Origin of the sequence: uncultured Dokdonia sp. (assembly GCF_947492815.1) — a bacterium.
In the GTDB taxonomy this organism is placed as follows: Bacteria; Bacteroidota; Bacteroidia; order Flavobacteriales; family Flavobacteriaceae; genus Dokdonia.
Genome location: NZ_CANLOB010000020.1, coordinates 1 through 57671, shown reverse-complemented (window position 1 = coordinate 57671; position 57671 = coordinate 1). Strand labels below are relative to the sequence as shown.

49 protein-coding genes (1 of these 49 running past the window's edge) are annotated in these 57671 nt (G+C 33.4%); 28 read left to right on the top strand and 21 right to left on the bottom strand.

Going from position 1 to position 57671, the window contains the following annotated elements; all coding sequences use genetic code 11:
* From Q1A01_RS16545 to Q1A01_RS16500, 10 genes are all read left to right on the top strand, one after another.
* Positions 1-938, top strand: the 3' portion of a protein-coding gene (locus Q1A01_RS16545; protein WP_299683214.1) for a histidine kinase. It extends 130 nt beyond the left edge of the window; 938 of the gene's 1068 nt are visible here — the last part of the coding sequence; the start codon falls outside the window, past its left edge; it ends in the stop codon at positions 936-938.
* Positions 939-940: 2 nt separating this feature from the next.
* Complete coding sequence (locus Q1A01_RS16540) at positions 941-1693, top strand: LytTR family DNA-binding domain-containing protein (protein ID WP_299683212.1); 753 nt, start codon at positions 941-943, stop codon at positions 1691-1693.
* Positions 1694-1818: 125 nt separating this feature from the next.
* The gene (locus tag Q1A01_RS16535) at positions 1819-2100 is read left to right on the top strand and encodes a hypothetical protein (RefSeq protein WP_299683210.1); all 282 of its coding nucleotides are present in this window, start codon (positions 1819-1821) and stop codon (positions 2098-2100) included.
* 67 nt (positions 2101-2167) lie between these two features.
* Positions 2168-2581 (top strand): response regulator, encoded by a 414-nt coding sequence (locus Q1A01_RS16530; RefSeq protein WP_299683209.1) that lies wholly within the window; start codon positions 2168-2170, stop codon positions 2579-2581.
* On the top strand, positions 2582-3124 hold the full coding sequence (locus Q1A01_RS16525; RefSeq protein WP_299683207.1) for a heme NO-binding domain-containing protein: 543 nt from the start codon (positions 2582-2584) through the stop codon (positions 3122-3124).
* Positions 3121-5217 carry a PAS domain S-box protein gene (locus Q1A01_RS16520; protein WP_299683205.1) on the top strand — a complete coding sequence of 699 codons (2097 nt, stop codon included), beginning with the start codon at positions 3121-3123 and terminating at the stop codon, positions 5215-5217. The genes Q1A01_RS16525 and Q1A01_RS16520 overlap by 4 nt, the downstream gene beginning before the upstream one ends.
* 4 nt (positions 5218-5221) lie before the next feature.
* Entirely contained in the window at positions 5222-5539 is a 318-nt protein-coding gene (locus Q1A01_RS16515; RefSeq protein ID WP_299683203.1) for an Hpt domain-containing protein, read from the top strand.
* Positions 5540-5548: 9 nt separating this feature from the next.
* Positions 5549-6265 carry a LytTR family DNA-binding domain-containing protein gene (locus Q1A01_RS16510; RefSeq protein WP_299683201.1) on the top strand — a complete coding sequence of 239 codons (717 nt, stop codon included), beginning with the start codon at positions 5549-5551 and terminating at the stop codon, positions 6263-6265.
* Positions 6266-6516: 251 nt separating this feature from the next.
* Positions 6517-6795, top strand: coding sequence for an STAS domain-containing protein (locus tag Q1A01_RS16505; RefSeq protein ID WP_299683199.1), 279 nt, complete (start codon positions 6517-6519; stop codon positions 6793-6795).
* Between the two features lie 72 nt (positions 6796-6867).
* The gene (locus tag Q1A01_RS16500; RefSeq protein ID WP_299683197.1) at positions 6868-8088 is read left to right on the top strand and encodes a glycosyltransferase; all 1221 of its coding nucleotides are present in this window, start codon (positions 6868-6870) and stop codon (positions 8086-8088) included.
* A gap of 133 nt (positions 8089-8221) precedes the next feature.
* Here Q1A01_RS16500 and Q1A01_RS16495 read toward each other — a convergent pair whose 3' ends face one another.
* Genes Q1A01_RS16495 through Q1A01_RS16485 form a run of 3 tightly spaced genes read right to left on the bottom strand, consistent with a single transcriptional unit; the run spans position 8222 to position 14033 of the window.
* Positions 8222-9739 carry a glycoside hydrolase family 2 TIM barrel-domain containing protein gene (locus tag Q1A01_RS16495; RefSeq protein ID WP_299683196.1) on the bottom strand — a complete coding sequence of 506 codons (1518 nt, stop codon included), beginning with the start codon at positions 9737-9739 and terminating at the stop codon, positions 8222-8224.
* Complete coding sequence (locus Q1A01_RS16490; RefSeq protein ID WP_299683194.1) at positions 9733-10944, bottom strand: hypothetical protein; 1212 nt, start codon at positions 10942-10944, stop codon at positions 9733-9735. Before Q1A01_RS16490 ends, Q1A01_RS16495 begins: the two co-directional genes overlap by 7 nt.
* Entirely contained in the window at positions 10944-14033 is a 3090-nt protein-coding gene (locus Q1A01_RS16485; RefSeq protein ID WP_299683192.1) for a hypothetical protein, read from the bottom strand. Before Q1A01_RS16485 ends, Q1A01_RS16490 begins: the two co-directional genes overlap by 1 nt.
* 177 nt (positions 14034-14210) lie before the next feature.
* Here Q1A01_RS16485 and Q1A01_RS16480 point away from each other — a divergent pair, with 177 nt between their 5' ends.
* Positions 14211-15029: a dolichyl-phosphate beta-glucosyltransferase gene (locus Q1A01_RS16480; protein WP_299683190.1), complete on the top strand. Its 819-nt coding sequence runs from the start codon at positions 14211-14213 to the stop codon at positions 15027-15029.
* A 145-nt stretch (positions 15030-15174) separates the two neighbouring features.
* Here the strand turns inward: Q1A01_RS16480 and Q1A01_RS16475 are convergent, their stop codons facing one another.
* From Q1A01_RS16475 to Q1A01_RS16465, 3 genes are all read right to left on the bottom strand, one after another.
* Positions 15175-15828 carry a response regulator gene (locus Q1A01_RS16475; RefSeq protein ID WP_299683188.1) on the bottom strand — a complete coding sequence of 218 codons (654 nt, stop codon included), beginning with the start codon at positions 15826-15828 and terminating at the stop codon, positions 15175-15177.
* Positions 15829-15844: 16 nt separating this feature from the next.
* Positions 15845-17902 carry a hypothetical protein gene (locus Q1A01_RS16470; protein ID WP_299683186.1) on the bottom strand — a complete coding sequence of 686 codons (2058 nt, stop codon included), beginning with the start codon at positions 17900-17902 and terminating at the stop codon, positions 15845-15847.
* Between the two features lie 155 nt (positions 17903-18057).
* Positions 18058-18216, bottom strand: coding sequence for a hypothetical protein (locus Q1A01_RS16465; RefSeq protein WP_299683185.1), 159 nt, complete (start codon positions 18214-18216; stop codon positions 18058-18060).
* 380 nt (positions 18217-18596) lie between these two features.
* Between Q1A01_RS16465 and Q1A01_RS16460 the strand changes: the two genes are divergently transcribed.
* Positions 18597-19019: a hypothetical protein gene (locus Q1A01_RS16460; protein WP_299683184.1), complete on the top strand. Its 423-nt coding sequence runs from the start codon at positions 18597-18599 to the stop codon at positions 19017-19019.
* Between the two features lie 174 nt (positions 19020-19193).
* Here Q1A01_RS16460 and Q1A01_RS16455 read toward each other — a convergent pair whose 3' ends face one another.
* Positions 19194-19403, bottom strand: a complete 210-nt coding sequence (locus tag Q1A01_RS16455; RefSeq protein WP_299683183.1) for a hypothetical protein — start codon at positions 19401-19403, stop codon at positions 19194-19196.
* Positions 19404-19574: 171 nt separating this feature from the next.
* Here Q1A01_RS16455 and Q1A01_RS16450 point away from each other — a divergent pair, with 171 nt between their 5' ends.
* The 4 genes from Q1A01_RS16450 to Q1A01_RS16435 all read left to right on the top strand — a co-directional run bounded on the left by Q1A01_RS16450 (position 19575) and on the right by Q1A01_RS16435 (position 28213).
* Positions 19575-20888, top strand: coding sequence for a M20/M25/M40 family metallo-hydrolase (locus Q1A01_RS16450; protein ID WP_299683182.1), 1314 nt, complete (start codon positions 19575-19577; stop codon positions 20886-20888).
* 103 nt (positions 20889-20991) lie between these two features.
* Positions 20992-24303 carry a hypothetical protein gene (locus Q1A01_RS16445; RefSeq protein WP_299683181.1) on the top strand — a complete coding sequence of 1104 codons (3312 nt, stop codon included), beginning with the start codon at positions 20992-20994 and terminating at the stop codon, positions 24301-24303.
* Position 24304: 1 nt separating this feature from the next.
* Complete coding sequence (locus tag Q1A01_RS16440) at positions 24305-26230, top strand: transglutaminase domain-containing protein (protein ID WP_299683180.1); 1926 nt, start codon at positions 24305-24307, stop codon at positions 26228-26230.
* Between the two features lie 12 nt (positions 26231-26242).
* On the top strand, positions 26243-28213 hold the full coding sequence (locus Q1A01_RS16435) for a DUF3857 domain-containing protein (RefSeq protein WP_299683179.1): 1971 nt from the start codon (positions 26243-26245) through the stop codon (positions 28211-28213).
* 2 nt (positions 28214-28215) lie between these two features.
* Here Q1A01_RS16435 and Q1A01_RS16430 read toward each other — a convergent pair whose 3' ends face one another.
* From Q1A01_RS16430 to Q1A01_RS16390, 9 genes are all read right to left on the bottom strand, one after another.
* On the bottom strand, positions 28216-30144 hold the full coding sequence (locus Q1A01_RS16430) for a right-handed parallel beta-helix repeat-containing protein (RefSeq protein ID WP_299683178.1): 1929 nt from the start codon (positions 30142-30144) through the stop codon (positions 28216-28218).
* Positions 30145-30169: 25 nt separating this feature from the next.
* Positions 30170-30709: a peptide-methionine (S)-S-oxide reductase MsrA gene (msrA, locus tag Q1A01_RS16425; protein WP_299683176.1), complete on the bottom strand. Its 540-nt coding sequence runs from the start codon at positions 30707-30709 to the stop codon at positions 30170-30172.
* On the bottom strand, positions 30702-31124 hold the full coding sequence (locus tag Q1A01_RS16420; RefSeq protein ID WP_299683174.1) for a DUF2452 domain-containing protein: 423 nt from the start codon (positions 31122-31124) through the stop codon (positions 30702-30704). Before Q1A01_RS16420 ends, msrA begins: the two co-directional genes overlap by 8 nt.
* Before the next feature lie 152 nt (positions 31125-31276).
* Positions 31277-31576, bottom strand: a complete 300-nt coding sequence (locus tag Q1A01_RS16415) for a TIGR03643 family protein (RefSeq protein ID WP_299683172.1) — start codon at positions 31574-31576, stop codon at positions 31277-31279.
* A 47-nt stretch (positions 31577-31623) separates the two neighbouring features.
* Positions 31624-33093, bottom strand: a complete 1470-nt coding sequence (locus Q1A01_RS16410) for an FAD-binding domain-containing protein (RefSeq protein ID WP_299683170.1) — start codon at positions 33091-33093, stop codon at positions 31624-31626.
* Between the two features lie 22 nt (positions 33094-33115).
* Positions 33116-34651 carry a cryptochrome/photolyase family protein gene (locus tag Q1A01_RS16405; RefSeq protein WP_299683168.1) on the bottom strand — a complete coding sequence of 512 codons (1536 nt, stop codon included), beginning with the start codon at positions 34649-34651 and terminating at the stop codon, positions 33116-33118.
* The gene (locus tag Q1A01_RS16400) at positions 34652-35950 is read right to left on the bottom strand and encodes a DASH family cryptochrome (RefSeq protein ID WP_299683166.1); all 1299 of its coding nucleotides are present in this window, start codon (positions 35948-35950) and stop codon (positions 34652-34654) included.
* Entirely contained in the window at positions 35947-36093 is a 147-nt protein-coding gene (locus Q1A01_RS16395; RefSeq protein ID WP_299683164.1) for a DUF2256 domain-containing protein, read from the bottom strand. The genes Q1A01_RS16400 and Q1A01_RS16395 overlap by 4 nt, the downstream gene beginning before the upstream one ends.
* A gap of 157 nt (positions 36094-36250) precedes the next feature.
* Entirely contained in the window at positions 36251-37891 is a 1641-nt protein-coding gene (locus Q1A01_RS16390; protein WP_299683162.1) for a LamG domain-containing protein, read from the bottom strand.
* Between the two features lie 159 nt (positions 37892-38050).
* On the opposite strand from Q1A01_RS16390, the gene Q1A01_RS16385 reads away from it, so the two are divergent.
* The 3 genes from Q1A01_RS16385 to Q1A01_RS16375 are packed head-to-tail and all read left to right on the top strand — an operon-like array spanning position 38051 to position 41827.
* Entirely contained in the window at positions 38051-38566 is a 516-nt protein-coding gene (locus tag Q1A01_RS16385) for an RNA polymerase sigma factor (protein ID WP_299683160.1), read from the top strand.
* A gap of 56 nt (positions 38567-38622) precedes the next feature.
* Positions 38623-39516: a FecR domain-containing protein gene (locus Q1A01_RS16380; RefSeq protein WP_299683158.1), complete on the top strand. Its 894-nt coding sequence runs from the start codon at positions 38623-38625 to the stop codon at positions 39514-39516.
* Positions 39509-41827: a TonB-dependent receptor plug domain-containing protein gene (locus tag Q1A01_RS16375; RefSeq protein ID WP_299683156.1), complete on the top strand. Its 2319-nt coding sequence runs from the start codon at positions 39509-39511 to the stop codon at positions 41825-41827. The genes Q1A01_RS16380 and Q1A01_RS16375 overlap by 8 nt, the downstream gene beginning before the upstream one ends.
* A gap of 105 nt (positions 41828-41932) precedes the next feature.
* Here Q1A01_RS16375 and Q1A01_RS16370 read toward each other — a convergent pair whose 3' ends face one another.
* Positions 41933-42886, bottom strand: coding sequence for an NAD-dependent epimerase/dehydratase family protein (locus Q1A01_RS16370; protein ID WP_299683154.1), 954 nt, complete (start codon positions 42884-42886; stop codon positions 41933-41935).
* A 344-nt stretch (positions 42887-43230) separates the two neighbouring features.
* Between Q1A01_RS16370 and Q1A01_RS16365 the strand changes: the two genes are divergently transcribed.
* The 4 genes from Q1A01_RS16365 to Q1A01_RS16350 all read left to right on the top strand — a co-directional run bounded on the left by Q1A01_RS16365 (position 43231) and on the right by Q1A01_RS16350 (position 46953).
* Positions 43231-43872 (top strand): hypothetical protein, encoded by a 642-nt coding sequence (locus Q1A01_RS16365; RefSeq protein WP_299683152.1) that lies wholly within the window; start codon positions 43231-43233, stop codon positions 43870-43872.
* Positions 43869-44369 (top strand): nuclear transport factor 2 family protein, encoded by a 501-nt coding sequence (locus Q1A01_RS16360; RefSeq protein ID WP_299683150.1) that lies wholly within the window; start codon positions 43869-43871, stop codon positions 44367-44369. Before Q1A01_RS16365 ends, Q1A01_RS16360 begins: the two co-directional genes overlap by 4 nt.
* A 110-nt stretch (positions 44370-44479) precedes the next feature.
* On the top strand, positions 44480-46549 hold the full coding sequence (locus Q1A01_RS16355) for a M13 family metallopeptidase (RefSeq protein ID WP_299683148.1): 2070 nt from the start codon (positions 44480-44482) through the stop codon (positions 46547-46549).
* Between the two features lie 212 nt (positions 46550-46761).
* Positions 46762-46953 carry a cold-shock protein gene (locus Q1A01_RS16350; RefSeq protein WP_299683146.1) on the top strand — a complete coding sequence of 64 codons (192 nt, stop codon included), beginning with the start codon at positions 46762-46764 and terminating at the stop codon, positions 46951-46953.
* Between the two features lie 79 nt (positions 46954-47032).
* Here Q1A01_RS16350 and Q1A01_RS16345 read toward each other — a convergent pair whose 3' ends face one another.
* Positions 47033-47836, bottom strand: coding sequence for an NAD(P)H-binding protein (locus Q1A01_RS16345; RefSeq protein ID WP_299683144.1), 804 nt, complete (start codon positions 47834-47836; stop codon positions 47033-47035).
* Between the two features lie 95 nt (positions 47837-47931).
* Positions 47932-50304, bottom strand: a complete 2373-nt coding sequence (locus Q1A01_RS16340) for a M20/M25/M40 family metallo-hydrolase (RefSeq protein ID WP_299683142.1) — start codon at positions 50302-50304, stop codon at positions 47932-47934.
* A 154-nt stretch (positions 50305-50458) separates the two neighbouring features.
* Here Q1A01_RS16340 and Q1A01_RS16335 point away from each other — a divergent pair, with 154 nt between their 5' ends.
* Positions 50459-50923, top strand: coding sequence for a CBS domain-containing protein (locus Q1A01_RS16335; RefSeq protein ID WP_299683140.1), 465 nt, complete (start codon positions 50459-50461; stop codon positions 50921-50923).
* Between the two features lie 12 nt (positions 50924-50935).
* Positions 50936-52432: a serine hydrolase gene (locus Q1A01_RS16330; protein WP_299683138.1), complete on the top strand. Its 1497-nt coding sequence runs from the start codon at positions 50936-50938 to the stop codon at positions 52430-52432.
* Between the two features lie 5 nt (positions 52433-52437).
* Here the strand turns inward: Q1A01_RS16330 and Q1A01_RS16325 are convergent, their stop codons facing one another.
* Together Q1A01_RS16325 and Q1A01_RS16320 are read right to left on the bottom strand one after the other, a co-directional pair.
* Positions 52438-52965 carry a GNAT family N-acetyltransferase gene (locus tag Q1A01_RS16325; RefSeq protein WP_299683136.1) on the bottom strand — a complete coding sequence of 176 codons (528 nt, stop codon included), beginning with the start codon at positions 52963-52965 and terminating at the stop codon, positions 52438-52440.
* Positions 52966-53130: 165 nt separating this feature from the next.
* Positions 53131-53319 (bottom strand): hypothetical protein, encoded by a 189-nt coding sequence (locus Q1A01_RS16320; protein ID WP_299683134.1) that lies wholly within the window; start codon positions 53317-53319, stop codon positions 53131-53133.
* A gap of 234 nt (positions 53320-53553) precedes the next feature.
* Between Q1A01_RS16320 and Q1A01_RS16315 the strand changes: the two genes are divergently transcribed.
* The 3 genes from Q1A01_RS16315 to Q1A01_RS16305 all read left to right on the top strand — a co-directional run bounded on the left by Q1A01_RS16315 (position 53554) and on the right by Q1A01_RS16305 (position 57545).
* Positions 53554-54696 (top strand): aminotransferase class V-fold PLP-dependent enzyme, encoded by a 1143-nt coding sequence (locus tag Q1A01_RS16315; protein WP_299683133.1) that lies wholly within the window; start codon positions 53554-53556, stop codon positions 54694-54696.
* 492 nt (positions 54697-55188) lie between these two features.
* Positions 55189-56601, top strand: coding sequence for an aminotransferase class V-fold PLP-dependent enzyme (locus Q1A01_RS16310; RefSeq protein ID WP_299683131.1), 1413 nt, complete (start codon positions 55189-55191; stop codon positions 56599-56601).
* 143 nt (positions 56602-56744) lie between these two features.
* Complete coding sequence (locus Q1A01_RS16305) at positions 56745-57545, top strand: tryptophan-rich sensory protein (protein ID WP_299683129.1); 801 nt, start codon at positions 56745-56747, stop codon at positions 57543-57545.
* The last annotated feature ends 126 nt before the right edge of the window (positions 57546-57671 follow it).

Sequence of the window (57671 nt, the reverse complement as noted above, 5' to 3'; positions counted from 1 at the left end):
CTTTTTTTGAAATCGTTATTAATTGGGTTATATCGCTCTTCTTTACATTATGTAATTGGTTTTTTATGCGTAATGTGATCATCTACTTACGTAAAAAATATACGTCCTTCCAGGATACACTGAAACGTATTATGATTGTTTTCTTTTTTATTATCATATCCGTTCCTCTCATTGATTATATAGGAAGTATGATCATTGGTTCGTTTTTTAACGATTTCCATTATTATATCACAGAGCGATTTAAAGTGCTCTTGCCTATCGTTATTATAAGTGTGATGATTCATGCCATTTATGAAGCAATTTATTATCATACAATGCTTAAAAAAATAATTAGAGAAGAAGAGCAGACAAAACAAGTAATGGTGCAAGCACAATTAGATGCTTTACGTAATCAAGCGCAACCTCATTTTTTCTTCAACACGCTCAACACCCTACGTGATATTATAGATCAAAACTCAAAAGATGAAGCCAAAGAATTTGTAGATAAGCTATCTGGTGTATACCGCTTTATACTAGAGTCTGGAAACGTGAATTTAATCTCACTTAGAGATGAATTAAAGTTTTCACAAGCATACATTCATATCCAATCAGAACGTTTTGGAGATAACCTGCAAGTACAATGGAACATTCCAGAAGCCATCCTTAATAAAATGATGGTGCCTATGAGTATGCAACTGTTGCTAGAAAACGCGATCAAACATAATGTGGTTTCTAGATCTAAACCACTCACTGTTGAAGTATTTATTAAGGAAGATCATGTATGTGTAACCAATAAAATGCAAGCAAAATCTACAAAGCTACCTTCGACCAAGTTAGGGTTGAAAAATATTGAAAAACGCTATGCACTCATATCCAACCAACCTATCAAAATAAAAAATGACGGAGAGTTTTTTACCGTACGTCTCCCGCTATTAAACATGTCTGATCAAAAACAATAATTATGCAAATACTCATCATTGAAGACGAACCTCGTGCAGCAAGCCAATTACAGAACATGCTGAAAGCTTGTGCATTTGAGTATCAATTATTAGATATTATTGATACGGTAGAAGATGCCGTAATCTGGTTTGAGAAAAATTCAGTGCCTGATTTAGTATTTATGGACATCCAACTAGCTGATGGATTAAGTTTTGAGATCTTTCAAAAAACAACTGTAGAAGCACCTATTATTTTTACTACCGCTTTTGATCAATATGCTATTCAGGCATTTAAAGTAAATAGTATCGACTATTTATTAAAACCGATACAGAAGGAAGATGTAACTATAGCATTGAAAAAATTTCAAAAAACAAATCAAACAGCCGCGGTAGATCCTGCTATATTTCAACAGCTTCTTACAAGTATTCAAGCTCCACAAACAAGAACGGGTTTACTCGTAAAAGAAGGCAACGGTTTTGTTCAAATTAAAATTACAGACCTCTTATATGCATACTCAGAAGAGAGTATCACTTTTGGCGTTACTTCAGACAGGCGTTATATCATTGATGAAACAATAGATCAATTATTTAACACACTAGATCAAACCAATTTTTATAGAATTAATAGAGGTCAAATAGTTGCTAAAGAAGCTATCCATAAGATAGATCCCTATTTTAATCATCGCGTAAAGCTTACCATAACTAATCCAAGAGATCAAGAGTTTATCGTAAGTAGGCCCAAAACAAGTAACTTTAAAACGTGGATGAATACATAAATACACGTTTTCCTAATCCACTCGTCTACAGATACGTGCTATTCATCTAAGGGTTTTTTAGTTTAAAAGAATATCTTATAAATGCCCATCAATGTGGTTTAATTTTATACCATAATGATGAAGTCATGGAGTTGTGTGTATCAAAAAGTTGGGAAGAAAAAAATAAGAAAGATGATGTCTTAAATTATCATTTAAGACACTTAGAATTTATCTTATTTTTTGAAATACAATTAGAACAAACCTATACAGAGGACTGTTCTTGGCGTTTTTTGGAAAAATTCAAAGCATTAAAACAGGAAGCTCAAATGAATGTTTTAAAATATAGTTCACATTATCAAAAGCAGCAAAACATTCAATTCCATTCGTCGACACTTAATGGTTATTCACCGACAGTACCTTTAGATTAAACGAAACATACGGGTAAACCATAAAAATTGAACTATTTTCAATTAAAATTTGATATACTATCTCATTATGAGTAACTTACTTGACGTGTTATTAATTGAAGATGACACGATAGAAATCATGAAATTAAATAGAACGATTTCTAGCCTAAACTTAAACCATAACATTATAGAAGCTAATAACGGAGAAGAAGCACTTTCTATATTAAAAGAAGGAAACTCATTACCCGATATTATTTTATTAGATTTAAATATGCCTAAAATTAATGGAATTGAGTTTTTAAAGATTTTAAAAAACGATCCAAATTTAAAATATTTACCTACCATTGTACTTACCACTTCCAATAATAGAAAGGATTTATTAGAGTGCTATAAAATAGGTATTGCTGGATATGTTTTGAAGCCTTTAAAGTATGATGATTATGTTTCAAAAATTGAAAAGCTATTAGCCTATTGGAGTGTTAACGAATTAATTAAAGCATAAATGAAAGGAATTGTTTTTACAGAATTTTTAGACCTTGTAGAAGATAAGTTTGGATTAGAAATGGTTGATAAAATCATCTCACAATCTACATTAGAATCTGAAGGTATCTATACTTCAGTTGGCACGTATAAATTTTCTGAAATGCTGCAGCTTCTTCAAAACTTAAGTACGAATACGGGTATAGAGATAGATGACTTGTTATTAGTATATGCAGAGCATTTCTTTAGCGTACTAGAAGATAGTTATCCTGGGCTTTTAAGCACCTATAAAGATCCTATAGAAATGCTAGCTTCTATTGAAAATCATATTCACGTAGAGGTACGAAAAATATATCCAGATGCAGAGCTCCCTACTTTTTTAGTAGAAAGCAAAACAGAAAACTCACTCGTTATGATATACAAGTCTAATAGAGCAATGCATCATTTTGGCTTGGGGTTAATGAATAAGACATTTGAACATTTTAATGCCAAAGCGACTATCACTTTAGAAAAAATAAAAGAAGATGGTACTGAGGTGAAGTTTATCATTACCAAAAATGAATGAGTCAAGAACAAATTGATATATTACAAAGAGCACTAAAAAGAGAAAAAGCTGCTCGAAAAGCTTCTGAAAAAATTCTAGAAGAGAAGTCCCTTCAATTATATAATACTGCTCAAGAGTTAAAAGATGTCAATCAAAAGCTAGAACATCTTTTAGACGAAAAGACCTCTCAACTACAAGGTATTTTTGAAAATATAAATGATGCCTATTTAGTCATGGATCTCAATGGCAATGTCATCAAAATGAATGACGCCGCTATCGATCTTTTTGGTTATAATATTGAAAAGGAAAAAATCAATGTTGTATCACTTATCTATAATAAAGATTATGGGTATGCCATGAAATCTTTTAATGAGCTTAGAACCAAAGGGGCTTTTACAAATTATACGGCTCGCGTCAACACAAGAAATAAAGGAGTACGCTGGGTACATATCAATGCAAGTGTCGTTTTTGATAAGCAAAAAAAACCAATTGCTGCACAAGGAATTGTGCGAGATATTACTGAAGCAAAACGTACTGAAAAATTAATTGAAGATCAACGTCAAGAGTTGGATGTAATTGTAGAAAATTCTTCATTTGGAATTGTTCTTACGCAACACTCAGATATTATACGTACTAATGAAACTTTTCAGAAAGCTTTAGGTTATACCAAACAAGAACTTTTAGAACGTACTATAAAAGAGGTTTCTGTCAAAGAAGATTATCCTTTATCCAAAGAGTATATTGCAAAAATGGAGACAGGTGAGATAGATAATTTTGTAATAGACAAACGTTACAAGAAAAAAGACAATTCTATACTATGGGCTAAAACCAATGTAAGTGCTGTAAGAGACTCGTCTGGTAATATAAAGTATCAAGTTGCTATTATTGAAGACATCACTTTGGAAAGAGAAAGATCATTAATTATTAATATGATTAATGAGGTAGCAAGATCAATTCTTGGAAAAGAAGACATCTATGAAATAGCTCATGAAATTACCAATAGTATTGCTCACTATTTAAACACAGAAGATTGTGTCATTTATATTGTAGATCAAGAAAAAGCAACTGTAGAACAGATAGCTGCTTATGGAGAAAAAATGAATACAGATGGGACTATTATTAATAGAATGTCTATAAAAATAGGTGAAGGCATTGTAGGTACTGTTGCTGTAACTGGAAAACCTGAACTTATTGCAAATACTGATCTTGACAAACGATATGTTACAGACACTATAAAAAGATACTCAGAACTTGTTGTACCTATACTTAGTGATAATAAAGTAATTGGTATCATAGATTCGGAACACAGTCAAAAAAATTACTTCACCCAAAAGCATCTTGAAACTTTACAAAATGTAGCAAGCATTGTTTCTATGCAACTTAAAAGTGCTATCAATATACGCGAGCGACAAAATGCAGAAAATCAAAATAAAACATTATTAAAAGAGCTAGAAAAGAGTAATAATGAATTACAGGAATATGCACATATTGTATCGCATGACTTAAAATCTCCTCTACGCAGTATAGAAGCGCTTACTTCCTGGATCAAAGAAGATAATAAAGGAAAGCTTGACGAAACCAGCTTAAAAAACTTCTCTCTTATCGAGATGACCTTAGAAAAAATGGAACAATTAATCTCAGATATTTTAGAATATTCTAGTATTGGAGCAACTACCGATGAATCTGAAGAAGTAAATATAAACACACTTATTAATGATTTAAAACAGGTATTATATGTTCCAGAAAACATCTCTATTGAAGTTGCAAACAGCTTACCCATTATAAAAGGAGATAAGATAAAATTCCAACAGGTTTTTCAAAACTTAATTAGTAATGCTATTAAGTTTAATGATAAAGAAAAAGGACATATCATTATTGACTATAAAGACAAAAAATCCTACCATCAGTTTTCTGTTAGTGATAATGGGATTGGGATTGATAAGAAATATTACGATACTATCTTTAAAATATTCAATTCTTTAAAACAAAGCAAAGATTCTTCTGGTATTGGACTTTCCATCGTTAAAAAAATCATTGATTTGTACAAGGGAAATATTTGGGTAACATCAGAATTAAACAAAGGCACGACGTTCTTCTTTACGATTAAAAAATGACCCTATGGAACAACCAAATCACTCATACATTGATCAGCTTGCTGCTGGAAACGAAATATTTAAAGAAAAACTATTGGGCGTTATCAAAGATGAATTCCCAGAAGAAAAAGCGATTTATCACAAAAACATAAAAGCAAAAAACTACAAAGAAGCTGCAGAAAATGTACATAAGATTAAACATAAAATTAGTATTTTAGGTCTTGAGAAAAGTTATGAAATAGCAGTTTCATTTGAAAACAATCTAAAAGAAGAAAACACTACTTTAAGAGTTGAATTTGAAACTATTTTAAATGTTATTTCTGAGTACTTGATAACACTGTAAGCTATTGATATGAATTGTATTATTATAGATGATGAAACGACTGCAAGAGTGATCATAAACCAATTATGCTCACAAATAGATGATCTTACAATTTTAGAAGAATTTCCTAATGCTATACAAGCTATTAAATACCTAAATCAACATGAGGTTGATCTGATTTTTTTGGATATTCATATGCCTGATTTTACAGGATTTGACTTTATACAAACACTCAAAAACCCTCCTAAAATAATTTTAACCACATCAGATGCCAACTTTGCTATTGAAGCCTTTGAGTATGATTGTATTGTAGACTATTTGGTAAAACCCATTCCTTTCCCAAGGTTTGAAAAAGCGATTCAAAAAGCACGAAATTTTGCTGCAACAAATGCTGCTGCAGCTACACAAACTCCTACAGATCAAGAACCAGCATCAGACAATCATTTATATATAAATATAGATAGACGTCTAATAAAGCTAGACATCCCGAGTATCTATCTCATTGAAGCCAAAGGAGATTATATCAATGTCAAAACAGAAGACAAAAATTATACGGTACATTCTACATTAAAGAAAATAGAAGATAAACTTCCTAAGGATCTGTTTTTAAAAGTACACAGATCCTATATTATCAATGTCAAAAAAATTATTGATATTGAGGATAATAGTGTTTTAATTAAGAAAGATGTCATTCCAGTAAGTAGATCTAATAGACCTGAGCTTATGAAAAGACTCAATTTACTGTAATTAGACTTCTAGTAGCTTAAGTTACTACCCATACTCTATTCCTTCTTTAATTTATTTCGCTTTAAGCGAAATTCAACGCATACGTAATCAACATATTACGTTTTTTCTGATTTCTTATTTATCATAAATCTTCAATAGTAAGCCATTCACCTACAGTAAATGGCAACTCACCGAAATCTGGACAAAACCCTGAACTTCTTGCACGATATTTACACCAGAATTAAAACAATAACCTATTAAAAATAAGAATCATGGCTTTACAAATTTTAGAATGCAACGGAACTTTTTACATCACTGGAAAAATAAACTCAGAAACTTCAAATTCTTTTATGACACATTTTACACATGTGTTAAGAAAACACGAAGAAGTAACAGTCAATATTGATAAGGTAAAGGAAATAGATAGAGCAGGTGTAGAAGCTTTTAAAAAACTACACGCAACTGCAACAGAAAATCAAAAAGAATTTTCAATCACCGGATATGGATGCAAAGACATCTATTATGAGTTTAGCTATCATAAAGCTGCTTAAAGAGAATACCCCACATCATATATAGATAACATATAATATAGCCCCTACCTATTCACATTAAAAACAATACTTATGAAACTCGCCATAGTCACTGCCTACCCCCCTAGTAAAGTAACATTAAATGAATATGCTTTTCATCTTGTAAAGCATTTTAGACAGAAAGAAGAAGTTACAGAAATTGTATTACTTACGGATAGAACTCAAGGAGAAAAAAACCTGTCATTTGTTGAAAATGGTTGTAAAATAACAATCAAAGAGTGTTGGTCATTTAATAGTTATCGTACACTTTTTAGTGTAAGTAAAGCTATTAAAAACACACAGCCAGATGCAGTCTTGTTTAACTTACAGTTTATGAAGTTTGGGGATAAAAAGATACCTGCCACACTAGGGCTTTTATTACCGCTGGCTTGTAAACTAAGAAAGATTCCTACCATTGCGTTACTTCATAATATACTAGAAGAAGTAGACCTCGGTTCTGCAGGATTCACCTCTAATAAAATACTCCAGAAAACTTATAATTTTATTGGGTCTATGATCACAAGGTTGATCTTACAAGCAGATGTTGTTGCTGTAACTATGCAAAAGTATGTAACCATCCTTGAAGAGAAATATAAAGTATCTAATGTGCAATGTATCCCACACGGAACTTTTGAAGTCTCAAAAGAAGCTCCAGAATATACCATTCCAGAAGGCCCTTTACAAATCATGACCTTTGGAAAGTTTGGAACGTACAAAAAAGTAGAACCACTTATTGAAGCTGTTGAATTGATAAGACAGTCGTCAAACCTAGATGTAGAAGTTGTCGTAGCTGGAACAGACAACCCTAATGTACCTGGTTATTTAGCAAGTGTAGAAGCAAAATACAAACATGTAAAGCAAGTTCGTTTTACAGGATATGTAGAAGAAGAGGACGTTCCTTCTTTATTTAAAGACAGTGCTGTGGTTGTATTTCCATACACTGCTACTACAGGAAGTTCTGGTGTATTACATCAAGCAGGAAGTTATGGAAAAGCAGTTGTATTACCAGATCTAGGAGACTTAGCGTTACTGATTAAAGATGAAGGGTACCAAGGAGAATTTTTCAATCCTGAACAGACACAAAGCTTAGCAACCGCTATCGAAAAAATTATTACAAATGACAGCTATAGAATCGCATTAGGCACATCAAATTATAAAGCCTCTATTGCTTTCCCAATGGAACGCATCACAGACATGTATCTAGATACATTCAACGCGATTATTCAAAGAAAAAAACATATAAACACCACAAACGAAGCCCCTTCTATTATTTAGAAATATACTTGAACATTCCCCTTTCACCCCTTTTTATTGCCCAAAGCCCCAAATTGTTTTTTGATTATTGATTTTAAGCTGGGGAAGTCCCCCTAAACTTTCCTGGCTTTTAAAAAATGCACCTAATAAAAAATTATTCCCCCGAAATATACTTGAATGCAGCCTTTTCGTCCCCATTTTTATTTATGAACCCAAATTGTTTTTGATTGTTTTTTTGCCAAGGAAGTCTCCCCACGACTTCCTTTGGTATTTCTACAAAGTCATATAATGTCCATGACATAGATGGAATTTTATGCTTTGCAATAATACCTTGTATCTCTTTATGATAGGTAGCTTGATCATTTTCAGAATTTCCAAATGGATTCCAAATACCTTTATAGGAAGACATTCCAAACTCACTTAATACAATAGGTTTTGAAGGTATTTCTTCTTTTAAATACAGATATACATCTTCTAAGGTATCTAGATCTTCATAAAAATGAAAGGAGACAACATCTACGTGGTCTTTAAGAATAATAGCACTTTCTGCATTAGACCATCCAATCGTTACTGGATGATCTGGATCTATATTTTTTACAAAGCTTGTCATCATTTGTAACCAAGCGTTCACTTGCTTTTCTCCTCTAGATTCAAAATCTAAATTTGGTTCGTTTTTAATATCCCAAGCATACAGAGCGGGGTGTTCTTTAAGTGAAGAAACGATCGTTGCTGCGTGACGTCTATTTAGTGTCCAATCTAACACTGCATAATCTCCATAAAAATCAAACAATGTCACCATGACTTTTAAATTGTGACGTTCAGCAAGGTCTAGTGTTTGTTTTAGTTTTTGGAGCTTATCTTCTTGCACATTTGCTTTTCCAAAATCGTCATATTGAACAAATATGCGTATACTTTCCAATCCTGCATCTTTGATCATTTGAAAATCTTTTGATAGAATCTCTGGATCAAAACCATCACCAAACATATCCCAAGGTGTTGCTTGAGGGTAATAATTAATTCCTTTTACAGAGATATCTTTTAGGGTATCAAAGCGTTCTTTTTCAGTATACACTTCCTGATACTCTTTAACCATGTGTCGTATACGCCAAAATCCATCTTCAAGCAATAGGACTATTTTATACGTAGCCGTTTCTGTAGTTTCTAAAATGAGCACTTCATCTTTATACAAACGCTTATATTCAACAACACCATGATCTGTAATCACAACCAATTGACCATCTTCACTAAAAAATTCTAAGGTCGGGTGATGTTCTAAAGTGGTCGCTTCTACAACAACACCTTCTTCTGTATTATGAGCTATCGTATTATATAAGTTTTTTCGAGCATTCTCTGTATAATAGTCTTCAATACCGCTTGTGGTATTGGTTTTATATGCTATTTGTTTTACATACCACGCATCTAAATAATTATTCTCTATACGTTCTAATGTTTCTTGATCCATAGGCCTCCCTTCATTGTATAAAGGAGCCCAATCTACATCAGGAATATATTGATCAATCTTCTTGATTTCTGTATGTAATATACTAGCTCTATCTGCCCCTGTATTTAAGTAACTATATAATGAACTAATACCGCCTATAATTACCGCAATGATGATCATATAAGAGATGATCAGTATACTTCTAAGTATATTTCTGTTCATCTTTACCATAACTTTATATTGGGAAGGTTTTTTTCTAATCCCGCTGTTTTTATTGTGAGCGTATAGGTGTCATTTTTAAAAATAGCTTCCTCCAAACCAAAAGAGACATACCCTTTTCTTGAGGTTTTTGTATATGTTTCAAGTAACACATTGTCTTTATAAACTTCCAATACTACTTGAAAACCATCAGGGATCATTTGGTTCATAAAACTTTTTAAGGGTCCTACTTGGATTTCTCTATTCGCTTTCGCGAAAGCGATCTCAACATTTTTCACCACCTGTTGATAAGCTATTGAAATCGTATTACTTTCTGCCATTCCATCTACATAGGCCTGGACTGTCCATTGTTCTTCCTGATCTGGATGGATCATCTTAGCGGTAGCTATTCCTTGTACCGTTGTTCCAGAAGTCTTTAATACATTACCCGCTTTATTTCTAATAAAGAACGTAACAAAGGTACCGTCACTTACGATATTGTCGTGTGCATCTCTTAAAATAGACGTATAAAATGATGTGATTTGATTTCCGTCTGCATACTCATGAGGCCGATCTGCCGAAATTGTAAAATCAGTTGGAATAGCAGGAAGTACATCGACCGTATACTCTGTCGAATGGGTTTCTAAACATTCTGCAGCGATAAATAACCTTCCGCTCTTTCTTCTTGAGGATATATTTTTATAGCCTATTATCTTTTTGGTCTCAATCTCTTCTTCTGTTTGTGTATCTAAAAACCGATGATCTACCATTACCGGTGTTCCCTCAGGCATAGGGTTATCTAATGAGTCTGTTGGGATAACCACAAGCATGGTATAATCAATATCTCCCGCTTCTATTGTGGGCGGACCAATATAGGTTTCCATCGTAGTAACATTCTTTTGAGGACTCATTACAAAGGAACCTGATGTAGGATTATTATGAATTAATTTCCAATGAACTAATCCTGATTTATTTGCTATAAAATCAGGGATTTCATAATGAAGTGTAGTTTCTTCAAGTACAGGAGTAATAACGGTACTTCCATAACTATTTGAACAATATAAAAGTGGCGTCACAGCTTCTGCTGATGAAAATTGCAACAGTACTGTACTTCCAACTTCAAATTCCGTTTGACTGGTTAATAAGCCAATACTATTTCCCTGATCTTTTTCTTGACCAGTAGAAATAGTAGCGATTAGTATCGCTATAAAGAGGAATATATGTTGTTTATACTTCATTAATTAGGGTTTCCTATATAGGAGTTTATTTCAATTTTAATATACTCATAATCGGGATGTTCAATTTTTTGAAGTTGAGCATCGGTATGATTTTGTATTCTATCAGGAACGATCTTATTAGAAATCCCTTCATTAGGCAATCCATTTACAAAAATATTTTCCATCGAATCGTTCACCACTCGCATGGATGCTTCTTTTAAAAGAGGATATTTAAATGTTTGTTGGCGTTGTTGTCGTATGCCTTCTTTTATAAATAAATGATCTACCCACAATAAGGTTTTATCTATATCGTAGTATGTGATTAAGAGTTGTGGTACAGTAATTTCTTCAATTCCGCTATTAAACACACTTCCAGTAATTGTATTTGAATCTATCGATAGTGCGCTCAAAGAAGCTTCCTTATATAAATCTGAGCCAGATACATTGCCTGCTACTTGAAGATTAAACTTGGTGGGTTGCTCTTCAAATTCAATAGGTGTAAACTCATCTGGATTAAATGCCTTAGGAATAGAATCTTTTGTTTTAGACCAAGCTATGCCCTCAAAATCAATTCGAAAAGAACTCACTTCTTTAGGCATTAATTTATGCTTCACATGATGTTTTGCATTATAGGTGGCAAGTTCTTTATTAGCATCATTATACAAGGTGCCTTTTAAAACAATATCTGCAGGAACACTTTCTAAATTCTGGACTTCTCCCACAATCGCATAATGTGTATCGTACTGAACTAATTTGGCAGAAAGCACTTCTAAAACGGGTTGTTTTAATACATCTTCATGATGTGTTTGTTCTGTGGTTACTCGTCTTCGTCCTTGATTAAAATACCTAGATGTATTAGATGCATATAATTGATCCGGAGGGATATCTGTGTCTAAATCATAGTGTTGCAACAACCACTTCCCATTACGTTTTATAACCGTTCTATATTCCTCTTTATGAATCTTTTCAAGAGGTGTAATCCAATCTGTAATGACTTTGGCGGTTACTAATGAATCACTATTCCTAGTAATGATTGTATGGATATTATCCAGTTTAGCATACGAACTCAATAAGCCATCTGTTACTGAAATCTCTAACATATACTGCGCTATGGTAAGATCTTTTTTAGTATCAATAAGTGCGTATGCTTTTTCAAACTCTTTAAAATCTAAGGCATCATAATATGCAACGATTGCATTTTTAGGTGAACGTTGACTATCATTTTTGATGTAAAATAAATAGATCCCATAAAAAACCAAGATTGCTAAAATAATAGACCAAATATGTGTAACTCTAAGAAGGTTTTTTGAAAATGATGCGTAGGTATTTTTAAATGCTAAGTACACAGGAGGTGTTTTTAAGTTAGTTTTTAGCATTCGAATCCAAAGCATCTGGATATTGAGCATAAAGGCAATGATTACAGTTAAAAAAGGAATTACTCCCCATAGTATTTTTTGCCATTTAGGGATTTCATCTTTAGGTAATATCGCAGGAATAGGTTTTACATTCAGTCGTTCCCACACCATAATACCATTTTCTAATTGCCGTAAGCGTTGCCACCCGCAGAAATACAAAACAGGGTCATAAAACTTATCGTTAGAAAAGATATACTTTAGATTATATTTCTCTGGAGTCGTTAAAAATTGTTGCAAGGAGCCTATTCCTGCAACTCCTTTATACTTTGAATTTTCTAGTCGCTCAATAGGTCTTGTAGTAAGCTCTGGCAAACGTCTTGCTGAGTGATAATTACCATCTACAGACAATGCATTTGTTTGTGCTGATAACCATGCCATTTGATCTCCAAAACCAAGTGTTAAAAATCGCCACTTGTCATGATCATCCTGATTAAGGAAATTAACAATAGGTAGCATTTTTATTTTTTGAGGCTGTGAAGGTCTAAAATATCCTAAACTCATTGTAAAAACAGTCATGAAAATAAACAGACCTGCTAATATCCCTCCTATAATACGATGATATACGCCTCCAAATTTTGACTGAATACGCTGTTTTAAATCCCCTTCAGAAAATCGATATACAAACTCTCCAAAAAGAGGCAATGACATAATACTTGCCCAGAGTGTAAATCGATCTAATGTCAATATATTAAATGCGGTTTCTCCTAAAACCATTCTAGGAATAGGTGTTGTTCCTCCAGTTCCTAAAACAAAAAGAATAGTCATAGAAAGCCCAAAGAACAAATAACGTTTACTATAATATCTATAGAATATATATGGCAATAAGATTAATAGAATACCCCACGGAATCAAAAAGAAAACGAGTCCAGAAGAAGTAATTTCTAAAAAATTATCACGAGATCCATGTGGAATAGGCACTTGCGTAATAGGGTTGTTTTTAGAATTAATCCAATACGGGAGAATACATCCTATAATGATTACTAAAGATGACATTCCAAACCCTACAATACGTTTAAATAACTTAAGGAAGCTTCTTAAAAAAACACTAAACGTTATTTCCTTTATAGAAGAAACTTCCTCTCTTGACACGTCCATAATGACCATTCCTATCAATGGGAAAATAAAAAATACCATTCCAAAAATGGGAGTCACATGGTGTGAGGTCACCGTAACGGCTATTAATGACAAGGATGTAAATAGATAGCGATACTTTCCTGTCTTTAACCAAAGGTAAATCTCTGGTAAGGCATGCATCAATATGGAGATTCCTATAATGCTAGGTAGTTGCCCAAAAATATGTAATGTCTCTACAAAAGAAGATGAGAATACGGCAAGAATAGATGCATACCCAGCCACTGTTCTGTTTGCAGTAATTAGTAAAGAAAACCTATAGACTCCTGTTATAAAAAGCACAATACTTAAGAGTGCCACGGTAAATAAACCAAATTTCAATCCTCCAATTAAAGAAAGTATTCCAATAGATTGATGCACCAAAGGAGGATAACTGGTTACAGTAAATCCTGTATACCATTTATAATTCCAGGGTTCAAACCAGCTATTTGCATAATGATCTGCAAAAAATAAATGTATTAACGCATCATACGTCGTTTCTAACGTAAAAAAGATAGACGTACCATGAAATGCAAGTCCCACAAGTAGGGCTATTAACAGGTGTTTATTAGTACTTCCTTTCATGTATAACGTCACTATTCTTTTGAATTTTAAAGATATAACAAACTTCCCGCTTAGAAAGAAAGTGTGGTCTATGCTTTTTTTTCATTCACCTATACAAAAGCGCCATCCATCGAATATCGCCCAAAAAGACAGGGGTTCACACCTACTTTTGACCAAAGAAACCCAAACATAATGAACATGAAAACAGGAATTATCATACCATGCTACAACGAAGAAAAACGTTTAAATGTAGATGCGTTTATCAATTTTATTACAACAAACGAAAAATATCATTTATGCTTTGTAAATGATGGAAGTAAAGACAACACACTAGAAGTTTTAGAAGCTATTCAAAAAAATGCCCCTTCAAGCGTAAGTATTGTAGATATCAAAAAAAACTCAGGAAAAGCAGCTGCTGTGCGATATGGATCAAGATATTTATTTAACAGAAAAGATATCGACTATATTGGTTTTATAGATGCCGATCTCTCCACAGATTTTGATGATTTCAAAAATCTTACAGAGACACTTCACAGAAACAAGGAACTTATGCTTGTGTATGGATCTAGAGGCAAGGGAAACGGACAAATAGAAAGAAATATCTTTAGAAACATATTCTCTAAAATTGTAAAATCCATTGTATTCTTCATTTTAGGTCTCCCAATAGAAGACACACAGTGTGGCGCAAAAGTTTTTAGAAGAAATGCGATCCCTGTTGCGTACAATAATACGTTCTTAACGAGATGGTTATTTGATGTCGAGATCTTTTTACGTTTAAAAAAGCATTTTGGTTCAAAAGAAATTATGAATAAAATGTATGAGCAACCTTTAAACCGTTGGGTACATGTAGACGATTCTAAATTAGGAATGAAAGACGCTATTCAAATTCCAGTTAAACTATTACAAATTTGGGTGTCTTATAATGTATATAGCACTTTTAATGTACAAGAAAACACTCCTGAAATAGCACCTCAAGTTATCATATTACAACCAGAAAACCTTCCTATGGCAGCATAATTACACGAACTATATAATATAATTAAGGCATTATGTTTTTAGACATATGCTAACGCTTCGCTCTCCATACTGTCGTGAACCTGCCTACCGGCAGGTAGGTCTCACAAGTTCGATTTCGCGAAAGCGTATATAGCAAGAAATATCATTAAATAATCCCTCTGTCTTTAGCTAGAGATATAAGTTGTACTGGATTTTTTGCATTTAACAGCACTTTTAATCTACTTATATTTTTTTCGATACTACTAAGACTACAAGGAGGAATAAGTGTTTCTGAAATCTGCTTTTGGGAAAGTCCTCTAGAAAGAAAGTTTAATATTTTGATGTCTGCATCATTTATCTCATCAATATCGTCTACATTTCTGAGTAGTTGTTTTATTTTTGGAGTGCAATAAGGTTCTTTATTATACACCGCTTGAATCGCTCGTTTTATATGTAATGATTCATCACGTCCTTTTGCTACAAAAGCATGTATGCCATAGTCATCATACAGTCTTTTAATTCTACCAATTCCTTTTTCTACAGAAAAAACGATAATTTTTATATTGGGAATAAGTTGTTTTACCTCGGTAATTAAATCTTCACCAATAGAAATGGAACGATCCCTATGGTCTTCTTCAAATTGTAAATCGGTAATCAGTAATTCAAACGGCATGCCTTCTTGTAATGATGCCTTTACTTTTATAACGGCGTCATCACAATACTTTGTTTTACTAACATGAGTAATGGTTTCTTTTAAGATACTTTCTACACCTCTGTGTGTCGTATCTTGATCTTCTGCGATTAATACTTTTCTAAACATAATGTAGGGGATTAATTTAACTAAAAAAATAAAGGTGAGCTTTAAACCCATTTCCTTTTGATGTATTAAAAGTAATAATCCCTTGTATGTTTTTTATACGGGTTTCCACATTTTGAAGTCCTCTTTTATTTATAGTATCAAATTCAAATCCTATTCCATTATCTGTGTAATTTATAAAATGCTTTCTTCCTTCAGATTTAAAAATGACTGTTATCTCTGATGCTTTACTGTATTTTTTTGCATTAACAAGCAATTCTTGAAGGCTTCTATAAATATTTATTTTTTTGTGATCTGATATGGTATCCCAATTAATTCCTGAAGTAACATTGGTGATTACATTAACTCCATGAGAATTGTATTGAGTAATTAAAAACTTGAGGCTTCTAGCAAAATCATTACTATCAAATCCTGCTATTTCTGCCGAAATATCTCGAGTACGTTCATATAAATCTTCTAATTTATTAACTAAAGGTTCTTTTACATCATTTGGTATTGCCGCATCATTGTCAATTAAATTCATAACCCCTGACATATCATTTGCTAGTTCATCATGTACTTTTTTAGAGAGTCTTCGTTCTGTCTCATAGGTTTCTTTTACAATTTCTCTTACTTTTTCTCTTTTGTGTTTTGATTTTAAAGTCACATACAGAAAAACGGATGATATAATCAAAACAATCACAATGGCTAAAGCTATCGTATTTTGTTTTTGTTTCTTTTCTGCTTCTATTTCTAGTTCAAAATTTTTATTCTTTAGAGCATCGTTTTCAAATTTAGTATCTGCATAAATCCTTTCGGTTTCATTATTTGCTTCTCGGATATATTTATAAGCTCTAGATCGTTCAAGACCCATTTGATTCGATATCGATTTTCCTAGTGCATCCTTTAATTCAAAAATCCATGTTATACTTTTTATAATTTCTACACTGTTATTTAGTGTTTTTGCATTTTCATAGTTTTTTTCAGCGTATGCTAGTGCTAACTCTTTATTTGAATCGGCATAATATTCTGTTAAATGCGTATAACTAGCTATTAATCCAGAAACATCACCAATCTCTTCTCGAAGCCTTAACGCCTCTAGTAATAATTCTTCAGATTTGTCATTATCTCTATTTTCTAACCATTTTATGCGTCCCAAATTGCTTGAAACTCTAGCCCTAGCTTCTTTTGATTTTTTTATGGTAGGTGAATTTAAAATACTGTCTAAAATAAGTACAGCCTTTTTATAATTTCCCTGATCTGCATATATATTTGCTTCTGTATTTTTTAATGTTAAGATACTTTTTGTTCTAGTTTCTATTTTTAAAGCTTTTTTATTAAAAGTTAGTGCTTCCTCATAGTTATTCAGCTCTCTGTTTGTTGTCGCTATATTCAAATTCAATCCAACAACATCTCCTACTTTTGAAGCTTTATTTACAAAACTTAATCCATCTGTAGCTGTTGCTTGACTAGCCCTATAATTTCCTAATTTTTTTTGAATTTGAGCCATCTCTAAAAGCGTAGTCACGGCATTTACGCTATCTTTTTTCTTTCTTCTAATTAAAAATGCATCATTAAAGTATTTAAAAGATTCTGTTAACTTATGCTGTTCTTTTTTGTAAAGTCCCAATTTAAAATACCCTTTTGCGATGCCAATACTATCATTAATACCCTTTGAAAATTCTACTAACTCTTTTGCATAATAAACGGATGAATCATAGTCTGAAAGGCTACTATAATATCTAGAAATTTTATCATATCCTAGACGGGTATACTCGTTGCTTTCTCTAGCAATTGCAATATTCAATAATTCTTTACAATAAGGAATGGATAGACCATATTTCCTGCTTACCCCTAGGAGATATGTTTTTTTCTTTAAGCCTAATAAAATAGCTAATGTATCAGCCGAATTTCTAGCTTCTACTAAAAAAGAGTCTATTGCGACTAAACGCTTTGGGATAGATAAATTTTTATTTTCACTCTGTTGAAAAAAAACATTATCTACTGTGTCAACAGTAACATCCTCATTTGGTTTTAAACCATCACAGCTTACTATAAAAAAAATGAGAATAAAAGCAGATATAAGTACTGTTTTCATTCTTCTAAAATACTAACTTCTATTAAGTTAGCAATCACCTTATTTATTTAAAATATCTATTTCATTAATATTTACTTTTCAAATACACGTTTTCTTATTTTTAAAAGTATAAAAAGGATGCAAAAGCTTCTTTTGCATCCTTTTCTATAAATAAATTATCCGTTTTCTTCTTCTTCTCCTTCTCCACCTCCTATTTCACCATCTTCCCCTTCTGTTGCTTGTACTTTAAACTCTTCAGATATAGGTTGTGGATCACATGAAGTACACACTATACTCCCAAAAACTACGGCTATTAAAAATAACTTTCTCATCATTTTAAAAATTTTGAAATTTGAAAAAGGAGTGCCTGTCCGAGACGATCTCAGAGATACCGTACGGGTTCTAGATTCCCGTTATTCACGTATGAATGCTCCTAGTTTAGAAAGTTGAAATCCGTAATACAGTTACTCATGGTAACTTTCTAACCGTCCTAAAGAAGACTGTTTTACGGGTTCCCGTAAGAAGTAGTTTTGTACAATTGTTAAGTTAGCAACTCATAACAACAACCAATCCCTGACACAAAGAAAATAGAAGCTTAAAAAAGTATTGCAGACAGAATACAGACACGTTTCAGACAAATTATAGATATCAATAAATACAGGCAATACCAAGACATCAAGTCTGGTATTTGTCTAAAGTATAATTCCTTATCCCTATGAATCACGAGCAAATAAAAAGGATCGTCCAAGAAGTCTTTGAAAAAGCAAAAAAAGGAAGTGTATCTCATTCTAAATATGCTTTAGCAAAACAAGTAGTAAAAGAAATACACCATTTAAACCCTAAAACTTTAGAGAGGGCCTATTCAAGGTACATTGAAAAAAACAATGCCGTAAGTGCTCCTAATCCAGACACTGTACGTTTTTTTTGTAAGTATATTGGGTATACCGACTATGAAGAGTATATGCGCAAAAAATCATTATCTAAAATCACTGGAATACATAAGAGAAAGTCTAAAGAAAGGGGGATAGATGACTTGGAAAAAAATGGAAAGATTAAAAAAAAGTATACCTGGTCACTTACATTAAAAATTGTATTCGTATTTATGGCAATTATAGCTATCACCAACTACCTTCATTAAAAAGAAAAGCATACTAAAACAAGGCTTCTATTATTCAAACAACATTACTACACGATATACAATAAAATTATTTTAGCATTAAAAACACGCTTTCGCGAAAGCGTATAAATAGATAGTTTTGAAAAAAAAAGACACTATATAACGTCTTTTGTATAGAAGAGTAATCTATCAAAATTAACAATCTACATCTGATACACGCCGAGATTCCCCAGGACAATCACGATGACATGCTAATTTTAAAATTTCTAAAGAACCTTGTTTATTTTGAAGTACACAACCACAGCAAAGTTGATCTCCATTAGGAAAACGTAAGCCTGCTGTTATTTTCTTTTGTTGCTTTGAGGTAAGCGCTTCTGCTCCATTTAAATGTATTAGCTTTTTCATAATGACACCTTTTTTCTATCTATAAATATATTCATTCTAAATTGTTACACACTATAAATCAGGCATTTTATGTTTATTTTAAAACAAAAGGTATTCAAATTCTTAAAAAGAACGAATACGATCCTTTTTTTAGGATTCCGTACCTTGTGATACGATCAACGCTTTATCAGTATGTTTTTATCTCGTTTTATAGTCCCTTTAGTCATTATTGGGATGCTGTTTCAATCCGCTTTCGCGAAAGCGCAACAACTTTCAAAACCCGAGCAACAACTCATTGCACAGGTCTCTAAAAATAACCCAGAAGCCATTCAGTTTTTGGAAGACGTTGTAAATATTAATAGTGGTACACTACATCTAGAAGGTGTAAAAGAAGTAGGAACTGTATTTACGAAAGCATTTCAAAATATTGGATTTGATACACAATGGATCACAATGCCTCCAGAAATGAATCGCGCTGGACACTTATTTGCCACGACAAAAGGCACTAAAGGAAAACGTTTATTACTAATAGGTCATTTAGATACCGTATTTGAAAAAGATAGCGAATTTCAACAATTTGAAATGATCAATGACTCTATTGCAAAAGGTCCTGGAGCCAATGATATGAAAGGCGGAAATGTAGTAGTATTGTATGCTTTAAAAGCGTTACATGAATCAGGATTATTAAAAGACGCACAAATAACAGTTGCTTTTACAGGAGATGAAGAAAGTACTGGAAAACCGATAAGTATTAGTAGAAAATCATTGATAGATGCAGCAAAACAAAGTGATATTGCCTTAGGATTTGAAACCTCAACAGGCTTTGATAATGCAACAGTTGCTCGTAGAGGCTCTTCAAATTGGAATGTAACAGTCACTGGAAAACGAGCACACTCTTCTGGTATTTTTAGTGAGTATACAGGAGCAGGAGCTAATTTTGAATTGGCACGAATCTTACACCAATTTTATACAGATGTAAAAGGCGAAGAACTACTAACTTTCAATCCAGGGATGATGTTAGGAGGCACAACACTAGATTTACAAGCACAAGAAAGTAAAGGAACTATTTTCGGAAAAGGGAATGTAGTGGCGCAAACGGCATATGCACAAGGTGGTTTACGATTTATTTCTGAAGATCAAAAAGAACGAGCGCGTGCTAAAATGCGAGAAATTGTTGCTAATAATCTCCCTAAAACAAGTGCCAAGGTAGAATTTCAAGATAGTTATCCTGCGATGAAACCCACTCCAGAAAACTATGAATTATTAGAAATTTTAAGTCAAGTAAGTCAGGACTTAGGACAGCCAAAAGTAGAAGGATATGACCCAGGTAAAAGAGGCGCTGCCGATGTTTCCTTTGTAGCTGCATATGTTGCTTGTCTTGATGGACTAGGAACTATGGGAACAGGCGCTCATACACCATCAGAAACTGTAAACCTAAATACCATTGAAATGCTTACACAACGTACCGCTATTTTAATTTATAGATTAATTAATCAATCCCGATAATTATAATAGTTTTTAATAACATAGCATTGTATTAAAATGATGTTATTTATTGATTACAAATTAGGTTTTTTTAGTATTTTGAACATTCTATCAATATTTTACAATGATCAAAAACTATATTTTCTTTTCTCTCTTCCTATTCCTTTTTGTAAACGTAACCGCTCAAGAAAAAATCTCTTATGAAAGTGGCACCGAACTCATTAAAAAGTTTTCCGAATTAATTGAGCAAGAAAAAGTAGATGATGCCATTGCTATTTTAAAAAAGATAAGTCCCAATGACTCTCTTTATAATGACTCTTTTGTAACCCTATCGTATTATCAAATTACACAAGAAAAATACAAAGATGCCATCGCTACTATAGATAAAGGCTTACAACTAGAAGGATACACAAGCACTAGAGTAGGCTTCTATATGAACAAAGGGATTTGCTATGAAAAATTAGAATCTTATGATCTTGCTAAGAAAACATATCTAAAAGGACTAGAAGAGTTTCCTAGAAATCATGAATTACAAAATAACTTATCTATTATAAATCTAAAACTAGAAGAACCTCAAGAAGCTTTTGAAAACTTACTATTTGCAATCGAAGCAAGTCCTCTTTATGAAAACACCATGCTTCGCCTCGCAAATATGTATAGACACCAAAATAAGAAAGCACAAGCACTGCTATTGTATAACTTATATCTTCTATTTGCCCCTGACAATGAAAACTCATTTGCCGTTTTAAAAATGGCTAATGACATGGTTAGCGGAAATGGAAAAGCTGAAGGCAAACCATTTTCAATCACTCCAGACGACGATCTTTTTGAGAATCAAAACCTGATTATAGAAAGTGAAATTGCCCTTCAAAAAGAATATGAAGTTCCTAATGATATAAATATTGGCTTTGCAAGGCAAACACATGCACTACTTACACAATTAAAGGAAGAACCTTTTGAAGGCACATCTGTTTTATGGGGTCAAAAAATCATTCCTTTTTTTAATTGGGTTAATGAAAATGATCATTTTGATGCCTTATCCTATACCACTGCATACACTATCGAAAATGAAGATTACAAAAAAATTATCTCAAAAAAGACAGAAGATATTAAAGAATTCCTTCCGCTTGCTTATAAAAAATGGATTGATCTTGTTGGAGAGAACAACATAAAAGAACATAATGGCAAAAAAGAAACCATTAATTATAAGTATTCAGAGGGGGTTATCAATAGTGAAGGTGCTACCATAAATGGAGGCACCCCTGTAGGGAAATGGGTATACTACGATACTTCAGGAAGAATTATTGCTAGAGGAAATTTTGTAGATGGAGAACGTGATGGCACATGGAAATGGTATCACGAAAATGGAAAATTAAAAGAGGAAGGCTCTTATAAAAAAGGATTAGAACAAGGAGTTTATAATTTTTATCACGATAATGGAAACAGAAGCCTTACGGTAACATTTAAAGACGGAAAATTAGAAGGCTCTTATGACTCTTATACAATCTATGGAGGACCTTTAGAAAAACGCACCTACAAAAATGGAGTGATGAATGGTGTAAGACAACACTTTCATGAGGCAGATAAGAGTCTTGTAAAATATGAATATACCATGAAGAACGATGCGTATGATGGCCTTTTTAAAGAATACTATGCAAATGGAGTATTAGCACAAGAAATGACATTTAAAAACGGTGTAAAACAAGGGGCAGAAAAAACATACCATGCCAATGGAAAATTAGCTTCAGAAGCTACAAGTAAAGACGGAGAATATGAAGGCATCTATAAGACATATCATACTTCTGGAAAATTAAAATCTACTGGAATCTATAAAAAAGGAATCAATAATGGTGCTTGGAAAAGTTATTTTTCAAATGAAGTACTAAGTGAAGAAGCGGTCTATGAAAATGGGAAGTTAAATGGCCCATATATGTCTTATAATAGGGAAGGAGCATTAGAAAACAGCTTCGTATACCGTAACGGATTGATCAAGGAATATACTTATTATGCCAAAGATGGCACAGTCATTGAAACTCAAAAGAAAAAAAGCGGTGATTTGAACTATAAAGGTTTTATGGCAGACGGCACACTTATTACAGAAGGACTATATGATGTCAAGGGCGGAAAAATGGGGCCTTGGATATATTACAATACATATGGCTCTATTAGAGATCAAACCACATATACAGAAAACCTAGCACAAGGACAATCTAAGGTGTTTTATGCAAATGGAAAATTACAAGATGACAATACCTATAAAGATGATATCGTTATAGGTTATGGAGCCTCTTATTATCCTTTTGGACAAATAAGAACACAAGGATATTATAATGAAGAAGGGTATAAAGACGGCTTTTGGCATTCTTACTATCCTGATGGAACACTAAAATCAGAAACCTATTATCATAAAGGAGCATATAATGGAACACAAAAAAATTATGCCCCTAATGGGAAATTAGAAAGTGAAACCACCTACTCATTTGATACATTACTCAACGAAGTATACTATGATAAAAGCGGGAAAATCATACAAAAGATAGATCGTTTTGATTCTGAGTTAAATGAAATCATCTATTATTATGATTCTGGAGATATACGATCAAAGAGTTCCTATGCAAATGGTGTTTTACACGGAACATATACCTCATATGATTTTTATGGAAATCTACAGGCAGAAGCTACGTATGTAAATAATGAATTGGATGGTGTATTAAAAGTATATTATCCAGACGGCACCATAAAATCAGAAAGAAATTATATACTAGGAAATTTAAATGGCACCTATAAAAATTACTTTGAAAATGGACAATTAGAAGATCTTTTTATATATGAAAATGGAAAAGTACAGGAAACTTCAGAAGAATATAATGAAGCAGGAGTTAAGATAGGTGAAGTATCTTATGTAAATGATGAACTACATGGTCCTCGTAAATTTTATGGAAAAGAAAAAGGTACCTTACAACTGATTCGATTTTATAATCAAGGGAAGTTAATAGGATATAGTTATCTTGATAAAGAAGGAAAAGAACTTCCAATGGTCGCTTTATCTAATGGCACAGGAAAAATAATATCCTATTATCCTAATGGAAAAGTGGCTAGAGAGATGACCTATGAAAAAGGAAACTTGCAGGGAGCATATAAGGCATACTATGAAAATGGAAATCTAGAACGAAAGCATATAAATGTGGATGACGAATATAACGGCACGGCATACACGTATTATCCTAATGGTACTGTAAAATCAGAAATCCAATATATACATGGATATAGACAAGGTATAGCAAAAAACTATTATCCTAATGGAAACATTAAAGAAGAAGCTACTTACAGAAACGATGAACGTTCTGGAGACACGCACTATTATAATGAGCAAGGCAAAAAAACAAAGACAGAACACTATTTTGACGAAGAGATCGTTACATCACAAACTTTTTAATATGAGATACACTAGTATTATAGTATTCATATGTATACTAAGCATTACTTCTTTTGGTAATGCCCAAGAGTCACCAGAATTTATAAAATATAAGAACGCATATCCAGATGAGTATTTAGCAAGACTCACCTCTGAACGACATATTGATATTTCACTCGATAATGACCAAATAAAAATATCACAAACAATAGAAGAAGAAGATCTTTTATTAAACGAAACAGCGCAATTCGCAACAGAAGAATCTGTTGAGTATTCTTCTTTTTTCCTTCTAGATAAAATTGAAGCAGCCTCCCTAATCTACGATGGGAAAAAATATCGCGAATATGAAGTAACCGATTTTGTGAATAAAGATGAGTTAAGTGAGTCTTTTTATGACGATACTAAATCTGTGAATTTCCTATATCCAAAACTACAACAAGGAGCTATAAAAAAGCTTAACTATACAACATCTATTACTAATCCTAGGTTTTTATCTCCTGTATATTTTGGAAATGTATACCCACTTATTAATCAAAAAGTCGAAATTATTGTCGATAAAAATATCAACTTACGCTTTCAGAAATTCAATATGGAAGGGGTTGATATACGCTTTCGCGAAAGCGAAAAAAGGGGCAGAAAAATATATACTTGGGAATTAGAAAATCAAGAAGCATACGACCTGGAAAGTAATGGCCCAAGCCCTAAAAAAATATTACCTCATATCATCCCTATCATCTCTTCCTACGAAAATAAAAACAAAGAAATCCCTGTGTTAAATGGTGTAAAAGACCTTTATGACTGGTATTACTCTTTAGTAAAAGATATTAATCAGGAAGAACTAGACGATGAGTTAGTGACGATCACAAATAACCTTATTGCCTCTAAAACATCAGAAATAGATAAAGTAAAAGCGATTTATTATTGGGTGCAAGAAAACATAAAATATATTGATTTTGAATATGCATTAGGAGGATTTATACCTAGAGATGCAAATACTGTTTTTCAAAAGAAATTTGGTGACTGTAAAGACAATTCTAGTATTCTTAAAGAGATGTTTAAAATAGCCGATATTAAGGGAAGCCTTACTTGGTTAGGGACTAGAAGTATTCCGTATAGTTATGAAGACGTTCCTACGCCAGCGGCAGATAATCATATGATTCTCACATATGAAAATGAAGGAGAAACTTATTTTCTAGATGCTACAGGAAGATACTTGCCATTAGAAATCCCTTCTTCTTTTATACAAGGAAAAGAAGCCCTTATAGAAAACGGCGAAGGTGATTATAAAATCGTAAAAGTTCCTGTAGTAGCAGCAGATCAAAACCTTTATAATGATGTTGTAAACATCAAACTAGACGGAACATCTATCAAAGGAGATGGGACATTGACTCTTACAGGGTATCAAAAATCAAATACCTTTAATTATATAGAAAATAGAGATACTCAAGAAAAACTATTGGAGTATTACAATGGTTTTTTACGAAAAGGGAGTAATCGATTCTTAATAGAAAGCTTTGAAGAAAAGAATAAATATAGTTACGAAAAGCCATTTGAAGTAGACTATAATTTTACGATCAAAGATTATGCACAATCATTAAGTGATGAGGTTTTTATAAATTTAAACCTCTACAAAAATTCTATCAATGCATATAAGATAAAGAACGACAGAAAAACAGATATTGAATTCAAGTATAGATCTGAAGATAGTATCACTGTTATCTTTGAAATTCCAGAAGGCAAAGAAGTATCCTACCTTCCTGAAGACGTTGCGATAGATAATGATTTTATGAGTGCTTCTATTTCATACAAAAGGGAAGGGTCAAAAATCATTTATACACATGCATACAAAACAAAAAAGCTGATCCTTGAAAAAGAAACTCATGAAGCTTTTAGAAAATCACTCAAAAAAATAAACAAAGCTTTTAAAGAAGTTGTGGTTCTTAAATAAATATCAAAGTAGATGAAAAAGCATATTATAGTAATAGTTACTCTATTATCATCATTAGTTTCTAGTGCACAAAATTTAGTGCACACCTCATATAGTTGGGATCAAAACCCTACCTATTCAATCGCACAAGAAGATAAAGATTTAGACATGGTAGGTCTAAAAGATTATAGGGTTGTAGAATTTGGATTTGAAAATGAAAATGAATTTTACCAATACGATATTATTCACAAAGTATTATGGTTAAATTCAGATGATAGAATTGAACGGTTTAATAGAATTTACCTTCCGTATCGATCAGATTCTGAGTTGTTACGTAGTCAAGCTCGTGTAGTTTCTGCAAATGGAACGGTACAAGAACTTGATGATTCTAAAATTTTTACAGCAACAGATGAAACTACAAATAGAACCATAAAATATTACGCTTTAGAAGGTATTGAAAAAGGTGGTTTTATAGAATACCTCTATATCATTAAAAAGGTAGCAAAATACAAAGGGCAATACCTTAGGCTGCAAGAGAATTATAAGATTAAGGATTCTAAATTTGAACTATATGCTCCAGAGAATTTGGTCTTTAAGGTCTATCCTATAAACAGTGATCAAGCAGCAGCAGAAGACACTGGAGTTGAGGGCAAACAGCATCTCATTGTCCAAAATTATGATCTTCCTGAATTAGAATCAGAAGACTTATCGGCTGTAGAAGCCATGAAACAAGCGATCATTTATAAACTAGATAGCAACAAAGCGACAGGTGCAAGTGGTTTTAGTTCCTATAGTGACATTGCTAAAAATGTACATAATTTTGTAAACGCTGCATTAGAAAAAAAGGAAGTTTCTAAAGTCAAAAAATTTATACAAGAAGCTGCTATTGATCCTAATGGAGATGATGAATCAAAAATAAGAACACTTGAAAATCATATTAAAAACTCTATTTATATTACAAATACTGGAGGAGAACAGCTTTCTGATCTCAGTTTTGTTATAGAAAATAAAGCTGCCGACGAGACTGGAGCTATCCGTTTATTTACAAGTTCGTTAAAAGAACTAGGTATTCCTTTTGAAGTAGTACTGACCTGCGATCGAACTGAAATGAAATTTGATCCAGACATAGAAGCCTTAAATTTTCTTCAAGACTATCTATTATATTTTCCAACAACAAAAAAATATATAGCACCTGGAAAACAAGAAAACAGGTATGGCTTTCCTCCTTTTGAATATACAGACACCTACGGTCTTTTTGTAAAAGAAGTAAAACTTGGAAAGCTGAGTTCCGGAGTAGGAAAAGTAAAGTATATCGAATCTCCAGATGCTGCTGCTTCTGTAGATGAGATGACCTATAAAGTTACGTTTGACCCAGAAGATCTCACAGAAGTAAGTATCGATTTTGATCATGCTATAAGTGGTTATAATGCTTCATTCATACACCCATTTATGAATCTTGTAAATGACGAAAACAAAGAAGAGTTTTATGAAGAGTTCATCAAGAGAATGGGAGATGATCTTACAATAGATTCTAAAGAAATTTTCAATGAAGCTCCTGAAAATTTTGGAATCAATCCGCTACGCATCAAAGCAGCTATTTCTAGTAGTGCATTTACAGATAAAGCCGGTCCAAAATACCTATTTAAATTAGGAGAGCTTATAGGTCCTCAATTGGAAATGTATCAAGAAAAGAAACGCCAGTTACCTGTTGAAAATACCTTTAGAAAAACATATTTACGTACCATAGAAATCACCATACCAGATGGGTATGAAATTAATAACCTAGACGATATCAACATCTCTAATCGCTATGAAAAAGATGGAAAAGATATCATGAATTTTATCTCTTCATATACAAAAGAAGGAAATAAGATTATTATAACTGCAAATGAAATCTACGATCAAAATATTCTTCCTGTAGAATTATATGAGGAATACAGAACTGTGATCAACAGTGCTGCAGATTTTAACAAGGTAACATTGATTTTAGAGCCTACTAAATAAGACTATTTTTCTTGCCAACGTAAGATGATAACTTTAGAGCCCATACGTGCTACATCAGAAGCAGTATGGGTTTTTAACTCTATAGAGTTTGCAAATATTCCTGTATCAGTCACAACAGTCCAGTAAACAGTTCCATTATTTAAAACAATCCCTATCACATCGCCATCCTGTATGGTACTATTTGATACTGCTACTTTTACTTTTGAGGATACTCCATCCCATTCACTCGTCAGTTTTGTTTCTACTCTATACGTAACTTCCCAACCAGTCACAGGAATATTGGCATTAGCATTCAACACAAATGTTCCCATAGGATAATCCGTATGTTCTGGCGGCGTACTACTTGAAAAGCAATCTTTAAGCTCTGTAGATGTTGATTGATCATAAATGGTGCCCCAATTAAACCCTGTAAATTGATTTGCTTCAATCTTATTATAAGAAGGAGTATTTTCTACTATTTTTCCATTCACTCGTAATCGGTGTGTTTTTACAGAAATACCATAAAAATCAGAAGGCCTATTTCTTATTGAAAATGGCATTTTTAAGACATCTTTGTTTTCAGAAACTTTTGTGATTGGACTACTTTTTAAGTCATTATCCTTAATACTATTATGGCTACTTAAACCTGTTATTAAAATTCCTCCATAGGGAATATTGTTGTATATAAGATTGCGACGCAATGCATTATCCTCGCATAGATTATCTGAAATCAGACCATCTTTCACATATGAAAATGCGATCCCAAAAGAATTATTTCTACTAGCTGTATTATGAGATACAATGACTTTTTCACTTCGCTCAATAGAAAACCCTAAGTCTCCAGAATTTCTTGCGATATTATTTAAACAACGTAAATTATATATGTCCTTTATACTATATAAATCGGCAGAGCCGCCATCAAAAAAACCATAATCAGGGCCTTCTATAACATTACCTTCTATCACAACATTGAGATGATGGTTTACCGGTTCATCATCATTACTTGCTAGCTCTTTGGTTCCACAGGTAAGGTATATTCCACTAGGAGCAAACCTTCCTTTACGCCACTCGGCATATTTTTTATAGTCTGGATCTGATGTGCCATTTACTAGAGAAAGATCTACAGCGCCCGTTTGTGCATCCCGAGTTAATACATCAAGCTCTTCTATAATAGAATCTCCTCTTCCTATGGTAATCGTATTGTTGCGTATCCATATATCTTCACTATAAGCCCTTTTATCTTCTGGGCTTGTTATAGCATTCCCCTGTATTCTGAGAGGGTTCTTAGTAAGTGTTCCTTCAAATGTATTATTTTCAATGTATACCTCCTTATTTCGTTTATCAAAACGTATCCCAAAATCACTTTCCTTAAACACACAATTATCTATACGTACTGAAGATGCATTCTGAAGAGCAATGCCCGTACCTCTTCGGTATGGGGCTCTAAAATTTACAAACTCACAAGATGCTATAGTGATATTTTGATTATCTGATCCATAACTTACAATGCCATTTGCCTTTCCATTTCCATCAAATCGAATATTACGAAACAATAGCTGCTTTTTAGAAGAAATGGCAACCATTTGCTTATCTGTATAAGTATCTGTACACTTTATGGTTGTCACTCCTTTAGGAGTATCAAAAGAGATCCGATCTTTCATTAAGAGTACACTAGAGATTTCTACAACCCTATTTTCAGGAAAAAGAATAATCCCACCTCCTGCCTTATGCGCATCCTGAATAGCCTGATTAATAGCCTTTGTATAATCATTTCCTTCTATAAGAGTACGATAACGCGTTGTTAAGTCGTATACATCTTGATTTGCAGGATAAGGCTCATTCATTGTTGGTATATTCTCTGTCGCTACAGGAATTAATGTGCTACTACAACTTATAGCTTGTAATAACACAACAAGTAATATAACGGTACTCGTTTTTGATATTCTAGACATCGTGTAAAGTATTATACTGTAATCTTTATGCTAGTAAATCACTATACAGCGCTTGCAATTTACGTACTTTAGGATCAATTATGACAGTACAGTAACCTTGACTACGGTTATTATTGTAGTAATCTTGATGATCTGCTTCTGCCTCATAAAATATAGGCAGTTCCGAAAGTTCTGTTACAATAGGGTCATCATAGTATTCTTGTACTATTTTTAGCACCTCTTCTGCTTGTGATTTTTGAGTCTCGTTATGATAAAAAATAACAGACCTATATTGCGTTCCTCTATCAGCTCCTTGACGGTTTAATGTTGTAGGATCATGTGTTGTCATAAACACAGTAAGTATTGCAACATAATCAATAACAGCAGGGTCAAAAGTAACCTGAATTACTTCTGCATGCCCAGTAAGTCCAGAACAGATTTCTCTATAGGTAGGCTTACCAGGGGCATTTCCACCTGCATATCCAGACACTACTGTTTCTACTCCTTTTAATCGTTGTATAACCGCTTCTACACACCAAAAACAGCCTCCTCCAAAAGTAGCTACCTCTTTTGTTGTATTACTCATAGTCTTTTTCGTTTTTATCAATTTTTAACCACACTTTATCAGTGTTAAGGGAAAATGTTCCTACAAAATCCCAATTACATTCTTCTGGTGAAATTAAAGATAAAAAAGGATTGCCATCTTTAGAACGATATAAATGATAAATTTCACCTACAATAGGTTCAAAAGAGAACTTGGCCGAATAAATAAGGTTATTGTATTCAAATTGCTCCATCATGGCTTCGTATTTTGCCTTTAAATCCTCATACTCTGTCTTAAATTGGTGGTTAACCTTATTAATATTTGTGTTTTTCCAAGTAGTTACGTCATCTGTGACAATAGCTGGAGCACCCAAATTGGTTGCATAGGGAGTTAATGCGGCATCATAACGACCTTTTTCTTCGTTATAGACAACTTGATCTGGTTTTTTCTTCGTCATATTCTTGTATCATTTCCGCGTATGTGGAAATCTCATTAATTAATATACTTTAAATAAAGTTTTTATTTTTTGGGCTGTGTATGCTTTCGTACTTCGACTAGCTCAGTATAAACTTCACTTTCGTGAAAGCGTATAAAAAACAGTTCCCTTAGTTATCTTCTTTTAGATATTTTATTGTGAGTAATCTGTTTTTGTCTACTGCATTTAAACCGCGCATCATCTACATCATACATGCGTTTTGCTTCGTGTTTAGTTTTACGCCCTTGCACACGTTTACGCCACATCCTGAAACTACTCTCTTTCATCTCGCGACGCATAAGTTCAATCACCTGTTGTTCTTTGATACCAAATTGCATTTTAATAGCATCAAACGTAGTGCGATCTTCCCATGCCATTTCTATGATACGATCTATTTCTCGTTCTGTAAATTCTGGTAAAATTTCTTTTTTCATCTTTTTTCATTTTCTACTTAGATTAACTATTCGTATGTCTACAGTCATTAATCAAAGTTATTTCTATCAGCAAGGGTATGCCTTTTTAAAATACGATAGCTTTCTTTTTTAACCAAGTTATTTTCTTTTAAATTCCATAAAATAGCCCCGGCTTGTTTTCCTGTTTTTTTTATATCTACGATAGGCAAAGGATAGTCTTTTCCTAAATGTGTATTACAAAATTGCTGTTCGAGAAGGCTCATTGTATAAGGCTCATGAATGTAAGCTACAGGAACTTCTCTAAGTTCTGGCACCCATTTTTTTATAAACTCACCTTCTGGATCAAGCGCAATACTATTTTTTACAGGATTATAAATACGCAACATATTGATACCTGTTTCTCCAGCCTGCATTTGAATTTGAGGATAATGAATGCCTGGTTCAAAATCTAAAAATTGCTGTGCTAAGTGAGGCGAAGCATCTTGCCAAGGCTGCCATAAATTATGTGTAAAAAAAGAAAGCGTCATCGCACGCATCCTAAAATTAAGATAGCCCGTTTCTAGAAGACAACGCATACATGCATCTACCAATGGATATCCTGTCTTCCCTTCTCGCCATGCTTTTTGATACACTTCATTTTTGACTTTTTTAAGCTCGTGATAGCCTTTATTTACACTTACAAACTCCATGGTATCTTCCATTTCAAACTTTTGAATGAAATGCGCTTGCCATCGCAATCGAGACGTAAATCCATCGATAGCCCTTTTGTTTGAAGCTGTTTTTCTAACATGCTTTGCTTGCTGCCATACTTGACGTATAGAGAGGTTTCCCCATGCGATATATGGAGATAATCGAGAACAGCTTTTTCGCGCAAGCGTTGGTTTTGATATATGCGTATTATATGTTTTATACCTACCCTTTAAAAAGGAATCTAAATAGCGTAACCCATTGTGTGTGCCTCCAGGTTGAAAAAAGGCTTGCTTTGGTGTTTCTAGTGATGGAATTAAGAAGTTTCTTTTTAATTCAGCTATAACATCGGAACCTACAAGTTGTCCTTCTTTAGGTTGAAAAGGTAATTGTGGTTGTTTCATAAACCACTCCCAATCTTCACTCCATCCATTACGATTACGTAACCCTCTTTGCACTCCATTATTACAAAACTCTACCCAGCCAAATTTTTTATCTGGTTGTTTTTGCTTTAGAGATTCAGCATAACTTTCTAATGCAAGATCACGATCATAGGTAATGCGGAGCCCCGTTTCCTGATGAGAGAATACTGTATGTATTTTTATATGTTCTAACAAGCTTTTAAAAACAGATAACACTTCACCTTCTACAATGAGAATCTCTGTATGGTATACTTGTAATTGCTTTTGTAAGTAATGCAATGACTCTTTTACAAAATTCCAATGGCGTTCACTATAGTGTTTATCTTTTAATAAGGAGGGTTCAAAAACATACAACAATAGTATAGGAAGGTCTTCTTGCAAAGCGTTATACAATGCAAGATGGTCATGCAAACGCAAATCCCGTTTCAACCATATTATATTTACTTCCTTCTTAATAATTTGATGGGTTTTTAATAATATCCTGTGCTCTCTTTTTGTGTTGTATCAATGTCTCTTTATCCATTTTATGTAGTAGTGAAAGCATCATACGCATGCGTTGATTATCTTTAAAAAAGGATTGTTTCTCATCTAGAAAATTCCAATACAAACTATTAAACGGACAAGCATCTTCTCCTGTTTTTTCACTTACTTTATAATGACATCCTTTACAATAATTACTCATCTTATTGATGTAACTACCGCTAGACACATATGGTTTTGTTGCGATTTTGCCTCCATCTGCCCATTGAGACATTCCGCGTGTATTGGTAATCTCTACCCACTCAATGGCATCTATATAAATCCCTAAATACCAAAGATCAACTTCAGCAGGATCAGTCATTGTAAGCAATGCATAATTACCCGTTATCATTAACCGTTGGATATGATGTGCATACGCATTATCCAAACTATTATGAATACTACATTTAAGGCAATTCATTTTTGTGTTACCCGTCCAATAAAAATCAGGTAGCGGATTGTGATTTTCGAGATAATTTACCTCGGCAAATACTGGCATTTGCATCCAATACATACCACGCATGTATTCTCGCCAGCCTATAATTTGACGTACAAAACCTTCTACTTGACTAATATCAATAATATCTTTATGTGATCTCCAGTAAGCAATTACTGTGGCAACTACTTCTTTTGGAGACAAGAGTTTACTATTCATAGCAAAGCTCAACCTACTGTGATAAAGATAGGCTTGATCTGGATCCATCGCATCTTGGTAATCTCCAAAATGAACTAACAAATGCTCGCAAAAATACTCAAGAACTGTAAGGCTTTCTTCTCTTGTCGTCGCCCAACCAAATGTTTTTGCGTTAATCTTTCCTATGGTTTTTACACCTTCTTTTTTTAGTAGTTCAACAAGATGTGTCACATCTTTTTCAAAGGTCTTTTCTGGAGGAATGAGCGTATCTTGTTTCCATTTTTTACGATTACTTTGGTCAAAATTCCATTGTCCGCCTTCAGGATCTTTATCGGTAATCATCATGAGGTCATATTTCTTACGCATCATACGGTAGAAATACTCCATGGTGTATTGTTTTTTCCCTTTAAAGAAATCTTCCAGATCGGTGCGAGACGTCATAAAATGTTCAGTATCAAAAATGGTGGTGGAGATGTTTCCGCTTTCGCGAAAGCGCACCAATTCTTGATCCAATCGGTATTCATCAGGCTGCTGATATTGAAACGCATTACATTCTTTTTCTTTAAGAACTTGTTTGATGTTATCTAGTAATACTTGTTGATTACGCGTATCATCAAGGGTATAATACACAACGGTATGTCCTTGGCTCTCTAAGTATTTTGAAAAAGATCGCATCGCACTGAAAAAGGCGATTACTTTTTGAATATGATGTGTTACATAAGTTGCTTCTTGACGCATTTCTGCCATAAAGTATACTATAGTATCATCTACTTGATCATACCAAGAATGCTTATGGTTAAGCTGATCACCTAATATAAGTCTAAGCGTTTTCATCTAAAAAAGTGTTTGTTGTAGCCATAAATTTCTAAACTTTCTTTGAGGATCGTAACGCTCTGCCTGACCTTTAATATTAAACTTTCGATCACGAGGATCATTCCCTACACCTGCATTGTATATCCAATTCCCATAATTACTATGCACGTCATAATCTATAAGCATAGATTCAAAATATGCTGCTCCAATACGCCAATCTTGTTTGAGTTCTTTTGCCCAATAACTGGCTACATTTTGTCTACCACGATTGCTCATCCATCCAGTCTCCCGTAGTTCTATCATATTGGCATTTACGAAGTCATAGGGAGTTTTTCCATGTATCCAATCTTGTAATGCCGCTTGATTAGTGTACCACTCATACTCTTTATCAAGAATACCGCCTCTTTTAAAAATAGCATTACCGTATTTAAACGAAACATATTTAAAGTAATCTCTCCATATCAATTCAAAAATAAGCCAATAGGTATCTTGATTTTTTTTGATCTCTTTTTCAAATTGTTTGACTTCCCAATAAATTTGCCGTGGGGAAATGCTACCGTTTGCAAGCCATGGAGATAGTTTACTGCTATAATCAGTACCTACAAGTCCGTTTCTAGTTTTTTTATAGTATGCTAATTTTTGGGTTTCCCAGAAGTAATGAGTTATTCTTTTTTTGGCGTGTGCTTCACCTCCTTTAAAGGGAAACGCTGTTCGAGCATCTATAGTAAACGTATCTAAACCCAATACTGAGAGTGTAGGCACTTTTGTGTTATTTTGAATACGATTGGAGACAGGAAGTTGTTGAATAGACGGAAGAATAGGTTGTATAGAAATGTTCTTTTCACACTCTTTTCTAAATGTAGTGAAGACATTAGGAATTTCCTGAAATGTTTGATAGGGTATATCATCTGGATGAAATAAGAATTGATCATAGCTTTCATGCCAAGTGATGTTGTGAGTATGCTCTTTAACTTGAGTTACAACATGTTCTTCTTCTTGCGTCCACTCCTTCTGTAAAAATATATCTGTAATCTGATACGATTGAATGATTTTTGGAATAACATGACTTACATTATCGTAATATAGCAATAAATCTATGTTTAAAGACTCTAAAGATGTTTTAAGTCCTTTAATAGTTTCTAGTAAAAATTGGGCGCGGTATTTTTCTGTTTTTTTAAAACCAAATATATCTTCTTTAAACAGTGATGATTCAAAACAATACAGAGTAATAACACGATTGCCTTTTGCAATAGCATTATAAAGTGATTGTTGGTCCTGTATTCGTAAATCGTTCTTAAACCAAACTAATGAAGTACTCATATAGTATTGTTCTTTTTATTGCGCTTACATCGCTCACTACAATACTTTACTTCATCCCAAGTACGTTTCCATTTTTTTCGCCAAGTAAATGGCAAACCACAGATAATGCATATTTTTTGGGGAAGTGTTTGCTTATGATGCATCACATATCTTTTGTTCAAAGATATTTAAAAAAGATTAAACAATTTGGATTTTAGAATAAAGAACTACTAAAAAAGGTAAAAGGGGCCATACAAAGTAATATGGACCCCTTTTACACAACTCAACCAAACTAGTTCTTAATAATTTAATAGTTAGTATCTAGAGACAGGTAAAGCAATCTGCGTCAAGATTAAATAGATCTTCTATTTCAGTAGGATTTAACGCTTTTTTATAGACTCGCAAGTCATCAAGATGACCTATGAATCCATGACCTAGGGTAAAAAAAGATAACGGGTTATTTCCAATATTAAATTGGGAATTTTGTAAAGAATTTCTAAGAGTTCCATCTCTATATAGGCTCACTGTATTATTTTCATCAACGGTAACAACTAAATGGTGCCAATTTGTATTATCCCAGACAACATCATCTTCATTAAGCCAAGCAGGGTCTATAGCAGAATTCCCATCAATATCTATAAAATAAGGTGTATTTAATGTGAATACCTTTAATTCGAATCCATCTCCAACTTCTGTTCCTTTCTGAAACATAATTTCAAGATCACTTGAATTATCATTTTGCATTCTAAACCAAACACTAATAGAGAATGCATCTCCTTGTACTATCTGGTTTTCTGAAGTAACTGGAATAGACAAAGGACTTCCACCTACAAAAGAATAAGCACACGTAGGATTCCCAACTCTATCTTCAACAAATTCACCATCTGTATTTTCTACTGTGTATCCGCTAATTAAATCTTTAAATTCATTTGAAAACGGCATATAAATAACCAAATCCTCAAATACCGCTTGTGGATTATCACAACAATCTTCAACAATTAATGTTAGAGGAAAGATTTCTGATACACTAGGATTTAAAATAAGTTCAACGCTATAATAAAGCGTTTGCGAATTAGTAAGATTTGTATAAGATGTGGGTATAGGAATTGGATTTGTTTGATTTATCGCATCTGCCTCTGATTCATAATAAGTCACATTATATAAATCAAGATCACTACAATTCTGTACAGCTTCTGTTAAATCGAATACTTGAATCTCATCGTTATTATCATCACAAATAGATAATTCTGTTACATCAAAACAAATATCTGGTGCAAGATAACTACAATTAAGATTTGCATTATTAATGGCTACTTCAAGTTCTGAATTACTAGTAACTTCAATTGTATTTCCATTGTCATAAATAAGTACTACAGGATAATTTAAGCTTGCAAAAACAGCGCTATCATCTCCAATACTTACAAGAAATTCATACAGTGCTTCATCATTATTAATAGTAATGACATCAGCATCTTGAAACTCAGAATTAAATACAGAAAAAGAAATAGGGTATTGAAAATCTACACAAGCGATCACTTCTTCTGAAAGACAATTAATTACATATTGCAGCAACTCTTCTTCATTAGCAACTAGTACTTCTGTATGATCACTAAGTGTTATGGTAATAGGAAATGTAATCTCTATGGCATCATTGTCCTCATCTGAAGAACTAATATTTTCTTCTATCAGAGCGATATCATCAAGGGTATTAATAATGATAAGTTCCCCATTTACGGTAACAGATACAGGAAGATTGATTTCTATACAACTTGCATTATCTAATAAATCATCTTCAGAACCATCATTGGATGATGTTTGTAGTAACAACTCCGCTAAAATAGAATTTGCACTTATAACCTCCTCGCTATCGGGAGTTATAATTTCTGATTCTTCTTGCTGACAAGAAACTCCTAAAAAAAATAGGAAAAAAATCAGAATATATGATATCTTATAATTTAGCATTTCTAAAAATTAAATTACAAATATTAAAAATTGTGCTTTATTTGTAAACTATTTTGCAGTTCAAAACTACAATACTAAAACAATTCATCTACAAAAACTCCTACCTTTACTTTATTAAAAATATTACATCTTTGTATTTTTCCCAACTGACACAGCCAAATGAGTAAAAATTTACATAAAAATATTTGTGAAGAAATAGTGTACTCAAACTTCTTTAAGAAGTATGCAGAAGACTTACATTCATTTTTATATTACAAGTTTGGAGATCACTTAAACCCTAAAGATAAAGTACAGGAAGCTTTTATTAAAGTTTGGGAAAACTGTAAAAATATTACACCAGAAAAAGCAAAGAACTATTTATTTACTGTTGGAAACAACTTAATGCTTAATGAAGTAAAACATCAAAAAGTGGTTTTAAAATTTCAAAAAGAAAAACCAAAATCACATACAAATGAGAATCCAGAGTTTTTAATGGAAGAAAACGAGTATTCTCAAAAATTACAAAAAGCAATCTCAAGTTTAACAGAAGCACAACGGGTTGCCTTTTTACTAAATAGAATAGAAGGCAAAAAACATAAAGAAATAGCACAACTTTTAGATATTAGTACAAAAGCAGTTGAAAAACGTATTTACGGAGCTCTAAAAAAATTAAAAGAACAAATTCACGAATTATAATATAATGAGGGTAGGAGTTTTCATCCTTTAATTGTTCTATTAGTGAATGCATTGTTATGAAAAGAGAAGAATTAATAAGAAAATGGCTAGATAATGAGCTAAATCCTAAAGAGTTAAGCCTCTTTAAAGAGCTAGATGATTATACAGATTTGATTCGTATTTCTGAAGGTGTTCAAAAATTTAAGCCAACTTCTTTTCATGTAACTACAGAATTAGAAAATCTTAAAAACACGATTGCTCTTAAAAAGCAGAAAAGAAATTGGTTAAAACCAGTATATGCTATTGCTGCATCAGTTGTTGTTCTTTTTGGCATCTATTATTCTTTCCTTTTACAGGAAACTACAGTGACTACGCTTGCGAGTCAAAAACAAGAAATTACACTTCCTGACAATTCTAATGTTTCTCTAAATTCATTATCTTCTTTATCATTTGATGAAAAAAATTGGGATAAACAACGCGAAGTTGAATTACAAGGGGAAGCTTTTTTTAAAGTAGAAAAAGGAGCTACATTTAATGTAAAAACAGAAACAGGACTTGTTACTGTCGTTGGGACTCAGTTTATTGTTAAAGATAGAGCAGAATTGTTTGAAGTTGTATGTTATGAAGGTGCTGTACGTGTAAATCATAATGGACAATCTATACTATTAAAACAGGGAGATAGCTACATTAAAATGGAGGGCACTACTGCTTCCCAAACAAAAACCACTCAACTAAGTCCTTCTTGGATTACAAACACTAGTACGTTTAAAAGTTTACCATATAGCACTGTTATTGCTGAGTTTGAAAGACAATATGATATCCAAATTATCGCAGATCATATTGACTCAAAACAGTTGTTTACTGGAAGTTTTATTCACAATGATATTGAAATTGCCCTAAAATCTATTACCTTACCCCTAAATCTGGAGTATACCAGAACAAACCAAACGATAACTTTAAAGGGTGAATAAAAAAAATAGATTAGTTCTCTTTTTCATACTTGTCATTTTTAGTTTCTCCGAAATACGCTCTCAAACCAAAGAAGAAGCTGAAAAAAAATCCCTCTCCTATGTTTTGGAGCTTATAGAGGATCGGTATGATATTCGCTTTTCCTATGCAGATGATACCATTTTAAACAAAACAGTTAGTGTTCCAAAAACGGACCTGCCTTTAAAGCAGGTTTTACTGATATTAGAAACAAATACTGGTTTAAAGTTTGAAATAATTGATGATCGCTTTATTGCTATTAAAAAAAATCAGGAATTCGCAAATGAAACCCTTGCTAGTCAACAACTAGATGAAGTATATATTAAAAATTACCTTACTTCTGGTATTTCTACTAATAGAACAGGAGCCATTATCATAAAACCAGATGATTTTGGAATCTTACCAGGTCTTATAGAACCTGATATATTACAAACTATTCAGGCACTCCCTGGTATTTTAAGTGTAGATGAAACCGTATCAAATATCAATGTGCGAGGCGGAACCCATGATCAAAATCTTATCTTATGGGATGGTATTAAAGTATATCAATCAGGGCATTTCTTCGGATTAATTTCTGCTTTCAATCCTCATCTTGCAAAGAATGTTTTTATTGCTAAAAACGGAACCAGTGCCATATATGGAGATGGCGTATCAAGTATTATAGACATTCAACTAGACGAATCTATCAATGACACATTTTCTGGAGGTATTGGATTTAATTTTATAGATGCAAATGCAGTTGCAAAAATTCCATTATCTAAAAAAGTAGAACTTCAGGTCTCTGCAAGAAGATCTATTACTGATGTTATAGAGACTCCTACATTCAATCAATATTTTGATCGTGTTTTTCAAAACACAGAAATTACAAATACAGTATCAGAAACCAATCAAACCGTTATTAGAGAAGAAGCATTTTATTTTTATGATGTAGGTACAAAACTACTTTACGATATTTCAAAAAAGGATAAAGTACGTTTTAATTTTACTTCTATCTTCAACTCTTTAGACTATCTAGAAGAAACCATTAATACTCGAGATGCCTCAAGTAGTGGTATTACACAACAAAACCTTGCAACAGGAATCACCTATAGCAGAGACTGGAACACTTCATTTTCAAGTGATATACAATTGTACGGATCTTTTTATACGCTAGACGCTACAAATGCAGATATCATTAATGTACAACGCCTTAATCAAAAAAATGAGGTTCTAGACACAGGCATCAAATTAAACACCAATTACAAAATTCGTAATGGTGTAAACTGGATAAATGGGTACCAACTTTTTGAAGTAGGTGTGACAAATTTAGAGGATATAGACAACCCACCTTTTAGAAGCAATATAAAAGAAGTATTACGAAGTCATGCATTGTATAGCGAAGTACAAATAACCACAAAATCAAAAAAAACAGATATAAAAACTGGCCTAAGAGCTAATTATTTTGGAAAATTTGACAAAGTCTTATTAGAGCCAAGAGTAAGTTTTACACAGGAATTTCTTAAAGATTTTAAAGTAGAAATTTTAGGAGAGTTAAAAAGTCAAACAACATCGCAAATTATAGATCGTCAAAATGACTTTATAGGTGTTGAAAGTAGACGTTGGGTTATTTCTAATGACAGTACTATTCCAATTATCAGGAGTAAACAAGCATCTATTGGACTACAATACAATAAAAACAAACTATTAGTAAGTGCAGAAGGATATCTTAAAAAAGTAGATGGGATTACCGCGCGTAGCCAAGGATTTCAAAATCAATTTCAATTTGTAAACGCCATTGGAGATTACGAAGTGAGAGGTATTGATTTTCTAATCAATAAACGTTTTACGAACTTAAGTGCATGGTTAAGTTATTCCTTTAGTGAAAACTATTATGAGTTTGATACACTAAACGACGGAAATCCATTTCCCAATAATGCAGATATAAAACATGCATTAACATTTGCAGGCGCATATACCGTTGGTGACAATTTAAAATTTGCACTCGGTGTTAATTGGCGTTCAGGTAATGTCACCACCTTACCTGATGGAGATAGTCCTTTTGCGAGAGAAATCATATATGGCCCTCCTAATGGCGAACGTGTAAATGACTATGTAAGAACAGACTTCTCTTCAACCTATACATTTGACTTAAAAGGAAAGGCAAAAGGCAAAATAGGAATCTCTTTATGGAATATTTTAAATAGAGAAAATATACTTAACACCTACTTCATTGTAAATGATGATAGCACGATCTCCAGAATAGACAATAAATCTCTTGGAATCACTCCAAATTTCAGTTTTAGAGTTTCCTTCTAGTATTCTTTTTACGCTTTCGCGAAAGCGGTCACAGAATTTAAAGTAAACTACCTTAAGGCAAGCCTAATAGTATGAATACCTTCAGCGGTTCCAATAAAACCTTACTTACTCTTTATATCGGTCCTTTAGATTATCAATCATCGTTTTTGTGATTTCCTCTAGTCCAAAATTATGAGACCAACCCCAATCACTTCTTGCTTCACTATCATCTATACTCTGAGGCCAAGTATCGGCAATAGATTGTCTAAAATCAGGTTCGTATGTTATTTCAAATTCAGGAATATGTTTCTGAATACTTGCTGTGACATCTTCAGGTGCATAACTTACAGCAGCTAGATTATAAGATGATCGTATTTTAATAGTCTCCACAGGAGCATCCATGATAGCAATTGTAGCTTTTATAGCATCATCCATATACATCATAGGCAACACTGTACCTTCTTTTAAGAAACAACGGTACTGTCCATGTTTTAGAGCTCGATGGTATATATCTACTGCATAATCTGTAGTTCCCCCTCCAGGCTCTGTTGTATAGCTTATAAGGCCAGGATATCTTATACTACGTACATCTACTCCATATTTATTATAATAATACTCACACCATCGCTCTCCCGTTTGCTTAGAAATCCCATATACTGTAGACGGTTCCATGACGGTAGTTTGTGGTGTATTTTGAGCAGGCGTTGTTTCTCCAAAGACCGCAATACTAGAAGGCCAAAATACTTTTTTTACCTTTTTATCTTTTGCTAAATTTAAAATATGAAAAAGTGAATTCATATTAAGATCCCATGCTTTTGCAGGAAAACGCTCTGCAATAGCACTTAACATAGCCGCCATAAGATATACCGTATCTACTTTATATCTAAATATAACATCTTCGACTGCTTCCAGATCTGTAGCATCCAAAAGTTCAAAATGCGCACTTTTCATCATTGCTTCATTTCCCTCACGTATATCACTTGCAACAACCTTATCTTTTCCAAATCGTTTGCTTAAGGCCATGGTAAGTTCTGTTCCTATCTGTCCACAAGCCCCTATAATAAGTATTCTTGATTTCATTTTTAATTTTTTAAATAATAAAAGTAATTGAACTAAAGATCCAAATATTAAAACGAGATCCTACTCAAAAAATAGGCTTAGTTCAACACATACTAATGAGTACACCTTACTGGCTTCTCAATATTAAGTTTTAAAAGTACGCTTTCGCGAAAGCGTATACAAAAGCAAACATAATCATAAATTTTTCTTGTATATTCCTATTTAGGCTACTTTTGTCTACAAACTTTTTGAACTGCTTATGAAATGAGCATAATACCAATAATTAGTACTACAGTTTCAAATAATTACAGGTATTATACAAATTTCCAGATGTGAAAAAGTTTTAGTTTCTTAATTTTAAACAAATGAAACAGCGTATACTCATATATCTATTAAGTGCTTTCTTTCTATTTACTGCTTGTGAAAAGAAAGAAGCGCAAACGCAAGCATCAGAAACTACAAATGTAGTGACTAATGACACCCTTACTATTCCTAATAGTACAGAGGGGTTAAAGCCTTCTTTACGTCTTACTCCAAAGGCGCAAACGGCTGTTAAAAACTGGCAATTATACCAAGGACTTTTAAAAAGACTAGATAGTTTACAAGGTGTGTCATTAGGAAAAACAAAAAATCAATTAGCTATTCTAATTTCAACATTTGACGGTCAAGAAGAAGCAGAAGAAGAGATTGTAAATTTAACTCCAGATAATTTAGAAACGCCAGCGATAAAAGCTCGATTATTATCTGTAGAGACAAAACTCAAGATCGTAAATAATTATGCGCAAAAAAGCGAACCCAATGTAGAAGAGATTACTACGGGAGTTATAGCGCTTAAAAATGCATTTCAGAATCTAAATCTTCAAATTAATGAGAACTTTGCATTAACAATAGAAGAGATGCTTGAGCAACTCAATCAAGAAGTTAACAATCCCGAAGATAGTCCAGCTTTAGAAAACTCAAATCCGACAGGAAAACCTCCAATAAAAATCTATAAACCAAACCAATGACACGTATTATTTTATTTGTATTTATAAGTCTTGTAACAACTACAGGAATCGCGCAACAGCATTCAGAAAAAGAAGCTATAGATACCATGCTTGTCGCTTGGCACAAAGCAGCTGCAGATGCAAATTTTGATGCCTATTTCGGCATGATGACTAATGATGCTGTTTTTATAGGCACAGATGCTACTGAAAATTGGCAAAATGAGGAATTTAGATCTTTTTCTAAACCTTATTTTGATAAAGGCAAAGCTTGGACGTTTACTACATTAGAACGCAATATATACCTAGACAACCATGAAGATACTGCTTGGTTTGATGAACATCTTAAAACCCAAATGGGTATTTGTAGAGGCTCTGGTGTTGTAAAAAAAGAAAACGGTGTCTGGAAAGTAAAACATTATGTATTATCTATTGCCATTCCTAATGAAAATGTAGCTACCATTACCGAAATGAAAAAAGAGTGGGACCGCTTACAAATGGAAAAAATGACAAAGCAATAGATCTAAATACTGTTTACTCACACGCTTCATAACATGACAAGACTTTTGTATTTTCAATGTAACAATACATTAGAAATCACGTCCTATTGACCATAATCAACAAACCTAATATGAAAATAGTAAAAGCTGTTGCTATTGTAGCTTCTTGTACCCTTGCTTTCACGAGTTGTAAACAAGAGATTACACAAAAAGACACACTAACAACAACTTCAGAAAAAACACCTGGTATTGTTCTAGAAAACATGGACACATCCGTGAGTCCTAAAAATGATTTTTACAGCTATGTAAATGGTAGTTGGATAAAAAAAACAAAAATTCCTGCAGATCGCACAAGCTGGGGAGGTTTTGGTGTACTAAGTAAATCTACAAATGAAGATGTACTAAAAATACTAACAGAAGCAAAAACAAGCGGTAAGTATGCTCCTGAATCTGACCAAGCCAAAGCAATTGCTATTTTTGACACAAAATTAGACACCATTGCTCGTAATAAAGCAGGTATCACTCCTATTGTACCCGCTTTAAAAGACATAGAAAATATTAAAACCCTAGCAGATCTTCAAACGGTATTAGCTAAAAACCCTTCTGTAAGTTCTCCTTTTATAAGTATAGGTGCTGGTCCTGGGCTCAATGATAGCTCTATAAACATCGTATATCTTGGAGCTAATGGTCTTGGTTTACCAGATCGTGATTATTATCTAGAGCAAGATGAAAAATCAAAAGAAACCCGCAAAGAGTATAAAAAGCATATTACCCGTATGCTTCAAATGATTGGAGATAGTGAGAAAGATGCTCAAATAGCTGCAGAAAAAATATTAGCAATGGAGACAATGCTTGCAGAACCACGCCTTAGTAAAAAACAGCGTCGTGATGCTCGTAATTATAACAATCCTCGTTCTATAAAAGAAGTCGATGCAATGCTTTCTTCTATAGACGTAAACAAAATGATTTCTGATTTAGGAATTACAAAAAAGTTTGATACACTTCTTGTCACACAATTACGCTATACAGAAGCTTTAGATCAATTTCTTAAAGATACCCCTATTGAAGATATCAAAACACTAGTAAAATGGGATACTTTCAATAGCGCTACAGGGTTATTAACTACAGATATTGAAACTGCAAACTGGGAATTTTATAGCAAATATCTAAATGGTGCTCAAAAGCAACGAGCAGCAGATAAACGTGCACTCGCCACAGTAAATAGTACTGTAGGTGAAGCATTAGGGCAATTATATGTAGATGCTAAGTTTCCTCCTGAAGCTAAAAAGAAAGCAGAAGAAATGATCGCCAATATAATGGTAGCTTATAAAGAGCGTATCCAAAATTTAAACTGGATGAGCCAAGAAACGAAGCAGAAAGCTATAGAAAAATTAAATAAGCTGAGCATTAAAATAGCATATCCAGATACATGGGAAGATTACAGTGCGATGGAAGTATCTGCAAACAAAAGCTATTTTGAAAACATGACTGCTATAGGAAAATGGGCACAAGACAAAAATTATGCAGACATTGGAGAACCTGTAGATAAATCTAAGTGGTTTATGACTCCTCAAACAGTCAATGCTGGATATATACCGCCCTACAATGAAATTTTATTCCCTGCGGCTATTTTGCAACCTCCATTCTATAACTATACGGCAGATGAGGCCGTAAATTATGGAGGTATTGGAGCTGTTATTGGCCATGAAATCTCTCATGCTTTTGATGATAGTGGAGCACGATATGATGGTGATGGAAATCTTAGAAATTGGTGGACAGAAGATGACCTTAAAGCATTTTCAGAAAGAGGAAAAGCACTTGCCCAACAATATAGTAATATAGAAGTACTAGATGGTGTACCTATAGATGGTGAATTTACGTTAGGAGAAAACATTGGAGATTTAGGAGGAATACTGAGTGCTTATGATGGGCTTCAAAAATTTTACAAAGAAAATGGACGTCCAGATGATATTGATGGATTTACAGCAGAACAACGTTTCTTTATGTCCTGGGCAACTGTATGGAGAACTAAGAGCCGTGAAGAAGCATTACGCACACAAGTAAAAACAGATGCTCATTCTCCAGGAAAAGTACGTGCTACACAACCGTTACTTAATGTAGATGCTTTCTATGAAGCATTTGATATCAAAGAAGGAGATGCTATGTATTTAGTACCAGAAAAACGCGTTCGTATCTGGTAATACGCCTTTATGACACTATTTAATTAAAAAAAATCGCTCAAAAATGAGCGATTTTTTTGTTTTTACTCCTAATAATACTTTATTTATCTCTTCAAGATTCTGACAGTCAGTTATTTACTTTTATTTTTAAAATAAATCAATATAAGTCCTTGTAAATCAATATATGGCACTATCATTGCCTAATATTTAATAATTAATTTTAAATTTTAAAAATGAATAAAGGAACAGTGAAATTCTTCAACCAAACAAAAGGTTTTGGATTTATTACAGAAGAAGGAGCAAGCAAAGATCACTTTGTACACATTTCAGGTCTTGTAGACGAAATAAATGAAGGAGATGAAGTAGAATTTGACCTACAAGAAGGTAACAAAGGACTAAATGCAGTAAACGTAAAAGTTATATAACTACAGCATATACATTTTGTACAAAACCCATCCTAGTGATGGGTTTTTCTTTGGAACAAAGTATCTATTTTTTAAAATTTTATAACGTTACTTTAAATTCATATCTTAAAATCTCACTAATAGAGGTGCTATCTACTTTCTTAAAAATAGTATCCCCTTCTTCATCATATTGAGGCGCAACTAAATCTAGTTTTTCAGCTTGAGCTGTATAATAATCTCTCTTCGTAGGATGTTGTGGTGCGACAGCATTAAAAATATGTCCAAAAGCATTTTTCTGAATGATTGACAAAAGAATTCCTATACAATCTTCACGATGTATCATATTTACTGGAGCGTTGCCATTACTTAAACCTTGTCTCCCTGCCAAAAAACGTACTGGATTTCGGCTACCTCCAAATAATCCTCCAAAACGAACAATCGTAGTCTCAAATGCTGGGGTATTAAAAAATATTTGTTCTACATCATATAGTTGTTTGCCTGCATTACTTTGTGGTTTAGGGACATCTTTTTCGGTGACATCTCCTTGCGCATCATCATAAACAGAAGTACTACTCACTAAGATCACTTTTTTTATGGAGGCACTCTCTATTTGGTGTAAAAAATGTGCCATTTTAAGAGCATAATTAGCGCCTGTATTTCTTCTCAGTCCTGGCGGAATCATAATAGCCAACACATCTGTATCAGACAATAGTGTATCAATCTTCCCTGTAACCCCAGCTTCCGTTAACACAATAGGATAAGCTGTAATACCTTTTCCTGTGAGTTCTTGCGCTTTACTAGCATCTGTAACGCTTCCTTTCACAGTATAACCTAATGTCGTAAGGGTCGATGCAAATGCACTTCCCAACCATCCTAATCCAGCAATTGTAATTCTTTTATTCAATAGTTTTTCTTTTCATTTCCGCGTAGGCAGAAATCTTATTAATATTCTTTTTCAGTAGTAATTTTTCTTTACACGCTTTCGCGAAAGCGTATACATTATTCTTCCAATACTTCTTGATCATTTAAGATACTATCGTTTGCTACTTCTTTATAGGAAGCAACATCTATAGTGCGCTCTATAACAACAGCATCTGTCGCTATAAATGGCTCTGGCTTTGTATTTTTAGGTCTTGCTGACACAGTAAAACTTGGATTATCTAATAAATCATAAGAAAATTCCTTTAGCGTAAATGTAGGCACAACATCTTTAGGAACTGCATATCTAACCTCCAGCGAATCTCCTAATGTCAAGTAATAACTTAGCATTCCTTTACTTCCTCGTTTTTTATACAATGTCTCTGTACTATCTGGCATAAACTCTTTTCCGTTATAAGATAAATACTGGAATGGAGTATCTATCGCCGAATACAATCGCATTTGATGTATAGTTCGCTTTGGCACAATAGTCATAGTTGTATAAGCAGTGCCTTCAATAATAGTATCTTGTGTAACGCGTATGTCACTTTCTGGTAAGTTAATGACAGCTGTTTCTTTTGCATATGAGTAAGGCGTATTATATTTGCTTCCTGCAGCATTGCCTATATATGCAGTTGCTGATTCAGGGTTATCTCCTAAATAACCGCGTGTCCAATCATCTATTTGTTCACTATACGTTGCCCAATAGGCCTTATCTGTATCTGCATTATGATAATATAATAAGCTATTAGGTAATTGTCGTTCTGCCGAAGGACTAGATTTTGAATGTGCAATTCCCAAGAACACGAAAGCAGCTAGAAGACTTAGTATTCCAACCATTTTTTTGTTTCTAAAAAATCCAACAACAGGGATTAATAAACCAAAAAGAAGTACTGTAAAAATCACGGAAACAAAAAACATATCTGGACCTAACCCAACTGGAAAAAACTGCACTAAGGGTGCAAATAGAAAAATAGCAGGTGCCGCTAAAAGTACCATTAATGTCATACTTGGATTGGTCTGTCTGATCAATAAGAATAGTGCTAACAAGCCAAAATATACTGGGATTATAAAAAATGCTGCTCCTTGAAGTTTTAATGCTAATGCTATATTTATAATCAGCCATATAGTAAGTGGTGCAATTAATGTACTTACTGTATGTTCTGCTTTTACCATTTTATGATAAATTCCGAAACATAAACTTACGCCTAGAAGTACAAATGCCGCAGTATACCAATGTCCGTTATAAATAAATACAGGAAGGATTTCATTATATGATGGATATATCATTTTAATAAGTATCCATAATAAATACATAAGTGCTCCTCCTAGTATCAGACTTAACATAAAAGCGCCAAATCCTTTCGAAATAGCTTTCTTATACAATCTTTTCTTATTAAAACCATAGACCAATAAAGCAATAAAAAGTACAATTGCTAAGACAAGCATAGGCCAAATCCAAGAAAAGGGATATGCTATAAACGTTGCAATCGCAGTATCAAAGTATACATAATCTTCACTTGATTTTATAGTAGACAAATCAGCATCGGCATAGTATTTTAATAACGGTATTAAGTAGCTTCCTTGGTGTTCTAAGCTATTTCGATCTAAATTTTCGGCGGTATCATTTACGGTATGATAATCAAAATGATCGTCTATAAACGCAAAGAAAAACCCGTCTATATCACCGTCTTCTCGTAAGATTGTAGAATCGGTATCATTCGGCAGCATTTTATAGATACTGTACATTAATGAGGTTGCTACAGGGTATTCAACACCTGCTTCTTGAAAACCTTTTATGAGGTTTGCATTCCCTCCATTAGTCTCTACAATCATATTAGAAGGTCCACCACTTCCTCGTGCTTCAAAATTGAGCGCTACACCTACATTTTTAGCCCAAGGGTGTTCTTCTACAAATAGTGAAGCTCCATTAAGACCTAACTCTTCAGAATCGGTAAAACAAATAATAATATCATTCTTAGGTTTTGCACCACTTGCAAGATAGGCACGTACACTTTCTAAGATTGTAACAACTCCAGACCCTGCATCACTCGCTCCACGAGAAGCACTATGCGGAGCACTATCATAATGAGACATGAGCATAAGTGCTTTCCCATTTTCAGTTCCTTTAATACGTGCAAGAATGTTTTGTGGCTTTACCAAGTTGCCATATCCTTGCCATTGGTCAAATGTAAATCCTTCTTGCACTTGAGGGTTTAGCCCTAATTTTTCAAGTTCTTTTACAATATATGCGCGTACCTCAGCATGTGCTTTTGTGCCTACAAAATGAGGTTCTTTTGCGATTACTTCTAAGTGTTGCATCGCACGCGCTGTAGAAAATTCAGTTGCGGGCGTATTAAGGTCACTTATTTTTTTAGGTAACAAAGAACTAAAAGCTACAGACACTAATCCTATAATAAGTACTATAGAGAAAATATGAACAATACGTTTCATAAGGAGTTGGTTTGGTTTTCCTAAAAATACAATTTTTGAAGATGTTTACGCTAAAGTTTATACTGAGTTTATCCAAGTACGAAGGCATAAACAGCATAATCTCCTTTAAATTTAGTAACTTTAAGAGGATTTAGGTATTTAAAAACAGTTCGTTATGGGAATCAAAAGTTTTACCGGGCGTCGTGCCAAACCTACAAAAGGCAACCCGACAGATATTAAAGTAAGTGATTATATGACTAAAAATTTAATCACATTTAAGCCAGATCAATCTGTACTGGAAGTCATGAATACGCTTATTAAAAATAAGATTTCTGGAGGGCCTGTTGTGAATGAGAATAACGAACTTATGGGTATCATTTCTGAAGGAGATTGTATGAAACAAATTTCTGAAAGTCGTTATTACAATATGCCTATGGCAGATATGATTGTAGAAAAACACATGGCTAAAGAAGTAGAAACGATAGATGGTAATATGAATGTATTTGATGCCGCCAATAAGTTTGTAAACTCTAAACGTCGTCGTTTTCCTATTGTTGAGAATGGTAAACTTGTCGGGCAAATAAGTCAGAAAGATGTGCTTAAAGCTGCGTTAACCCTAAATGGACAAACCTGGAAATAAGTATATTTACCAATGCTTAAAAAAGGATGTCTGATTATCGGGTTGTTTATTACGTGTATAAGTAACTCACAAACTATTCAAAGTGAATTAGAAGCTGTTTTTGAAGCTTATGAACTTATGGGTATGTCTGTCTGGGTAGGGACACCAGGTGTTTCAGAACAATTTCATTATGGATTAAGAGATCTTAATAGGGATTTACCAATAAATGCCGATACTAAATACCGTATTGCATCTGTATCAAAATCTGTTACAGCCTTAGGACTTATAAAATTATATAATGATGGTCTTTTTGATTTGGACGATGATATTTCAGAATACTTAGGCTATACAATACGTAATCCTCAATATCCAGATATACCTATTACATTCAGGATGGTCGTATCTCATACCAGTAGTCTTCAGGATGGTGACGGATATAATCCTTTTTTACAAGGCACTTTTAATCAGCTTCCAGTACCTAATATTTCAGAAGTATTAGTATCTGATGGAGATTACTACACAACAAATATGTGGCGTACAGAAACTCCGGGAACCTTCTTTGCTTATAGTAACATCAATTTTGGACTTATAGGAACGCTTATAGAAAAAATAAGTGATGAGCGATTTGATCGCTATATGAAGAATGAGATATTAGATCCGTTGGGGCTTGATGCAAGCTATAATGTTAGAGACCTATCTGACATTAATGATGTTGCTGTTTTATATCGCAACAATGGAGGTTGGCAACCACAAGTAGATAATTATGAAGGGGTTGTTCCTAGCCCTCCAAATATTGGAGATTATACTCCAGGAACTAACGGTATTTATTTTGGGCCACAAGGGAGTTTACGTATTTCTGCAGAAGACACAGGATTTTTTTTAAACTATCTAGCTTCTGATGGAATAAATACCTCATTAAATATTAGTCAAGACATACTTCAAGAGATGAAAGCCATTGCCTGGAATTATGATAGTACTAATGGTGATAATTATTTTGGTCTTTTTAATCGGTGGGGCTTAGGGCTACACCATGCAAATGTCACAACGGGAGATCAAATTTGTAATCTTGGAACGTATGATTCTTTTATTGGTCATCCAGGAGAGGCTTTTGGTTTGGTAAGTGATGCTTATTTTAATACACAGCAAAATATCTCTTTTGCATTGCTTATCAATGGTATTTGGAATGGATATCAACTTGGTGAAAACTCATCCTATTATACTGTAGAAGAAGATGTATTTGAAGTTTTATGTACTTACTTTCAGGAGACACTTACTGTATCAGATATTACTGTAGATAATACCGTACTAATTACACCAAATCCAGCAAATAAAGAGACCTCAATTATTTTAGAAGAAATAACAACACCCATTTCATATACGATATATGATAGTAAAGGTAGTTTTCAAAATTCAGGGACCCTTAATAATAAGAGTACCACAATAGATATTTCAGCACTGTCTCGAGGGGTTTACTTTATAAAAATCAAAAACAATACTACTATTACAACTCGAAAATTGTTAATTAGATAGGATGCTTATTTCTCTAATTCAAACCAAGCCAACATCAAGTTTTCGGGTTCATAAAAGAAATCTTCTTTACGTTCCAATCCTATTTTCTCTAGTATTCGACATGAGGCACCATTTCCTAACTCGGCTATTCCACAAAGTTTTTGATTTGGAAAGTGCTCAAAAAAGTAATCTCTTGCTACTATAGAAGATTCTGTTGCATATCCTTTACCCCAGTATTGCGGCATAAACCGATATCCTACATCATAAAAATTAGAATGTCCATTGGGAGACCATTCAGTATTCATTTTCAGACCTGTCCATCCTATCCAATCACCACTAGATTTCTCTATCGCCGCCCAACGACCTATTCCATGCTTCTCATACTGCATACGGATACTATCTATATATTCACGTGCCTTTCCCATACACGAAATAGGATTTTTCCCTAAATATTCATGTACTAAAGGGTCACTATCCAATCGAAACATATCTCCTGTATCTTCAACAACAATCTCTCTAAGAATAAGATGCTCAGTTTCTGCAAATATTTTCATGTCTTCTAATTTTAACCATATAATAAAGCTCTAAAGTTAGAAAATAATTTTTCAGTGTATCAAGTATTACTACTAAAAAACAAAACAGGTATTGCCATGACAACACCTGTTTTATAAAGGGGGACTATAGTATTAACTATAGGTATATATAAGAAGGGTAAAATGCTAATTTAAGTCTATAAATAAGTGGTCCCAAAAATCAGATACTACATTTATTTCTTCAGGACTTTCTATAGAATTGATAATAGAAACTGTTTGTAAACTTGTAATGTATTTTTGAACGTCAAAATCTAATAATGCAGTCATTTCTTTAAAATGTACGTCCATTTGATTTCTTAAAACTGTATTTTCCATGATTAAGTTCTTTATGGTTAACACGATTTTAGACGTCTATTCTTCAAACACTTACATACAAAACAATTAAAAAAGACATTCTACATCTATTTTTCCACCTCATATCTTTAAAATTGATAGTAAAATAAGGTCATTTCATTAGGTATTAATTTTATGTTAAAAAGTATAACACGTTCAATATTACACTTAAAATGCTCAAATTTGAGGTATTTTTAGGCTATTAATTTTTATGCTATGAAACACCAAAAACACCTCTTTTCACTTCCAGAAGATGTCACTTATATCAATGGAGCCTATATGTCTCCCCAACTTAAAAGTGTTGCAGATGTGGGATTAGAAAGTGTGATTCGAAAAAATAACCCTACTGCTATTTCACAAGCTGATTTCTTTACACACCGAACGATTGTGAAACAACGTTTTGCTTCGCTTATTGATGCTCCAGATGAGCAAAACTGTGCTATCATCCCGTCAGTTTCTTATGGCATTGCAACTGTTGCAAAAAATATCGAATTACAAAAAGATGATGAAATTTTAGTTATAGATGAGCAGTTTCCAAGTAATATATACGCTTGGCGCGAAAAAGCAAACAGTACGGGTGCTCACATGCGTGTAGTTACACCTCCAGACTCTTTTGAAAATCGCGGAAAACGTTGGAATCAGAAGATCTTAGATGCTATCAATGCCGCTACAAAAGTAGTTACTATGGGTCATATTCATTGGGCAGACGGAACCTTATTTGATCTCATTACCATCCGTAAAAAAGCACATGAGGTTGGCGCAAAACTAATCATTGATGGAACTCAAAGTGTAGGAGCGCTTCCTTTTTCAGTAAAAGAAATTCAACCAGATGCACTAATTGTTGGTGGTTATAAATGGTTATTAGGCCCCTACTCTATTGGCATGGCCTATTATGCAGATACATTTAATGACGGAGAGCCACTGGAATACAATTGGATCAATAGGAAGAATAGCGAAGATTTTAGTCAGTTGGTTAATTATCAAGATGAATATCAACCTAAAGCCGATCGTTTTTCGGTGGGAGAATCTAGTAATTTTATACTAGTGCCTATGCAAATTAGAGCCATTGAGCAACTATTGGATTGGGGAGTTCAAAATATTCAGGAGTATTGTGAGACTATTTCATCTGAGGCGATTGCTCAATTACAAACCAAAGGATGCTTTATAGAAGATGCTCAGTATCGCTCTAAACATTTATTTGGTGTGTACTTACCTGATCATATAAAGATGGATGCTGTTAAAGACCGCTTTCGCGAAAGCGGAATATCCGTAGGTATACGTGGTGAAGCCATTAGAGTCGCTCCACACGTGTATAACACTGCAGAAGATTTTGAAAAATTTGTAGCTTGTTTTTATTAAAATGAGAAAAACACTAAGTTTTAATGAGCTAGTGGAGAGAAGAATGTTTCTTCTAATGGGCATTTTATATTTGATTGTATTCTCCACGACATCTTATGGTGTAAGGTCTTTTAATCAAACTGTCGGTTATTTATTTGACCCTACATATTATTTTAAAGTGGCTATGATATATGATTGGGTTGTGTTTTTAATTATTTATGCTTTGATAGGTTTATTTAGATTTAAAACAAACACAATACTTTCTAAAACACACCTATTTGCGACACTAATCGTTATTATACTTTTTGAATTTCAGTATTTTTCTAAAAATTTATATATAATTATTCTAATTATTTCTTATTTAAGTTTTATTTCAAATGTAATCATCAGCTTGTATCGCAGAAATAAAATGTGAGTTGTGCAGTATTCATTTTTTAGTAAAAATCTGCGCATCAAATAATTTTAATGGTCTGAGCAATAGTCTACCTTTGCAGTCTATCTAAATAGACTGAAATGAACAAAGACACTTTAGAACTTTCTAAAGAAGAAATGAAAGCCTACGGATACAGCGTAGTAGATGCTGTTGTGGCTCATTATGACACCCTAAATGACAGAAGCCCTATTGCTACTGGAAGCCGTAAGGAGATGGATAGCTTATTTTTAGAAGAAGCTCCCGAAAAGCCTTCAGATCCAAAAGAAGTATTGGATTTTGTAATTGAAAAGGTAATGAACAAAGGTGCCATTGCAGCGCATCCTAAATTCTTTTCATTTGTTCCAGGGCCTAGCAATTATATCAGTGCGATGGCAGATACACTCGCTACAGGATACAATGTATTTTCAGGGGGCTGGTCACAATCACCACCAGCTGCCGAACTTGAAATTGTTACCATAAGTTGGCTTCTCAAAATATTTGGATTACCCCTTAAAAAAGGAGGAGGAATATTTACCAGTGGAGGTTCTATGGCAAATCTTACTGCGATTGTGACAGCAAGACGTGTAAAGTGTGGTGATGATTTTTCGAAAGCAATTATTTATCTATCAGATCAGGCACACTCTAGTAATATAAAGGCAATTAGAACCATTGGTTTTAGAAAAGAGCAAATACGATTAATTCCAACCGATTCTGAGTTTAAGTTTTCTACTATAAAATTGAAGAATGCTATTGCAAAAGATCGTTTGGAAGGATTACAACCTTTCTGTGTGATTGGAACTGCCGGAACTACTAATACTGGCACTGTAGATCCACTTAAAGAAATAGCTGCTATTTGTAAAGAAGAAAAACTATGGTTTCATATAGATGGTGCTTATGGAGGTGCTGCGATTTTGGATAAAAAGGGTAAAGAACTTTTGAAAGGAATCTCAAAAGCAGATTCTATTACGGTAGATCCTCATAAATGGTTTTTCCAACCTTACGAAATGGGATGTTTATTAATACGCAATCACAAATATCTTAAAAGTACGTTTGTAGAAAAACCAGAATACCTTAGAGACATAGAAGGCAACGAATCTGAAATTAATTTCTATGATCACGGGGTACAACTTACGCGTCGTTTTAGAGCCTTAAAATTCTATATGTCTCTTAAAACATTTGGATTAAAAGCGTTTAAAAAAGCCATTTCATACAATATAGAACTCGCTGAAAAAACAGAGAAGTTACTTCGTAAAAGTTCGAAGTGGGAAATTGTTTCCCCTGCAACTTTAGCAATCATTAATTTCAGGTATAATCCCATTGGAAATAGCTACTCTGAAAAAGAATTGGACACATTAAATCAAAAGATATCTGAAAGTGTGCTAGCGTCCAAAGAAGCATTTCTAGTAACTACAGTTTTAAATGGACAAGTAGTTTTGAGAATGTGTTTGATCAATCCTCGTACAAGCTTTCAAGATGTAAAAGACACCATTACACTTTGTGAGCAATTTGCATAAATTCTCTTATAATGAATCAATGCTCAAAATAGGATTTATGTGGTGTTAAGTTCACTTTCGCGAAAGCGAATTTGTGAGATTCAGGACCAAAGAGAGAGCAAAACGTTAAAGCATACGTATCTTTATAAAAAACGAACATACATATGAAAAAGGTATTTGCTATTGTCAATCTACTCTCTGTTGTTCTTGTGCTATTAGTAAATGGTCTTTCACAATCACAACGTTGGAATAATACTACGATAGGGGAAATCAGTAACAAGTATGATAATCTCTTTACTCCTGCAGGATATGCCTTTGCCATTTGGGGCTTGATCTTTTTAATGCTTATTGCATATAGTTTATTTCAAATACGAAGAGCATTCTTTAGCAAAAAAGAATCTCCATTTATAGTGCAAACGGGTTGGTGGTTTCTACTAGCAAATCTCTGCAATGCTGCTTGGGTTGTAGCCTTCACCTACGAATACGTAGGGCTTTCTGTAATTATTATGTTAGGACTCTTAATAAGCCTACTACAAATTATACGTAACACCAATATGGAGCGTTGGGATGCGCCTATTGAGGTAATTGCTTTTGTTTGGTGGCCTATTTGCATATATGCTGGTTGGATAGCGGTTGCTACCATTGCAAATTTTAGTGCCTTTTTTGCAAGTATCGAATTTACAGGAGAAACATTTACTCAAATCATGTGGACTATGATTATGATTACCATTGCGGTACTTCTCAATATGTTTATGGTTTGGTTACGTAATATGCGTGAGTTTGCCCTTGTAGCTGTTTGGGCACTCATTGCCATTTATATACGACATAAAGATCATATAGAGAGTATTTCCTATTATGCACTTTGCAGTGCTATTGTTTTAATCGTTATTATCTCATTACATGCCTTTAATAATAGAAAAACAGCACCACATATTAAATTGAAAGAGCGATTTAGCAAAAACTAAAAAAAGCCTTCAACACACTCATAATTAAGCATCTTTTTTTTCTAAAAGGTGTCTCGTCCTGAAATATCGATACACTAAAACTTTAGTGTAATGAAAACATCAGTAAACACAGGAATTGTCAAACGC

Bases quoted from the DNA above. Each gene is read 5' to 3' on its own strand.
- Q1A01_RS16420 (WP_299683174.1), bottom strand. From the start codon at position 31,124: ATGACGAAGAAAAAACCAGATCAAGTTGTCTATAACGAAGAAAAAGGT.
- Q1A01_RS16305 (WP_299683129.1), top strand. From the start codon at position 56,745: ATGAAAAAGGTATTTGCTATTGTCAATCTACTCTCTGTTGTTCTTGTG.
- Q1A01_RS16450 (WP_299683182.1), top strand. From the start codon at position 19,575: ATGTTTTTATCTCGTTTTATAGTCCCTTTAGTCATTATTGGGATGCTG.
- Q1A01_RS16460 (WP_299683184.1), top strand. From the start codon at position 18,597: ATGAATCACGAGCAAATAAAAAGGATCGTCCAAGAAGTCTTTGAAAAA.
- msrA (WP_299683176.1), bottom strand. From the start codon at position 30,709: ATGAGTAATACAACAAAAGAGGTAGCTACTTTTGGAGGAGGCTGTTTT.
- Q1A01_RS16490 (WP_299683194.1), bottom strand. From the start codon at position 10,944: ATGAAGTATAAACAACATATATTCCTCTTTATAGCGATACTAATCGCT.
- Q1A01_RS16520 (WP_299683205.1), top strand. From the start codon at position 3,121: ATGAGTCAAGAACAAATTGATATATTACAAAGAGCACTAAAAAGAGAA.
- Q1A01_RS16400 (WP_299683166.1), bottom strand. From the start codon at position 35,950: ATGAGTACTTCATTAGTTTGGTTTAAGAACGATTTACGAATACAGGAC.
- Q1A01_RS16445 (WP_299683181.1), top strand. From the start codon at position 20,992: ATGATCAAAAACTATATTTTCTTTTCTCTCTTCCTATTCCTTTTTGTA.
- Q1A01_RS16495 (WP_299683196.1), bottom strand. From the start codon at position 9,739: ATGGTAAAGATGAACAGAAATATACTTAGAAGTATACTGATCATCTCT.
- Q1A01_RS16390 (WP_299683162.1), bottom strand. From the start codon at position 37,891: ATGCTAAATTATAAGATATCATATATTCTGATTTTTTTCCTATTTTTT.
- Q1A01_RS16355 (WP_299683148.1), top strand. From the start codon at position 44,480: ATGAAAATAGTAAAAGCTGTTGCTATTGTAGCTTCTTGTACCCTTGCT.
- Q1A01_RS16385 (WP_299683160.1), top strand. From the start codon at position 38,051: ATGAGTAAAAATTTACATAAAAATATTTGTGAAGAAATAGTGTACTCA.
- Q1A01_RS16540 (WP_299683212.1), top strand. From the start codon at position 941: ATGCAAATACTCATCATTGAAGACGAACCTCGTGCAGCAAGCCAATTA.
- Q1A01_RS16455 (WP_299683183.1), bottom strand. From the start codon at position 19,403: ATGAAAAAGCTAATACATTTAAATGGAGCAGAAGCGCTTACCTCAAAG.
- Q1A01_RS16320 (WP_299683134.1), bottom strand. From the start codon at position 53,319: ATGGAAAATACAGTTTTAAGAAATCAAATGGACGTACATTTTAAAGAA.
- Q1A01_RS16350 (WP_299683146.1), top strand. From the start codon at position 46,762: ATGAATAAAGGAACAGTGAAATTCTTCAACCAAACAAAAGGTTTTGGA.
- Q1A01_RS16535 (WP_299683210.1), top strand. From the start codon at position 1,819: ATGGAGTTGTGTGTATCAAAAAGTTGGGAAGAAAAAAATAAGAAAGAT.
- Q1A01_RS16470 (WP_299683186.1), bottom strand. From the start codon at position 17,902: ATGAAAACAGTACTTATATCTGCTTTTATTCTCATTTTTTTTATAGTA.
- Q1A01_RS16510 (WP_299683201.1), top strand. From the start codon at position 5,549: ATGAATTGTATTATTATAGATGATGAAACGACTGCAAGAGTGATCATA.
- Q1A01_RS16515 (WP_299683203.1), top strand. From the start codon at position 5,222: ATGGAACAACCAAATCACTCATACATTGATCAGCTTGCTGCTGGAAAC.
- Q1A01_RS16505 (WP_299683199.1), top strand. From the start codon at position 6,517: ATGGCTTTACAAATTTTAGAATGCAACGGAACTTTTTACATCACTGGA.
- Q1A01_RS16315 (WP_299683133.1), top strand. From the start codon at position 53,554: ATGAAACACCAAAAACACCTCTTTTCACTTCCAGAAGATGTCACTTAT.
- Q1A01_RS16380 (WP_299683158.1), top strand. From the start codon at position 38,623: ATGAAAAGAGAAGAATTAATAAGAAAATGGCTAGATAATGAGCTAAAT.
- Q1A01_RS16430 (WP_299683178.1), bottom strand. From the start codon at position 30,144: ATGTCTAGAATATCAAAAACGAGTACCGTTATATTACTTGTTGTGTTA.
- Q1A01_RS16525 (WP_299683207.1), top strand. From the start codon at position 2,582: ATGAAAGGAATTGTTTTTACAGAATTTTTAGACCTTGTAGAAGATAAG.
- Q1A01_RS16440 (WP_299683180.1), top strand. From the start codon at position 24,305: ATGAGATACACTAGTATTATAGTATTCATATGTATACTAAGCATTACT.
- Q1A01_RS16435 (WP_299683179.1), top strand. From the start codon at position 26,243: ATGAAAAAGCATATTATAGTAATAGTTACTCTATTATCATCATTAGTT.
- Q1A01_RS16310 (WP_299683131.1), top strand. From the start codon at position 55,189: ATGAACAAAGACACTTTAGAACTTTCTAAAGAAGAAATGAAAGCCTAC.
- Q1A01_RS16340 (WP_299683142.1), bottom strand. From the start codon at position 50,304: ATGAAACGTATTGTTCATATTTTCTCTATAGTACTTATTATAGGATTA.
- Q1A01_RS16500 (WP_299683197.1), top strand. From the start codon at position 6,868: ATGAAACTCGCCATAGTCACTGCCTACCCCCCTAGTAAAGTAACATTA.
- Q1A01_RS16330 (WP_299683138.1), top strand. From the start codon at position 50,936: ATGCTTAAAAAAGGATGTCTGATTATCGGGTTGTTTATTACGTGTATA.
- Q1A01_RS16475 (WP_299683188.1), bottom strand. From the start codon at position 15,828: ATGTTTAGAAAAGTATTAATCGCAGAAGATCAAGATACGACACACAGA.
- Q1A01_RS16365 (WP_299683152.1), top strand. From the start codon at position 43,231: ATGAAACAGCGTATACTCATATATCTATTAAGTGCTTTCTTTCTATTT.
- Q1A01_RS16325 (WP_299683136.1), bottom strand. From the start codon at position 52,965: ATGAAAATATTTGCAGAAACTGAGCATCTTATTCTTAGAGAGATTGTT.
- Q1A01_RS16360 (WP_299683150.1), top strand. From the start codon at position 43,869: ATGACACGTATTATTTTATTTGTATTTATAAGTCTTGTAACAACTACA.
- Q1A01_RS16335 (WP_299683140.1), top strand. From the start codon at position 50,459: ATGGGAATCAAAAGTTTTACCGGGCGTCGTGCCAAACCTACAAAAGGC.
- Q1A01_RS16415 (WP_299683172.1), bottom strand. From the start codon at position 31,576: ATGAAAAAAGAAATTTTACCAGAATTTACAGAACGAGAAATAGATCGT.
- Q1A01_RS16405 (WP_299683168.1), bottom strand. From the start codon at position 34,651: ATGAAAACGCTTAGACTTATATTAGGTGATCAGCTTAACCATAAGCAT.
- Q1A01_RS16530 (WP_299683209.1), top strand. From the start codon at position 2,168: ATGAGTAACTTACTTGACGTGTTATTAATTGAAGATGACACGATAGAA.
- Q1A01_RS16395 (WP_299683164.1), bottom strand. From the start codon at position 36,093: ATGCATCATAAGCAAACACTTCCCCAAAAAATATGCATTATCTGTGGT.
- Q1A01_RS16480 (WP_299683190.1), top strand. From the start codon at position 14,211: ATGAAAACAGGAATTATCATACCATGCTACAACGAAGAAAAACGTTTA.
- Q1A01_RS16465 (WP_299683185.1), bottom strand. From the start codon at position 18,216: ATGATGAGAAAGTTATTTTTAATAGCCGTAGTTTTTGGGAGTATAGTG.
- Q1A01_RS16485 (WP_299683192.1), bottom strand. From the start codon at position 14,033: ATGAAAGGAAGTACTAATAAACACCTGTTAATAGCCCTACTTGTGGGA.
- Q1A01_RS16370 (WP_299683154.1), bottom strand. From the start codon at position 42,886: ATGAAATCAAGAATACTTATTATAGGGGCTTGTGGACAGATAGGAACA.